This is a genomic window from Sedimenticola hydrogenitrophicus (assembly GCF_025175675.1).
GTDB classification, from domain to species: domain Bacteria; phylum Pseudomonadota; class Gammaproteobacteria; order Chromatiales; family Chromatiaceae; genus Sedimenticola; species Sedimenticola hydrogenitrophicus.
In genome coordinates, this window is sequence record NZ_JANIOA010000037.1 from 1 (window position 1) to 43813 (window position 43813).

Annotated in this window: 42 protein-coding genes, 1 other RNA gene and 1 pseudogene; 30 read left to right on the plus strand and 14 right to left on the minus strand. The window is 59.9% G+C overall.

Going from position 1 to position 43813, the window contains the following annotated elements; genetic code table 11:
- The first annotated feature begins 58 nt into the window (after window positions 1-58).
- The 18 genes from rnpB to lpxC all read left to right on the plus strand — a co-directional run bounded on the left by rnpB (window position 59) and on the right by lpxC (window position 19845).
- An RNA gene (gene rnpB / locus NPX02_RS16645) (RNase P RNA component class A) lies at window positions 59-422 on the plus strand.
- A 383-nt stretch (window positions 423-805) separates the two neighbouring features.
- Window positions 806-1261, plus strand: coding sequence for a division/cell wall cluster transcriptional repressor MraZ (gene mraZ / locus NPX02_RS16650; protein ID WP_260294971.1), 456 nt, complete (start codon window positions 806-808; stop codon window positions 1259-1261).
- A 2-nt stretch (window positions 1262-1263) separates the two neighbouring features.
- Window positions 1264-2199 (plus strand): 16S rRNA (cytosine(1402)-N(4))-methyltransferase RsmH, encoded by a 936-nt coding sequence (gene rsmH / locus NPX02_RS16655; protein ID WP_260294923.1) that lies wholly within the window; start codon window positions 1264-1266, stop codon window positions 2197-2199.
- Window positions 2196-2468, plus strand: coding sequence for a cell division protein FtsL (ftsL, locus tag NPX02_RS16660; protein ID WP_260294924.1), 273 nt, complete (start codon window positions 2196-2198; stop codon window positions 2466-2468). The genes rsmH and ftsL overlap by 4 nt, the downstream gene beginning before the upstream one ends.
- Before the next feature lies 1 nt (window position 2469).
- Window positions 2470-4233, plus strand: a complete 1764-nt coding sequence (locus tag NPX02_RS16665; protein WP_260294925.1) for a peptidoglycan D,D-transpeptidase FtsI family protein — start codon at window positions 2470-2472, stop codon at window positions 4231-4233.
- Window positions 4233-5756, plus strand: coding sequence for a UDP-N-acetylmuramoyl-L-alanyl-D-glutamate--2,6-diaminopimelate ligase (locus NPX02_RS16670; protein WP_260294926.1), 1524 nt, complete (start codon window positions 4233-4235; stop codon window positions 5754-5756). The genes NPX02_RS16665 and NPX02_RS16670 overlap by 1 nt, the downstream gene beginning before the upstream one ends.
- Window positions 5756-7129 (plus strand): UDP-N-acetylmuramoyl-tripeptide--D-alanyl-D-alanine ligase, encoded by a 1374-nt coding sequence (locus NPX02_RS16675; protein ID WP_260294927.1) that lies wholly within the window; start codon window positions 5756-5758, stop codon window positions 7127-7129. The genes NPX02_RS16670 and NPX02_RS16675 overlap by 1 nt, the downstream gene beginning before the upstream one ends.
- A gap of 1 nt (window position 7130) precedes the next feature.
- A complete protein-coding gene (gene mraY / locus NPX02_RS16680) occupies window positions 7131-8213 on the plus strand; it encodes a phospho-N-acetylmuramoyl-pentapeptide-transferase (protein ID WP_260294929.1) in 1083 nt (360 codons plus the stop codon).
- A gap of 31 nt (window positions 8214-8244) precedes the next feature.
- Window positions 8245-9597: a UDP-N-acetylmuramoyl-L-alanine--D-glutamate ligase gene (gene murD, locus NPX02_RS16685; RefSeq protein ID WP_260294931.1), complete on the plus strand. Its 1353-nt coding sequence runs from the start codon at window positions 8245-8247 to the stop codon at window positions 9595-9597.
- Window positions 9594-10775 carry a putative lipid II flippase FtsW gene (gene ftsW, locus NPX02_RS16690; RefSeq protein WP_260294932.1) on the plus strand — a complete coding sequence of 394 codons (1182 nt, stop codon included), beginning with the start codon at window positions 9594-9596 and terminating at the stop codon, window positions 10773-10775. Before murD ends, ftsW begins: the two co-directional genes overlap by 4 nt.
- A gap of 5 nt (window positions 10776-10780) precedes the next feature.
- Window positions 10781-11839, plus strand: coding sequence for an undecaprenyldiphospho-muramoylpentapeptide beta-N-acetylglucosaminyltransferase (gene murG, locus NPX02_RS16695; RefSeq protein ID WP_418067346.1), 1059 nt, complete (start codon window positions 10781-10783; stop codon window positions 11837-11839).
- On the plus strand, window positions 11836-13281 hold the full coding sequence (gene murC / locus NPX02_RS16700; protein ID WP_260294935.1) for a UDP-N-acetylmuramate--L-alanine ligase: 1446 nt from the start codon (window positions 11836-11838) through the stop codon (window positions 13279-13281). Before murG ends, murC begins: the two co-directional genes overlap by 4 nt.
- A gap of 157 nt (window positions 13282-13438) precedes the next feature.
- Complete coding sequence (gene murB, locus NPX02_RS16705) at window positions 13439-14344, plus strand: UDP-N-acetylmuramate dehydrogenase (RefSeq protein WP_260294936.1); 906 nt, start codon at window positions 13439-13441, stop codon at window positions 14342-14344.
- On the plus strand, window positions 14341-15264 hold the full coding sequence (locus tag NPX02_RS16710; RefSeq protein WP_260294937.1) for a D-alanine--D-alanine ligase: 924 nt from the start codon (window positions 14341-14343) through the stop codon (window positions 15262-15264). Before murB ends, NPX02_RS16710 begins: the two co-directional genes overlap by 4 nt.
- Window positions 15228-16004 (plus strand): cell division protein FtsQ/DivIB, encoded by a 777-nt coding sequence (locus NPX02_RS16715; protein WP_260294938.1) that lies wholly within the window; start codon window positions 15228-15230, stop codon window positions 16002-16004. Before NPX02_RS16710 ends, NPX02_RS16715 begins: the two co-directional genes overlap by 37 nt.
- Before the next feature lie 133 nt (window positions 16005-16137).
- Window positions 16138-17373, plus strand: a complete 1236-nt coding sequence (gene ftsA, locus NPX02_RS16720) for a cell division protein FtsA (RefSeq protein ID WP_260294940.1) — start codon at window positions 16138-16140, stop codon at window positions 17371-17373.
- 68 nt (window positions 17374-17441) lie between these two features.
- Window positions 17442-18611 carry a cell division protein FtsZ gene (gene ftsZ / locus NPX02_RS16725; RefSeq protein WP_260294942.1) on the plus strand — a complete coding sequence of 390 codons (1170 nt, stop codon included), beginning with the start codon at window positions 17442-17444 and terminating at the stop codon, window positions 18609-18611.
- Window positions 18612-18933: 322 nt separating this feature from the next.
- Complete coding sequence (gene lpxC, locus NPX02_RS16730; protein ID WP_260294944.1) at window positions 18934-19845, plus strand: UDP-3-O-acyl-N-acetylglucosamine deacetylase; 912 nt, start codon at window positions 18934-18936, stop codon at window positions 19843-19845.
- 372 nt (window positions 19846-20217) lie between these two features.
- Here lpxC and NPX02_RS16735 read toward each other — a convergent pair whose 3' ends face one another.
- Window positions 20218-20664, minus strand: coding sequence for a DUF721 domain-containing protein (locus tag NPX02_RS16735; RefSeq protein WP_260294945.1), 447 nt, complete (start codon window positions 20662-20664; stop codon window positions 20218-20220).
- 72 nt (window positions 20665-20736) lie between these two features.
- Between NPX02_RS16735 and NPX02_RS16740 the strand changes: the two genes are divergently transcribed.
- The 6 genes from NPX02_RS16740 to NPX02_RS16765 all read left to right on the plus strand — a co-directional run bounded on the left by NPX02_RS16740 (window position 20737) and on the right by NPX02_RS16765 (window position 28514).
- Complete coding sequence (locus NPX02_RS16740) at window positions 20737-21669, plus strand: M23 family metallopeptidase (protein ID WP_260294946.1); 933 nt, start codon at window positions 20737-20739, stop codon at window positions 21667-21669.
- A gap of 487 nt (window positions 21670-22156) precedes the next feature.
- Entirely contained in the window at window positions 22157-24967 is a 2811-nt protein-coding gene (gene secA, locus NPX02_RS16745) for a preprotein translocase subunit SecA (protein ID WP_260294947.1), read from the plus strand.
- A 381-nt stretch (window positions 24968-25348) separates the two neighbouring features.
- Entirely contained in the window at window positions 25349-26557 is a 1209-nt protein-coding gene (gene argJ / locus NPX02_RS16750) for a bifunctional glutamate N-acetyltransferase/amino-acid acetyltransferase ArgJ (RefSeq protein WP_260294948.1), read from the plus strand.
- A gap of 369 nt (window positions 26558-26926) precedes the next feature.
- On the plus strand, window positions 26927-27874 hold the full coding sequence (locus NPX02_RS16755; protein ID WP_260294949.1) for a Nudix family hydrolase: 948 nt from the start codon (window positions 26927-26929) through the stop codon (window positions 27872-27874).
- 156 nt (window positions 27875-28030) lie between these two features.
- Entirely contained in the window at window positions 28031-28264 is a 234-nt protein-coding gene (locus tag NPX02_RS16760) for a CopG family transcriptional regulator (RefSeq protein WP_260294950.1), read from the plus strand.
- Window positions 28251-28514 (plus strand): type II toxin-antitoxin system RelE family toxin, encoded by a 264-nt coding sequence (locus NPX02_RS16765; RefSeq protein WP_260294951.1) that lies wholly within the window; start codon window positions 28251-28253, stop codon window positions 28512-28514. Before NPX02_RS16760 ends, NPX02_RS16765 begins: the two co-directional genes overlap by 14 nt.
- 298 nt (window positions 28515-28812) lie before the next feature.
- On the opposite strand, the gene NPX02_RS16770 is transcribed toward NPX02_RS16765, so the two are convergent.
- The 12 genes from NPX02_RS16770 to NPX02_RS16830 form a co-directional block, all read right to left on the minus strand.
- Window positions 28813-29010 (minus strand): DNA gyrase inhibitor YacG, encoded by a 198-nt coding sequence (locus NPX02_RS16770; RefSeq protein ID WP_260294952.1) that lies wholly within the window; start codon window positions 29008-29010, stop codon window positions 28813-28815.
- A gap of 5 nt (window positions 29011-29015) precedes the next feature.
- Window positions 29016-29795 carry a cell division protein ZapD gene (gene zapD / locus NPX02_RS16775; RefSeq protein WP_260294953.1) on the minus strand — a complete coding sequence of 260 codons (780 nt, stop codon included), beginning with the start codon at window positions 29793-29795 and terminating at the stop codon, window positions 29016-29018.
- 89 nt (window positions 29796-29884) lie between these two features.
- Window positions 29885-30478: a dephospho-CoA kinase gene (gene coaE, locus NPX02_RS16780; RefSeq protein ID WP_260294954.1), complete on the minus strand. Its 594-nt coding sequence runs from the start codon at window positions 30476-30478 to the stop codon at window positions 29885-29887.
- A gap of 190 nt (window positions 30479-30668) precedes the next feature.
- The gene (locus NPX02_RS21635) at window positions 30669-30968 is read right to left on the minus strand and encodes a type II toxin-antitoxin system RelE/ParE family toxin (protein ID WP_260294955.1); all 300 of its coding nucleotides are present in this window, start codon (window positions 30966-30968) and stop codon (window positions 30669-30671) included.
- The gene (locus NPX02_RS16790; protein ID WP_260294956.1) at window positions 30965-31204 is read right to left on the minus strand and encodes an addiction module protein; all 240 of its coding nucleotides are present in this window, start codon (window positions 31202-31204) and stop codon (window positions 30965-30967) included. Before NPX02_RS16790 ends, NPX02_RS21635 begins: the two co-directional genes overlap by 4 nt.
- A 126-nt stretch (window positions 31205-31330) precedes the next feature.
- Window positions 31331-32209, minus strand: coding sequence for a prepilin peptidase (locus NPX02_RS16795; protein ID WP_260294957.1), 879 nt, complete (start codon window positions 32207-32209; stop codon window positions 31331-31333).
- A 32-nt stretch (window positions 32210-32241) separates the two neighbouring features.
- The gene (locus NPX02_RS16800) at window positions 32242-33483 is read right to left on the minus strand and encodes a type II secretion system F family protein (protein ID WP_260294958.1); all 1242 of its coding nucleotides are present in this window, start codon (window positions 33481-33483) and stop codon (window positions 32242-32244) included.
- 5 nt (window positions 33484-33488) lie between these two features.
- Window positions 33489-35201, minus strand: a complete 1713-nt coding sequence (gene pilB, locus NPX02_RS16805; protein WP_260294959.1) for a type IV-A pilus assembly ATPase PilB — start codon at window positions 35199-35201, stop codon at window positions 33489-33491.
- 516 nt (window positions 35202-35717) lie between these two features.
- Window positions 35718-37412 carry a PglL family O-oligosaccharyltransferase gene (locus tag NPX02_RS16810; protein ID WP_260294960.1) on the minus strand — a complete coding sequence of 565 codons (1695 nt, stop codon included), beginning with the start codon at window positions 37410-37412 and terminating at the stop codon, window positions 35718-35720.
- Between the two features lie 76 nt (window positions 37413-37488).
- On the minus strand, window positions 37489-37929 hold the full coding sequence (locus NPX02_RS16815; RefSeq protein WP_305792913.1) for a pilin: 441 nt from the start codon (window positions 37927-37929) through the stop codon (window positions 37489-37491).
- A 426-nt stretch (window positions 37930-38355) separates the two neighbouring features.
- Window positions 38356-38742 (minus strand): HEPN domain-containing protein, encoded by a 387-nt coding sequence (locus NPX02_RS16825; RefSeq protein ID WP_260294962.1) that lies wholly within the window; start codon window positions 38740-38742, stop codon window positions 38356-38358.
- A complete protein-coding gene (locus NPX02_RS16830) occupies window positions 38735-39040 on the minus strand; it encodes a nucleotidyltransferase domain-containing protein (protein WP_260294964.1) in 306 nt (101 codons plus the stop codon). Before NPX02_RS16830 ends, NPX02_RS16825 begins: the two co-directional genes overlap by 8 nt.
- A 348-nt stretch (window positions 39041-39388) precedes the next feature.
- On the opposite strand from NPX02_RS16830, the gene NPX02_RS16835 reads away from it, so the two are divergent.
- Together NPX02_RS16835 and NPX02_RS16840 are read left to right on the plus strand one after the other, a co-directional pair.
- On the plus strand, window positions 39389-39667 hold the full coding sequence (locus NPX02_RS16835; protein ID WP_260294966.1) for a type II toxin-antitoxin system TacA family antitoxin: 279 nt from the start codon (window positions 39389-39391) through the stop codon (window positions 39665-39667).
- Window positions 39664-40170, plus strand: a complete 507-nt coding sequence (locus NPX02_RS16840) for a GNAT family N-acetyltransferase (protein ID WP_260294974.1) — start codon at window positions 39664-39666, stop codon at window positions 40168-40170. Before NPX02_RS16835 ends, NPX02_RS16840 begins: the two co-directional genes overlap by 4 nt.
- Before the next feature lie 550 nt (window positions 40171-40720).
- On the opposite strand, the gene NPX02_RS16845 is transcribed toward NPX02_RS16840, so the two are convergent.
- Complete coding sequence (locus NPX02_RS16845) at window positions 40721-42115, minus strand: Fic family protein (protein WP_260294967.1); 1395 nt, start codon at window positions 42113-42115, stop codon at window positions 40721-40723.
- 301 nt (window positions 42116-42416) lie between these two features.
- Here NPX02_RS16845 and NPX02_RS16850 point away from each other — a divergent pair.
- The 4 genes and pseudogenes from NPX02_RS16850 to NPX02_RS16865 form a co-directional block, all read left to right on the plus strand.
- Window positions 42417-42509 (plus strand): annotated as a pseudogene (locus NPX02_RS16850) (type II toxin-antitoxin system HicA family toxin); the annotation flags it as partial.
- Window positions 42506-42916, plus strand: coding sequence for a type II toxin-antitoxin system HicB family antitoxin (locus tag NPX02_RS16855; protein ID WP_305792914.1), 411 nt, complete (start codon window positions 42506-42508; stop codon window positions 42914-42916). The pseudogene NPX02_RS16850 and the gene NPX02_RS16855, both read left to right, overlap by 4 nt.
- Before the next feature lie 257 nt (window positions 42917-43173).
- Window positions 43174-43455: a type II toxin-antitoxin system RelE/ParE family toxin gene (locus NPX02_RS16860; RefSeq protein ID WP_260294969.1), complete on the plus strand. Its 282-nt coding sequence runs from the start codon at window positions 43174-43176 to the stop codon at window positions 43453-43455.
- Between the two features lie 11 nt (window positions 43456-43466).
- The gene (locus NPX02_RS16865; RefSeq protein ID WP_260294970.1) at window positions 43467-43769 is read left to right on the plus strand and encodes a HigA family addiction module antitoxin; all 303 of its coding nucleotides are present in this window, start codon (window positions 43467-43469) and stop codon (window positions 43767-43769) included.
- Window positions 43770-43813: the final 44 nt, after the last annotated feature.

The window sequence follows — 43813 nt, forward strand, 5'->3', positions numbered from 1 at the left end:
TGGTGGGCGGCGAGTTTGTGCTTGCACAAGCGGGGTGATGGGACTACTCTCCTCGCCGGGAGTCGGCCGGATGGTCGCTGCCTTGCAAAAGGTGGAGGAAAGTCCGGGCTCCGACGGGCAGGGTGCCAGGTAACGCCTGGGGGGCGCGAGCCTACGGAAAGTGCCACAGAAAATATACCGCCACCGACCCACGGGCCGGTTGGTAAGGGTGAAATGGTGCGGTAAGAGCGCACCGCGCTGCTGGTAACAGCAGTGGCAGGGTAAACCCCACCCGGAGCAAGACCAAATAGGGGGGCGGGCAACCTCGGTTGCCACGTGCGGCCCGCACGGTCCCCGGGTAGGTCGCTTGAGGTGCACGGCGACGTGCATCCCAGATGAATGGCCATCCATGACAGAACCCGGCTTACAGGCCGACTCCCAACCCACCTCCTCTCGCTGGCAGCCACTTCGTGGCTGGCCGCGCTCCCCGTTTCCACATCGCAATGCCGGCGGAATAGCCGGTTTCCGCGGACCCGCATCGGGCCGCATCAACGGAGTGTGGTGGTTCCAGGTGAAAATAGGACTTAAGCTCTACTTATCTTCATAATCTACTTTAACTCGGCATTTCATCGCCCTGTTTTATATTGCGTTGTGTCGTGGATTTTCCTCCAAGTGCTGCCCCTAAGCCCCTGTCTTTAAAGGAACTTTCGCCTGTTTAGGTGGAGTCATCTCCTTGACAACCCCCGATTTGAGTACCTATTATGGGGAGAAGTGGGTAAAAGTGGATTTTTCTGGAAATAGGAATTCCAAAAGGGGGGCTCGTTCATTGTTTCGGGGCGTTAACAGACTCAACCTGGATGCCAAGGGCCGTTTGGCCGTGCCGACGCGCTATCGCGAACGGCTGCAGGAGCGCTGTGCCGCGGAATTGGTGGTAACGATAGACCTTGATCACTGTCTATTGATTTATCCACTGCCGGAATGGCAGGAGATTGAACGCAAGCTGATGAAACTTCCTTCCTTTAATAAGGCGGCGCGCAATCTGCAGCGTCTGCTGGTGGGACACGCCACAGAAGTCGAGATGGATGGCCAGGGCCGCGTACTGCTGCCGCCCGCCCTGCGTGACTTTGCCCACCTGGATAAGCATGTGGTGCTGATCGGGCAGGGCAACAAGTTCGAACTGTGGGATGAAGAGCGCTGGAACAGCCAGCGGGAAGGGTGGCTGGGTGAGGTGGATCTGAACAACCTCGATCTGCCGGCCGAATTCGACACGTTCTCGATATAGCGATGGCCGACACGGACACACATCTGCCGGTGCTCTTCAACGAGGCGCTGGAGGCGCTGAATATATTACCGGATGGGATCTATATCGACGGCACTTTCGGCCGCGGTGGGCACAGTGCGGCGATTATGCAGGCGCTGGGCACGGCGGGGCGCCTGCTGGCGATCGACAAGGACCCTGAGGCCATCGCCTGCGCGCGGGAGATGTTCGCCGAGGATGCCCGGTTTGAGATCCGCCAGGGCTCCTTCGCGGAGTTGGAACGTTTTGCCGAGGAGTCGGGATTACTCGGACGCGTCAACGGGGTGCTGTTGGATCTGGGGGTCTCCTCGCCACAGCTCGATCAAGCAGGGCGGGGGTTCAGTTTTCTCAATGACGGGCCACTGGACATGCGCATGGATAACAGTTCTGGGATCAGTGCGGCCGATTGGGTGAGCGTGGTCGGCGCCGATGAGATGGCGCAGGTATTCAAGGCCTATGGCGAGGAGCGTTATGCCCGGCGGATCGCCCGTGCCATCGTCGAGGCGCGGGCGGTGCAGCCGATTGAGACGACACGCCAACTGGCGGAGATCGTCTCCGCGGCCAATCCCGCCTGGGAAAAGGGCAAGCATCCGGCGACGCGCTGCTTTCAGGCCATCCGTATCCATATCAACCGGGAACTGGACGACCTGAAGGCGTGTCTGGATCAGTCGTTGCGGGTCCTGGCGCCGGGCGGGCGCCTGGCGGTGATCAGCTTTCATTCGCTGGAAGACCGCATCGTCAAGCGTTTCATGCGCGATGCCGAGCGCGGCGACCGCTTCCCGGCGGGAATTCCGGTGACCGAGCTGCAGCGCAATTCGCGCCTGGCACTGATCGGCAAGGCGATCAAGCCCTCCCGGCGGGAGGTGGAGGAGAATCCACGTGCGCGCAGCGCCGTGTTGCGGGTGGCGGAGCGCAAGCGATGAAGCGGGGTCAACTGATCCTCTTGCTGTTGTTGACTTTCGGTCTGCTGTTGACCGCGACCGGAGTGGTGTATTCGAAATACGCCACCCGGAAACAGTTTGTGGCGTTGCAGATGTTGCGCGCCGAGCGTGACGCGATAGATGTGGAGTGGGGGCGGTTGCAACTTGAACAGAGTACCTGGGCCACGCACGCCCGGGTCGAGAAGATTGCCCGCAAACGGTTGAATATGCACATACCGGCAGCTGATGAAGTTGTGGTGGTGAAGCCTTGATATGAGTGGGAATAGCAGAAACAGGCGTCAGAAGCAGGCCCGCCGGATCGAGCAGGCGCTGCCGAGCTATCGCGCCCGGCGCTGGACCCTGCTCGGTCTGCTGTCGCTCTCCGCCGTGCTGCTGGTGTGGCGCGCGGTGGATCAACAGATTTTTGAAACCGATTTCCTGCAGAACGAGGGGCAGCGGCGTTATCTGCGGGTGGTCGAGATGCCCGCCCACCGCGGCATGATCAAGGACCGCTCCGGCGCGCCCGTGGCCATCAGTACCCCGGTGGATTCCATCTGGGCCAATCCCCGCGCCCTGTCGCCGGACCGCCGGGTGCTGGCGCCGCTGGCAAAGGTTCTGGAGATGGATCTGGATGACCTGCGCCAGCTGCTGGCGCGCCGCAGCGACCGCTCCTTTGTCTATCTCCAGCGGCGGGTCAATCCCGACCGGGCCAAACGGCTGATGGAGATTGTCGCGGAGAACGACATCGCCGGCATCGGCCTGCAGCGGGAATATCGCCGCTACTACCCGGATGGCGAGGTGTTCGCCCATGTGGTCGGGTTCACCAATATCGACGACCAGGGGCAGGAGGGGCTGGAGCTGGCCTACGACCAATGGTTGCAGGGGACGTCCGGACGCAAGCGGGTGATCCAGGACGGACGGGCGCGGGTGGTCAAGGATGTGGAGCACATCCTGGAACCCCAGGCCGGCAAGGAGCTGATCACCTCGATCGACCGGCGTCTGCAGTTTCTCGCCTATCGCGAACTCAAGGGGGCGGTGCAGCGCCACAAGGCGAAGTCCGGCTCCGCGGTCATTCTCGATGCCCGCAATGGCGAGGTCCTGGCCATGGTCAACCAACCGGCCTACAACCCGAACGGCAGCAAGTCCGGGAAGGCCGGGCGTTTCCGCAACCGCGCCGTGACCGACGTGTTCGAACCCGGTTCCACGGTGAAACCGTTCACCATTGCCGCCGCGCTGGAGTCGGGCCGCTATACCCCGGGGACGATGATCGATACCACGCCCGGCACCTTCCGGGTCGGCCGCCACCAAGTGAAGGATCATCGCGATTACGGGCGCATCGACCTGGCCCGGGTGATCCTGAAATCGAGCAATGTGGGGGTCAGCAAGATCGCCCTGGATCTGCCCAAGGAGCAGTTCTGGGGCTTCTTCTCACGGGTCGGTTTCGGTGACCCCACCAGCACCGGTTTCCCCGGTGAGGTGGCCGGTCAGCTGGCGCCCTACCGGCGCTGGGCGGAGATCGACCAGGCGACCCTGGCCTTCGGCTACGGGCTCTCGGTCACCGCGCTGCAGCTGGCCCGCGCCTATGGCGTGCTCGCCAGTGACGGCATCCGGTATCCGGTCTCCCTGCTGCGCCAGGATGCGCCGGTGAAGGGGGAGCGGGTGATGCGCGCCGCCACGGCACGCACGGTTCGCAAGATGATGGAGGCAGTGGTGACGGACGAAGGCACGGCGCCGGCGGCGGCCGTGACCGGTTACCGCGTGGCGGGCAAGACCGGGACGGCGAAGAAGAGCATCAGCGGCGGTTATGCGGACGATCGCTACATTTCGGTGTTCGCCGGTATCGCCCCGGCCAGCGATCCGCGCCTGGTGATGGTGGTGATGATCGATGAGCCGACGGCGGGGAAATATTATGGCGGTTCCGTGGCCGCGCCGGTGTTCTCCCGGGTGATGACCGGCGCCCTGCGGCTGCTCAATATCGCCCCCGATGCCATTGACGATTCCTTGCTCAAGCTGGCCGGCACGGGAGGGGGCGGGTGATGGCAACGGCTGCATACAGCTCGATTTGCCGGCTGCCGGAGCTGCTCTCCAGCTGGATCGATGCCGCGGCGGTGGCGGATCGGGAGATCACCGATCTGACCCTGGACAGCCGCCGGATTCGCCCGGGTTCGCTGTTTCTCGCCTGTGCCGGGATCTCCCATCACGGGTTGGAGTTTCTCCAGCAGGCGGTGGATCGCGGGGCCGCGGCAGTGCTCTGCGAACCCAACGAGGAGTGGACCGCGGAGGATATCCAGGCACTGGCGGAGGCGAGCGGGATCCCGCTCTATGCGCTTGCGGGGTTGAGTGCGCAGGTCAGCGCCATTGCCGGGCGTTTCTATGCCGATCCCAGCCATAGCCTGGCGGTCGTTGGTATCACCGGCACCAACGGCAAGACCAGTTGCAGCCATTTCCTGGCCCAGGCGTTCAGTCCGGAACACCTCTGCGGGGTGATCGGCACCATCGGTTACGGTCTGCCTGGGGCGCTGGAGAGCACTGGGCACACCACGCCCGATGCCGTCAGCCTGCAGGCGCAGTTGCGCGATCTGCTTGATCGCGGCGCCGAACTGGTGGCCATGGAGGTCTCCTCCCACGCCCTGGATCAGGGGCGGGCCGCGGCGGTGCGCTTCGATGTCGCGCTGCTGACCAACCTGACCCAGGATCATCTCGATTATCACACCAGCATGGCGGCCTATGCCGAAGCCAAGTTGCGCCTGTTCACCGACTGCGAGATCAACTGCGCGGTGCTGAACCTGGATGATCCGTTCGCCGCCCGGGTGCTCGCCGGGCTGCCTGCGCAGGTGCGCCGGATCGGCTACAGCAGCGATGCGGAGCGCGCCCCGGAGACGCCGCAGTGGGTGAAGGCAACCGCTATCGTGCCGGACGCCGAGGGCATGTCCCTGATTATCGAAAGCAGTTGGGGGCGGGGACACCTCGTCAGCCGGCTGCTGGGGCGTTTCAACGTGAGCAATCTGCTGGCGGTGCTGGCGGTACTGCTGCAGCGGGGCGTGCCGTTCGCGGCGGCGCTGGAGAAGCTGGCCCAGGTGGAGACGGTAGCCGGACGCATGCAGCGCTTCGGCGGCGGCGGGCAACCGCTGGTGGTGGTCGATTACGCCCATACCCCGGATGCCCTGGAACACGCCCTGACCGCGCTGCGCGAACATGTTGGTGGCCGCCTGGTCTGTGTGTTCGGTTGTGGCGGCGACCGGGACCGGGGAAAGCGGCCGCTGATGGGCGGGATCGCCGAGCGGCTGGCGGACCGGGTGATCGTCACCGATGACAATCCGCGCAGCGAATCGGGCGACTTCATCGTTGCCGAAATCCTTGCCGGCATGGGCCAGCCGGACCGGGCCCAGGTAGTCAGGGACCGCGCCCGGGCGATTGCCCTGAGCATTCGTGAGGCTGAGCCGGGTGATCTGATCCTGATTGCCGGCAAGGGGCACGAAACCTATCAGCTGGTGGGCGACCAGGTGTTCCATTTCAGTGACCGCGAGCAGGTGGAAGACGCCTTGCGGGAGGTGGGGTGATGATCGCCTTCACGCTCGCGGAAATGGCCGGCGCCATTCGCGCCCGGCATTTGGGAGGCGACGCTCGTTTCAGCGCGGTCAGCACGGATACCCGCCGGCTGCAGGCGGGGGATCTGTTCGTGGCCCTGAAAGGCCCCAACTTCGATGGCCATGACTATCTGCCGCAGGCGTTGGCGCAGGGTGCCGTCGCGGCGGTGGTGGATCACGAGCTGGCGGTGGATTGTCCCCAGTTGGTGGTGGAGGATACCCGCGTCGCCCTGGGGCGGATGGCGGCGGAGTGGCGGCTGAAGAGCAAGGCGCAGGTGATCGCGGTGACCGGCAGTAACGGTAAGACCACGGTCAAGGAGATGATCGCCGCCATCCTGAGCGGTAACGGCACGGTCCTGGCCACCCGGGGCAACCTGAACAACGACATCGGCATGCCGTTGACCCTGCTGCAGTTGCAGGATGAGGATTTTGCCGTGATCGAGATGGGCGCCAACCACCCGGGCGAGATCGGCTATCTGAGCAAGATCGCACGCCCCGATGTGGCGCTGCTGAACAACGCCTTCCGCTCCCACCTGGAGGGCTTCGGTACCCTGGAGGGGGTGGCGAAGGCGAAGAGCGAGATCGTATCCGGACTGGTCGAGCCGGGCTGCTTCGTCTTCAATGCCGACGACCGTTTCGCCCCGTTCTGGCGCGGCGTCGCCACCGGGCGGCGGGTCTGCAGCTTCGGCATCCACCAGCCGGCCGATATCAGCAGTCCCGGGCAACTGGCGTTGCACTGGTATGAGGAGGGGCACGAACAGGGCTTCAGCAGCCGCTTTGCGGTGGATATCCCCGGCGGCAGCCTGAACATCGAGCTGGCGCTGGCCGGGGAGCACAACCGTATGAATGCGCTGGCGGCGATCGCCGCCGCGCTCCAGGTCGGGGCCAGCGAGCAGAGCATCGTCGCCGGGCTGGCAGCCATCCGTCCGGTCAAGGGGCGGCTGCAACCGCTACGGGGGCAGCGGGGGGTCTGGCTGATCGATGACAGCTATAACGCCAACCCCGATTCCGTCGGCGCCGCCATCGATGTCCTGGCCCAGGCGCCGGGCCGCCGCTTCCTGCTGCTGGGTGAGCTGGGTGAATTGGGCGCAGGCACCCAGGGCTTTTATGGCGAGTTGGGGCGCCAGGCACGGGCGGCCGGGATTGAACATCTGTATGGCGTCGGCGAGGCGGGAGAAGCGGCCAGGCAATTCGCCGCGGGCGGTGCGGCCTTCGCCAGTCGTGAGTCTTTGCTGGAACAACTGCAGCAGGAGCTGCGGTCAGGCGACCGGGTGCTGGTAAAAGGTTCGCGTCGCGCGGGAATGGAAATGGTTGTCAATGCACTCGTCGAGCGGGAGACAGACTGAGATGCTCGTTTACCTGGCCGAATACCTGACCCAGTTCAACAGTGGCTTCAGCGTATTCCAGTATATCACCCTGCGTACCATCCTGGGTGTGCTCACGGCGCTGATGATTTCATTCATTGTCGGGCCGGTGATGATCCGTCGCCTGACCCATCACCAGATCGGCCAGACGATACGCAGCGACGGACCCCAGAGCCACCTCGCCAAGGCCGGTACGCCGACCATGGGCGGTACCCTGCTGCTGGTGGCGGTGGCGGTCAGCACCCTGCTGTGGGCCGACCTGGACAACCGCTATGTCTGGATCGTGGTCCTGGTGACCCTGTTGTTCGGACTGATCGGATTCTATGACGACTATAAAAAGCTGGTGTTGCAGGATTCCCGGGGACTTTCCGCCCGCTACAAGTATCTGTGGCAGTCCCTGGTGGGTGCCGGGGCCGCCTATGCCCTGTTTGCCAGTGCCTCGGTACCGGCGGAGACCCAGCTGATCATTCCGTTTGTCAAGAGCGTGGTGATCGACATGGGACCCTGGTTTGTGGTGCTCAGCTATTTCGTGATTGTCGGCACCAGCAACGCCGTCAACCTGACCGACGGCCTGGACGGCCTGGCGATCATGCCGACCGTACTGGTAGCCGGCGCCCTGGGTATTTTTGCCTACGCCTCCGGTAATGCCCAGATCGCCGGCTATCTGCTGATTCCCCATCTCCCCGGTGTCGGGGAAATGGTGATCTTCTGCGGCGCCCTGGTGGGGGCCGGTCTCGGTTTTCTCTGGTTCAACGCTTACCCGGCCCAGGTGTTCATGGGCGATGTGGGGGCGCTGGCGCTGGGGGCGGCGCTCGGCGTGGTGGCGGTGATTGTGCGCCAGGAGCTGGTGCTGGTGATCATGGGCGGAGTGTTCGTGATGGAGACCGTGTCGGTGATGCTGCAGGTGGCTTCGTTCAAGCTGACCGGGCGGCGCATCTTCCGCATGGCGCCGCTGCATCACCATTTTGAATTGAAGGGCTGGCCGGAGCCTCGGGTGATCGTCCGCTTCTGGATCGTCACCGTGATTCTGGTGCTGATCGGGCTCTCCAGCCTGAAGATACGTTAATGGGAATTTTACGCCGAGGCGTAGGGAAGAGATGACACCACCGAGGGCGAGTGACAAAAAGAGTCTGATAGTCGGTCTGGGCAAGACCGGGCTCTCCTGCGCCCGTTTTCTGTCGGTGCGCGGTGTGCCGGTGGCCATCACCGATAGCCGCAACGACCCGCCGGGCCTGAATGAACTGCGCCAGGAACTGCCCGATATCGCCCTGTTCCTGGGCGGTTTCGACGAGGCCGCGTTTGCCGTGGCCGAACAGCTGGTAGTGAGCCCGGGGGTGCCGATGAGCGAACCGCTGATCCAGCAGGCGGTGGCCCGGGGGGTGCCGGTGGTGGGCGACATCGAGCTGTTCGCGCGCGCCGCCAAGGCACCGGTGGTGGCGATCACCGGGTCAAACGGCAAGAGCACCGTCACCACCCTGCTGGGGGCCATGCTGCGCGATGCCGGGGTCAAGGCGGCCGTCGGCGGCAACCTGGGCGACCCGGCCCTGTCACTGCTGCACGACGAGGTGGAGCTCTACGTGCTGGAGCTCTCCAGTTTCCAGTTGGAGACCACTTACAGTCTGCAGCCGAAGGTGGCGGTGGTGCTGAATATTTCCCCCGATCACCTGGACCGCTACCAGGACCTGCAGGCGTATGTGGACACCAAGGCGGCCATTTATCGGAAAGCCGAGGGCGCGGTGTTCAATCGCGACGATCCCCGGGTGCTGGCCATGAGCCGGGGCGGGGCGGGCGAGATCCTGTTTACCCTGGAGTCGCCCGCCGAAGGGGAATTCGGGGTTTGCAAGCACCAGGACGAGCGCTGGCTTTGTCACGGGTCGCAGCGCCTGGTGCGCGCCGTGGAATTGAAAATACCCGGCAGCCACAATATTGCCAACGCCCTGGCCGCACTGGCCATTGGCACCCTGCTACGGCTGCCGCGCGACAGCATGCTGCGTACCCTGTTGGGTTTTACCGGTCTGCCGCACCGCACCCAGTTCGTCAAGGAGTCCGCCGGCGTGCGCTGGTACAACGACTCCAAGGGCACCAACGTGGGGGCCTGCGTGGCGGCGCTGGAAGGTCTTGCCGGCGGGGACCAGGCGCGCACGGTGCTGATCGCCGGCGGGGTCGGCAAGGGGGCCGATTTCGCCCCGCTGGCACCGGCGGTGGCCAGGTATGCGCGCGCGGTTATCCTGCTGGGGCAGGATGCGCCGCTGATCGCCAAGGCCCTGGGCGACAAGGTGCCGCTGCTCCAGGCCAATGACATGGATGATGCGGTGTTGCTGGCGGCCGGTTGCGCCGAGCCGGGTGACCGGGTGCTGCTCTCCCCGGCCTGTGCCAGCTTCGATATGTTCAAAGATTATCAACAGCGGGGCGACCGGTTCGCGGATGCTGTGGCGAGGTTGATCCCATGAACCTCACGACCCATCGGCAGGCCACCTTTGGCGAAGGGCGCAAGCTGCTGCCGAGCCTGGACTATCCGCTGCTGATGGCCGCACTGGCCCTGCTCGGCCTGGGACTGGTGATGGTCGCCTCCGCTTCCCTGCACCGCATTGGCGAGGCGCCTTTCTACTACATGAACCGTCATCTGCTGGCCATCGGTCTGGGGCTGCTCGGGGCGCTGCTGATCTCCCAGGTGCCGGTGGCCCAGTGGGAGCGTTCCGGCGCCCTGCTCTATTTTACCGGGCTGTTGCTGCTGGTGCTGGTGCTGGTACCCGGCATCGGGCGAGAAGCCAACGGGGCTACCCGCTGGATCCCGCTGGGGCCGTTCAATCTGCAGAGTTCGGAGTTCATGAAGCTGTTCATGGTGGTCTATATCGCCGGATATCTGGTGCGCCGCCAGCTGGAAGTGGCACACAGCGCCTGGGGCTTCATCAAGCCGATGCTGCTGCTGGTGGTCGCCTGTTCGCTGATCATGGTGCAACCCGATTTCGGTACCACCACCGTGTTGCTGGCCACCGCCATGGGCATGCTGTTTCTCGGCGGTGTCCCGGTGTGGCAGTTCGCCATCCTCATCGGCCTGGCCGGTTCCGCGCTGGTGGGACTGGTGCTGGTCTCGCCCTACCGGCTGCAGCGGGTGACCGCCTTCCTCGACCCCTGGGCCGATGTGGAGAACAGCGGCTACCAGCTGGCCCAGGCACTGATCGCTTTCGGTCGTGGCGAATGGTTCGGGGTCGGACTGGGGAACGGTATCCAGAAACAGTTCTACCTGCCGGAGGCGCATACCGATTTCCTCATGGCGGTGATCGGTGAAGAGTTCGGTCTGTTGGGGACCCTGGTGGTGATCAGTCTGTTCGCGGTGATCGTCTGGCGCGCCTTCCGTATCGGCGCCCGGGCGGAGGCGCACAGCCGGCGTTTTTCCGCCTACGTGGCCTATGGTTTCGGGCTCTGGATCGGCATGCAGGCGTTTATCAATATCGGCGTCAATGTCGGTCTGCTGCCGACCAAGGGATTGACCCTGCCGTTCATGAGCTACGGCGGCAACAGCATCATCGTCGCCATCCTGGTGGTGGCGATGCTGCTGCGCATCGACTACGAACTGCTGCGCCCGGAACCGGTCGAGCAGGGGGGGGCTGCATGGCAGGAGGCGTGATGCTGATGGCCGGCGGCACTGGCGGTCATGTCTTCCCGGCCCTGGCGGTGGCCGAGGAGCTGCGGGAACGCGGCGTCGCGGTCTGCTGGCTCGGCAGCGTGGACAGTTTCGAGTCGCGGGTGGTGCCGGAACACGGCATCGATATCCGCTTGGTGAATATCCGCGGGCTGCGTGGCACGGGCCTGAAGCGCTGGCTGTCGGCGCCGTTCAGGATTGTTCGCGCCCTGTTCCAGTCCGCCCGGATATTGCGCCAGTGCCGGCCCCGGGTGGTGTTGGGCATGGGCGGCTTTGTCACCGGTCCCGGCGGCCTGATGGCGCGCCTGCTCGGCATACCCCTGGTAATCCACGAGCAGAACGCGGTGCCGGGGATGACCAACGGCTGGCTGTCGCGGCTGGCGAGCCGGGTGTTCGAGGCCTTTCCCGGCAGTTTCGGCGGGCGGGTCGGCGCGGTGGCTTGCGGCAACCCGGTGCGCCGCGAGATCGCCGCCCTGCCGGGGCCGTCGGTACGGCTGCAGGGCCGGAGCGGGCCGGTGCGGCTGCTGGTGGTCGGCGGGTCGCTGGGGGCGCAGGCCCTGAACCGGTCAATGCCGGAGGTGCTGGCGACCCTGGCTACCGAGACCAGGCCGCTGGTGCGCCACCAGGCGGGGCGCGACAAGAGCGAGGACACCCGCACAGCCTACCAGGCACTGGGTGTCGAGGCGGAGGTGAACGACTTCATCCAGGATATGGCCGCGGCCTACGCCTGGGCCGATCTGGTGGTGTGCCGTGCCGGTGCGCTGACCGTGAGTGAGCTGGCGAGCGCCGGGGTCGCCGCGATCCTGGTCCCTTATCCCCACGCGGTGGATGATCACCAGACCCGCAATGCCGGCTACCTGGTGGGTGCCGGCGCGGCCCGGCTGCTGCCCCAGGCGGAACTGGAACAGGACGGCTTTTCGGATGAGTTGAAGGCACTGCTGGTGGATCGCGAACCACTGCTGGAGATGGCGGTGAAGGCCCGCGCCCTGGCCATGCCGGGTGCCACCAACATGGTGGCGGATTTTTGTCAGGAGATCGCAAGCCGATGAACAAGGGCGAAACAACGCAGCGCCGTCTGGCGGCCACCACCATGGGGCGCATCCGTCACCTGCACTTTGTCGGGATCGGCGGCGCCGGCATGAACGGCATCGCCCAGGTGATGCTCAATCTCGGCTACCAAATATCCGGCTCCGACCTGAAGAGCAACCCGGCGATCGGACGCCTGACCAAACAGGGGGCCACCATTCATATCGGCCACGACGCGGCCAATATCGTGGGGGCCGATGCGGTGGTGATCTCGACGGCGGTCAAAGAGGACAACCCGGAAGTGCGCAAGGCCCGGGAGCAGCGGATCCCGGTGGTGCCGCGGGCCGAGATGCTGGCGGAGCTGATGCGTTTCCATTTCGGTATCGCGGTGGCCGGTACCCACGGCAAGACCACCACCACCAGCCTGGTGGCCAGCCTGCTGGCCGAGGGCGGTCTGGATCCCACCTTCGTCATCGGCGGCCGGCTCAATTCCGCCGGTACCCATGCCCGGCTGGGCGGCGGCGAATACCTGGTGGCCGAGGCGGACGAGAGCGACGCCTCGTTCCTCTATCTGCAGCCGATGATGGCCATCGTCACCAACGTGGACGCGGATCACATGACCACCTACGGCGGTGATTTCAACCGTCTGCGCCAGACCTTTATCGAGTTTCTGCACCACCTGCCGTTCTACGGCCTGGCCATTCTCTGTATCGATGATGACGAAGTGCGGGGCCTGCTGCCCCAGGTGACGCGGCGGATGATCACCTATGGCGAGTCCGTGGACGCGGATTGCCGGGTGAGCGCGATCCGCCAGGAGGGGTTGCGCACCCACTTCAAGGTGAGCATGGCGGGCGAGGCGCCCTTTGACGTGACCCTGAACATGCCGGGGCGGCACAACGTACTCAACGCCCTGGCGGCGATTGTGGTGGCCCATGAGGTGGGCGTGGACGTGGCCGCCATCCAGCGCGGCCTGGAGCGGTTCGAGGGCATCGGGCGGCGTTTCAACGCCAGCGAATGCAGCCTGGCCGACGGCCGCCAGATCATGCTGGTGGATGATTACGGACACCACCCGCGTGAAGTGGGGGCGACCCTGGATGCGGTGCGCGCCGGCTGGCCGGAGCGGCGCCTGGTGCTGGTGTTCCAGCCGCACCGCTACAGCCGCACCCAGGAGCAGTTCGACGACTTCACTCAGGTGCTTTCGCGGCCCGATGTGTTGGTGCTGGCGGAGGTCTATGCCGCCGGCGAGGCGCCAATCGCGGGCGCGGATGGCCGCTCCCTGAGTCGGGCCATCCGCGCGCGGGGTCAGGTCGATCCGGTGTTTGTCGATCCGATCGGCGAGCTGCCGGCGTTGCTGGACGGGATGATTCTGGATGGCGACATCGTCCTGACCCTGGGGGCCGGGGATATCGGGCAGGTGGCCGCCATGTTACCGGGCTGGTTTCAACAGCAGGGAGGTGAGTCGTGACTGACGGAGTGAATCGGCGTTTGCATATGGGCTGTGGCGAGCCACTCTCGGGGATCTATCCGCTGCGTGACAAGTCGCCGACGGCGAGCCGTCACCCGGCCGTTCGCGGACTGAAACGGCCGGCACCGGCACAAACACGCGGGCGAAAGGGCGCCTGATGATGGCACGGCTGACAGCTTCCCTGCGCGGCGAGCGACTTCTCAACGAGCCACTGGCCCGTTACACCACCTGGCGGGTGGGTGGCCCGGCGCGTCAGCTCTACCGTCCGGCCGACGGCGAGGATCTGTTGCAGTTTCTTGCCACCCTGCCGGAGGGCGAGCCGCTGTTGTGGTTGGGGTTGGGGAGCAATCTGCTGATCCGCGACGGCGGCTTCAACGGCACGGTGATCGCGACCCAGGGGCGGCTGGACGGGATGGCGCTGATATCGGCCACCGCACTGCGGGTGGAGGCCGGCGTGAGCTGTGCCCAGGTGGCGCGCTTTGCCGCCCGCCAGGGGCTCTGCGGCGTCGAGTTCCTGACCGGTATCCCGGGCACCTTCGGCGGCGCCCTGGCGATGAATGCCGGCGCCTTCGGCGGCGAGACCTGGACCCAGGTGACGGCGGTGGAGACGGTGGACCGGGCGGGGCAGTTGCACAAACGCCTGCCGACCGAGTTCAAGGTGGGTTATCGGCAGGTGGAGCTGCCGGCGGAGGAGTGGTTCCTGGCCGCCACCCTGGTTCTTGAGCCGGGTGACGTGACGGAGAACCAGGCGCGGATCCGCGAACTGCTGGAGCGGCGCAACAGCAGCCAGCCGATCGGCCAGCCGAGTTGCGGCTCGGTGTTCCGCAATCCGCCGGGGGATCATGCGGCGCGCCTGATCGAGGCGGCCGGTCTGAAGGGGGCGGTGATCGGCGGGGCCCAGGTGTCGGAGAAGCACGCCAATTTCATTATCAACCGGGGTGACGCCACGGCGGCCGATATCGAGGCGCTGATCCGGCGGGTCCGGGAACGGGTAAAGGCGGCCAGCGGCGTGGAACTGGTCACCGAGGTACATATCGTCGGCGAGACGGAGGAGAGGGCATGACACTGTTGGCGGCGGATTTCGGCAAGGTGGCGGTGCTGATGGGCGGGCTTTCGGCCGAGCGCGAGGTGTCGCTGCAGGGCGGTCAGGCGGTGCTGGAGGCGCTGGTGCGCCGGGGTGTGAATGCCCAAGGCGTGGATGCCGGAAGGGATGTGCTCAGTCTGCTGCAGCAGGAACATTACGACCGGGTATTCATCATGCTGCACGGTCGCGGCGGCGAGGATGGGGTGATCCAGGGGGCCCTGGAGAGTATCGGCATGCCCTATACCGGTAGCGGGGTCGCCGGCTCCGCGCTGGGCATGGACAAGTATCGCTGCAAACTGCTGTGGAAGGGACTGGGTCTGCCCACGGCCGATTTTGTGATGCTGGAGCAGGCGGCTGATCTGGCGCGGGCCGAGGTGCTCGGTTTCCCGCTGATGATCAAGCCCTCCCACGAAGGCTCCAGCATCGGCATGGCCAAGGTGGAGAGCCGGCAACAGCTGGAGCAGGCGTGGCGCCAGGCGGCCGGTTACGACGTTGAGGTGATGGCGGAACGCTGGATCAGCGGGGCCGAGTATACGGCGTCGATCCTGGATGACCAGGTGTTGCCGCTGATCCGCATCGAGACGCCCCATACCTTTTATGACTACGAGGCCAAATACCAGGCCGACAGCACCGCCTACCACTGCCCCTGCGGCCTGCCGGCCGAACATGAGGCGGAGCTGCGGCGGCTGGCGGACAAGGCGTTCCGCGCCGTTGGTGCCAAGGGTTGGGGGCGGGTCGACCTGATGCTGGATGCGGTGGGGAATCCCCTTCTTTTGGAGGTCAATACCGTACCCGGCATGACCAGTCACAGTCTGGTGCCGATGGCGGCCCGGGTCGAAGGGATCGACTTCGACGAACTGGTGTGGCGCATCCTCTCGGCCAGCCGGGTGACTGGCTGATGGCGGTGGCTCCGGGCAACTCGTCCGCGAAGGCCGATGGCGGCCGGCTGTGGCGCTGGCTGGGCACCCTTGGCGTGCTGCTGCTGTTTGCCGGTGGCGGGGTCTGGGGGGTGATCGCGCTGCGCGATCCGTCCGTGTTGCCACTGAAGCTCGTGCGCATCGATGGGGAGTTGCACAATCTCGATCGGCGCTCGCTGGAGCAGGCGGTCGGCGGGGCGATGGAAGGTAATTTTTTTACCGTCGACCTGGATCGGGTGAGGGCGGCGGCGCTGAAGTTGGCCTGGGTCGATCAGGTGACCGTCCGGCGTATCTGGCCGGGTACCTTGAAGATGTGGGTGGAGGAGCAGCGGCCGCTGGCGCGCTGGGGGACATCGCAACTGGTGAACGGCCGCGGCGGTGTGTTCACCCCGGAGCCCGAGGCGCTGAAGGCGGAGCTGCCCAGTCTGGCCGGACCCGAGGGGCAGGCCGCGGAGATGGTCGCGCGCTATCAACGCATGGGCCGGCGCTTTGCCGTGCTGGAGCTGGTGATCGACCGCCTGGTCATGGATGGGCGGGGTGCCTGGACGGTGGGGTTTAAACAGGGGTTGGAACTCAAGCTCGGGCAGGAGGATACCGAAGCGCGGGTGGAGCGTTTCGTGCGCCTCTATCCGCGGCTGGAACAGGCGGAGAATCGCCGGGTGAAGCGGGTTGACATGCGCTATGCCAATGGGGTGGCGGTGCTCTGGGGAGAGGCAAGTTGAAGGTGATGAACAGAGAAGTCCGGCCGGTCATCGGGCAGGCAAATGGATGGGCCAGGCGCGGCGTGGCTATCAACGGATCTGGCAACAAATCTGGCAACCGATCTGGCAAACGATCTGGAGAGGTACGGTTTTAATGACCAAAAAGACAGAAAAAAATCTGATCGTCGGACTGGATATCGGCACCTCGAAGGTGGTCGCCATTGTCGGTGAGATCAAGGCTGACAATGAGATCGAGATCATTGGCATCGGTTCGCACCCCTCGCGCGGCCTGAAAAAGGGCGTGGTGGTGAATATCGAATCCACCGTGCAGTCGATCCAGCGCGCCCTGGAAGAGGCCGAGCTGATGGCCGGCTGCGAGATCCACTCGGTGCACGCCGGGATCGCCGGCAATCACATCCGCAGTCTCAACTCCCACGGTATCGTGGCGATCAAGGACCGGGAGGTGACCCATGGCGATGTGGAACGGGTGATCGATGCGGCCCGGGCAGTGGCGATTCCGGCGGATCAGAAGATCCTGCACATCCTGCCCCAGGAGTTCATCATCGATGAACAGGAGGGAATCCGCGAGCCGGTCGGCATGTCCGGGGTGCGCCTGGAGGCGCGGGTGCACATGGTGACCGGCGCGGTCAGCGCGGCGCAGAACATCGTCAAATGCGTCCGACGCTGCGGGCTGGAGGTGGATGACCTGATTCTGGAACAGTTGAGTTCGAGCTTTTCCGTACTCAGCGACGATGAGAAGGAGCTGGGTGTCTGCCTGGTGGATATCGGCGGCGGTACCACCGATATCGCGGTGTTCACCGAAGGTTCGATCCGCCATACCGCGGTGATTCCCATCGCCGGGGATCAGGTGACCAACGACATCGCGGTGGCGCTGCGCACCCCGACCCAGCACGCGGAAGAGATCAAGATCCGCTACGCCTGTGCCCTGACCCAGCTGGCGGCCAGCGACGAGACCATCGAGGTGCCGAGCATCGGCGACCGGCCGCCGCGGCGGCTCTCCCGCCAGACTCTGGCGGAGGTGGTGGAACCGAGATACGAGGAGCTGCTGGGCCTGGTGCAGGCCGAGCTGCGGCGCAGTGGATTCGAGGATCTGATTGCCGGGGGGGTGGTGCTGACCGGCGGCAGTTCCAAGATGGAAGGCCTGATCGAACTGGCGGAAGAGGTGTTTCACATGCCGGTGCGGCTGGGTGTTCCGCAGTATGTAACGGGGTTGGTGGATGTGGTGCGAAACCCGATTTATGCAACAGGGGTCGGCCTGTTGCTGTTCGGGCAACAGAATCGGAAGGGACGAATGCAGGAGCCTCTGGGGGGCAACAATTTCAAAGCGATATGGAATCGCATGAAGAGTTGGTTTCAGGGCAATTTCTGACTTCTTGGCAATTTTAAATTTTTTCAGGTGGCCGTGTAGCAGGGCCTGGATCATGAGGAGAGAGTGACATGTTCGAATTAATGGATGCATATAGTCAAAACGCGGTGATCAAGGTGATCGGGGTCGGTGGCGGCGGTGGCAACGCGGTCAACCACATGCTGAATGCGAACATCGAAGGGGTGGACTTCATCTGTGCCAACACCGATGCCCAGGCGCTGAAGAACAGCCAGGTGCGCACGCTGCTGCAGCTGGGTTCCAATATCACCAAGGGGCTGGGCGCCGGGGCCAATCCGGATGTGGGGCGTGATGCGGCCATGGAGGACCGGGAGCGTATCCATGAGGCGCTGCAGGGGAGCGACATGGTGTTCATTACCGCCGGTATGGGCGGCGGCACCGGCACCGGGGCCGCGCCGGTGGTGGCCGAGGTGGCCCGGGAGATGGGCATCCTGACCGTGGCGGTGGTGACCAAGCCGTTCCCGTTCGAGGGCGTGAAGCGCATGAAGACCGCCGATGAGGGGATCGAGGCCCTGAGTCAATATGTGGATTCGCTGATCACCATCCCCAACGAGAAGCTGCTGGCGGTACTGGGCCGCGACATGAGCCTGCTGAATGCCTTCAAGGCGGCCAACGATGTGCTGCAGGGGGCCGTCCAGGGCATCGCCGAGCTGATCACCCGGCCGGGTCTGATCAACGTGGACTTTGCCGATGTGCGCACGGTAATGTCCGAGATGGGGACCGCCATGATGGGTTCCGGTACCGCCAAGGGTGACAACCGTGCCCGCGATGCCGCCGAGCAGGCGATCAACAGCCCGCTGCTGGAGGATGTCAATCTGGCGGGGGCCAAGGGCATCCTGGTCAATATCACCGCCGGGCTGGATCTGTCGATCGGTGAGTTCGACGAGGTGGGCAGCACGGTCAAGGAGTTTGCCTGCGACGACGCCACCGTGGTGGTGGGTACCGTGATCGACCCCGACATGAGCGATGAGCTGCGGGTGACCGTCGTGGCCACCGGTCTGGGTGCCATCCGTAAGGCGGAGCTCAAGCCGCCGGTGGTTGAGGAGGCACCCCCGGTACGTCTGGTCAATACCGACGTGGTGGCTCCAGGGCCGGCCGATTATCGCGAAATGGACAGCCCGACCGTGGTGCGCAAGGCGGCTAAATCCTACGTAACCGCCGCCCAGGAGCACAATATGGATTACCTGGACATCCCGGCATTCCTGAGGCGTCAGGCGGATTGATCGATGGTTTGGGTTTGTCGCGGCTAAAGCCGCACCGCCGGTGGTCGGTGACAGGGCGGCTTCGCCACGAAGTTTCAGCGGATCCGGGCGGCGAAATAAACTTGCAATAAAAGGGTGAAGCTGATACTTAATAAGGGAATACCCTAATGGGTGTTGGGGGGCGCAAGGATTTTATCTTGCAGATATCTTGGGCCTGGCGCTACGAACAGATGCGTAATCCTCTCAATGAGTCCTCGTGTAGGTTAGCGGGTTTGGTTTATTGGGCGGATTGTGTGATACCATGCGGCCGTTTAGTGGCCGGGAAATCGGGAATACAGGCAACATGATACGGCAACGTACACTTAAGAACGTTATTCGTGCTACAGGAGTGGGGTTGCATACCGGGGAGAAGGTCTACCTGACCCTCCGCCCGGCGGCAATCGATACCGGCGTGGTATTTCGTCGGGTTGACCTGGAAGAACCGGTCGAGATCGCGGCGCGGCCGGACAATGTCGGCGACACCCGACTCTCCACCACCCTGGAGCAGGACGGCCTCAAGATCTCCACGGTGGAACATCTGCTCTCCGCCTTTGCCGGTCTCGGCATCGACAATGCCTATGTGGATGTGAGTGCTCCCGAAGTGCCCATCATGGACGGCAGCGCGGGACCTTTCGTTTTTCTTATCCAGTCCGCCGGTGTGGAAGAGCAGAATGCGGCGAAGCGCTTTATTCGTATCAAGCGTAAGGTGATGGTGAAGGAAGATGACAAGTACGCCGCCTTCGAACCGTTTGACGGTTTCAAGGTGTCGTTTGGTATCGATTTCAACCATCCGGCATTCGCCGAGCGTACCAAATCCGCCACCATCGATTTCTCCTCCACCTCCTTCGTAAAGGAGGTGAGCCGCGCGCGGACCTTCGGATTCCTGCGCGATATCGAGATGCTGCGGGAGCGGGAACTGGCGCTCGGCGGCAGCATGAGCAACGCCATCGTGGTGGATGACTACCGGGTGCTGAACGAGGACGGACTGCGCTACGAAGACGAGTTCGTCAAGCACAAGATCCTCGATGCCATCGGTGATCTCTACCTGCTCGGACACAGCCTGATCGGTGCGTTCAGTGGCTACAAGTCAGGGCACGCCCTGAACAACAAGCTGCTGAAGGCGCTGATGGCGGATGAGACCGCCTGGGAAGAGGTGACCTTTGAAGAGGGGGACAGCGTGCCCATCTCTTACATGAAACCGGTCCAGGCCACCTGACGGTATTTGCGGGGTGGGCTGCGTGCCCATCGGAAATTTTTGTAGGGTGGATAAGCCGGTAGGCGCATCCACCAATGTCGCGGTGGATGCGCTGTCGCTTATCCACCCTGCGTCTACTGGATCAACTCGTAGGTTGGGGTGAGCTTGCGAACCCCAACGGGGTTTCATGCATGTGCGCCTGATGTTGGGGTTCGTTCCTCACCCCAACCTACGGGCTGCAGGGTGGGCTGTACCTGATGGGGCGGCGTTGCATCGATGCGGTTCGTTTCACTCACCGCATCCTACCTTGCTTGCTACGATCCGTAGGATGCCGGTGAGCTTGCGAACCGCATCGTTTTTAGCGATGCGATTCGTGCATCGGCCACGGGGGCGTTACGACTCCGTTTTGACGGCGTGTCTGCCAAGGCGAATCAGGGCTTCACTCAGATCGCTATCGGTGATTCCGGCGGCCGTCTGGTTGATCAGAGCGGCGTTCTCCGGGCTGAGGTGCCGGATCCTGGCGTGTTCCCGCCGAGGTGGTTTGCTGGTCACCTGCACGCGCACCGTGATGCGCTCGGTGGTGATTCCGCCGGCGTTCAACTGGCGCGCAAGGTCCCGGGTGGTAAAACGCAATCGGCTGGCCCAGGTGGAGGAGTCGACATAGAGCACCAGTTGCGAGCCCTTTTGTACCGCTGCCGTGCAGTGGCTGTCCAGGGGCGATGGAATCAGGCTGCGCACCCGTTGCAAAAGCAATAACTGCGCCTTGGATTGTTCAAGTAATCCATGCAGCGTGCCGGTGCGCTGCAGAAAGTCTTTGATGAGACGCGGTCGTTTGTTCATGGATGAATTGTGTCACGGAAGCCGCTGTGTTGGTGATTTATCTTTTAACCAGACACTCTGAATACGCAATCCATGAAGATTATACTCCTCTCCAGGTTCTGCCATAAAAAAGGTAGCCGCCCGATCTCCCCGTTCAGGTTGCTGTTCACCCTGGTGCCGCTGTTGGCCCTGCTGATGGGGGGCTCGCTCTGGACCGGGTACCGGTGGGGGATGAGTAGCCAATCACCGCGGACCGCCGCCGCGTCTACGACCGAGGCGGTGCACAATCTGTTGCTGACCCAGCGTGATGAGCTGGAGGAGACCCGGGGGCGCACCCAGGAACATCTGGATGCCCTGGCCCTGCGGCTCGGCCAGATGCAGTCGCATATTCTGCGGATCAATGCCCTGGGGGAGCGCCTGGTGAAGATGGGCAAGCTGGATGAGGCGGAGTTCAACTTTGAGGAAGAACCGGCCCGCGGCGGCATCGAGTCGACGGAGATGGTCCAGTCGGTCAGTCTGTCCGAACTGGTCTCCGAGATGGAACAGCTGTCGCTGGTTATCACGGATCGTGAGCACAAGCTCGACCTGATGGAGGGGCTGATTCGCGACAAACGGATGAGCGAAGAGCTGCTGCCGACCGGGCGGCCGGTGGAGAAGGGCTGGGTTTCGTCGCGTTATGGCTACCGGAATGATCCGTTCACGGGCAAGAAGGCCTTCCACTACGGAGTCGATGTTGCCGGAAAACAGGATTCGAATGTGGTCGCGGTGGCCTCGGGTATCGTTACCTGGGCCGGGGAGAAGAGCGGGTTTGGCGAACTGGTCGAGGTGCGGCACTCCGGCGGTTATTTGACCCGTTACGGCCACAATCACAAGATCCTGGTCAAGCCGGGCGATCTGGTGGTCCAGGGGCAACCGATCGCGCTGATGGGGTCCAGTGGCCGTTCGACCGGTCCGCATGTGCATTTCGAGATCGCCCGCAATGGCAAGACCATCGATCCCTCCAAGTACCTGCGCGCCAAGCGCTGAGCAAACCGGCTTTTCCCCTCGATCTTTGATCAAGTCGTAGGGTGGATAAGCCGGTAGGTGCATGCCATCCTCAGGTCCGTAAACGGTACATCCATGTACCACTCCTCACTTGGCAAATCTGGTGCAGAACCACGGATACACACAGAAGGACACGGATGGGACAGGTCACGCAACAAGTGGCCATGCGTGTTCATGACCGCCAGTGTTTGGCGGTCCGCCTGTTGCGATGCGTCTTTTACCGGAAATCCGTGTCCATCCGTGGTTCACTCCTATTCATCCAATGCCGGGCTAACTCTAGTTTTGTAGGGTGGATAAGCGCAGCGCATCCACCCTACAGCCTATACCGGGTCGGGAGGCGGTATCTGTGGATACATCCACCTAATGCCTGCTAACGCAGGCTTTTTGCGGTATCATCACCGTTTCATTTTCCTGCCCGCGCCCGCTTTGGCTGGCGTGGGCCTAAATTCATATCAGCAAGAGTTTTTCCATGGTCAGTAACATTCTCAGGAAGGTCTTCGGCAGTCGCAACGATCGCCTCATCAAGCGGATGTCGAAGGTGGTGGCTCAGATCAACGGATTGGAGCCGGAACTTCAGGCCCTTACAGACGAGGAGCTGAAGGCCAAAACCGGAGAATTCAGGGCGCGGCTGGAGCAGGGGGCGGACCTGAACAGCCTGATGCCGGAGGCCTTCGCCGTGGTGCGGGAGGCGGGCTGTCGGGCGCTGAACATGCGCCACTTCGACGTGCAGATGATCGGCGGTATGGTGCTCAATGACGGCAAGATCGCCGAGATGCGCACCGGCGAAGGCAAGACCCTGGTGGCGACCCTGGCGGTCTACCTCAATGCGTTGCCCGGCAAGGGGGTGCATGTGGTGACGGTCAATGATTACCTGGCCAGGCGCGATGCGGAGTGGATGGGAAGAATCTATACCTTCCTGGGTCTGAGCGTCGGAGTGATTCAGTCATCCGGTGCCGGACCGGGGGACTCCTCCTTTGTCTGCGACTACGACTACGACGGTAAAAGCGGCGGTTATCTCCACCTGCTCCCGGCCAACCGCCGTGAGGCCTACGCCTGCGATATCACCTATGGCACCAATAACGAGTTCGGCTTCGACTACCTGCGCGACAACATGGCCTTCAGCAACGAACAGCGGGTGCAGCGGGAGAAATTCTTCGCGGTCGTGGATGAGGTGGATTCTATCCTCATCGACGAGGCGCGCACCCCGCTGATCATCTCCGGTCCGGCGGAGGGGAGTTCGGATCTCTACACCCGCATTGACCAGGTGATCCCGCGCCTGACCCGGCAGGAACCCATCGAGGCGGATGAAGACGGCAAGCCGGCCTTCGGTCCCGGCGATTATTCGGTGGATGAGAAGGCCCGCCAGGTGTACCTGAGCGAAGAGGGGCATCAGCATGTGGAAGATGTGCTGCTGGAGATGGGGCTGCTGGACACCGAGTCGAGTCTCTATGACACCGCCAATATCAGCCTGATGCATCACGTGACCTGTGCGCTGCGGGCGCATGCGCTGTTCCAGAAGAATGTCGATTACATCGTGCGCGACGGTGAGATCGTCATTGTCGATGAATTCACCGGCCGCACCATGCCGGGAAGGCGCTGGTCGGAGGGGCTGCATCAGGCGGTCGAGGCCAAGGAGGGGGTGGAGATCCAGAAGGAGAACCAGACCCTGGCCTCGATCACCTTCCAGAACTATTTCCGCCTCTACCGCAAGCTCTCCGGCATGACCGGCACCGCCGATACCGAGGCGCCGGAGTTCCTGCAGATTTACGGACTGGAGGTGGTGGTGATCCCCACCAACCGGGAGATGGTGCGTAATGACATGGGCGACCTGGTCTACCTGACCACCGGCGAGAAGTACCGTGCCATCACCGAGGACATCCAGGATTGCGTCAAGCGCGGCCAGCCGGTGCTGGTGGGCACCGCTTCGATCGAAACCTCCGAGCTGATCTCCGGTTTGCTGGAACAGGCCAAGGTGCCGCATCAGGTGTTGAACGCCAAGCACCACGAGCGTGAGGCCAATATCGTGGCCGAGGCCGGCCGTCCCGGCGCGGTCACCATTGCCACCAACATGGCGGGGCGCGGTACCGATATTGTGCTGGGCGGCAATCCCGACATGGAGATCACGGATATGGGCGAGGCGGCCACTCCGGCGGCGATCGACAAGATCCGGGCCGACTGGAAGGCGCGTCATCAGCAGGTGCTGGAGGCGGGCGGCCTGCACGTGGTCGGAACCGAGCGGCACGAGTCGCGACGTGTGGACAACCAGTTGCGCGGCCGTTCCGGCCGCCAGGGAGACCCCGGCTCGACCCGCTTCTATCTCTCCCTGGAAGATAACCTGATGCGCATTTTCGCCTCCGACCGGGTCTCGGCCATCATGCAGAAGCTGGGCATGGAAGAGGGCGAGGCGATCGAGCATCCCTGGGTGACCAAGGCGATTGCCAACGCCCAGAAAAAAGTGGAAGGACGCAACTTCGATATCCGTAAACAGCTACTGGAATACGATGATGTGGCCAACGATCAGCGCAAGGTGATCTACCAGCAGCGCGATGAGTTGATGGATGCGGGTGATGTCTCCGACTCCATCACCTCCATCCGGCATGACGTGGTCAACGCCCTGATCGACCGCTATATTCCGCCGGAGAGTCTCGATGAGCAGTGGGATATCCCCGGCCTCACCGCGGCGTTGAAGAGCGAGTATGAGCTGGATTACCCGATCCAGGAGTGGCTCGACACCGACCACAGCCTGCACGAAGAGACCCTGCGGCAGAAGATCATCGAGCAGATGGAGCAGGAGTACGCCGCGAAAGAGGCGCTGGCGGGAAGTGAAAACCTGCGCATGTACGAGAAGGCCATCATGCTGCAGATCCTGGACGCCAGCTGGAAAGAGCATCTGGCGGCCATGGATTATCTGCGCCAGGGTATTCATCTGCGCGGCTATGCGCAGAAGAACCCCAAGCAGGAGTACAAGCGCGAGGCCTACGAGCTGTTCTCCAATATGCTGGACAACATCAAGCAGGAGATCACTCAGGTCCTGACCAAGGTGAGGATCCAGCCGCAGGAGACCATGGAGATACCGGCCCATGAAGCCAACGAAGCCGAGTTCCAGTTCAAACATGAGGAGTTCGGCGGCTTTGGCGAGGAGAGCGGCGAGGAGGCGGGTGGGGACGATGAAGAGGCGCACCAGCCGTTTGTCCGCTCGGACCGCAAGGTGGGGCGCAACGAGCCCTGCCCCTGCGGATCGGGGAAAAAATACAAGCAATGTCACGGGCGTATTCAATAGTGTATCCCATGAAAGGCTTTCCCCTATCCCGTCATACCGGCCGGCGACATACCACATTGCCTGGGGTAGGATGCCGGTGAGCTTGCGAACCGCATCATTGGTGGTAAGGCTTGATGCGGTTCGTGCCTCACCGGCATCCTACATCTACAACAAGCTTGGTAGGGTGGGCACGCTTTTTGTGCCCACGCGGAAGGTGCGGCACGGGGTAAAGTCGCTTCCGGCCATCCATGGCCTACGCGGCATAAGTCCATCCCTGTAAAAAAAGGTGGGCACAGACTAGGTGCCCACCCTACGCGACTGCGAGCAGGATGAGGATGTAGGGTGGACAGGCGACAGCATATCCACCGTAGTCAACAAACAAATATTGGCGGATTTGACTCAATGAGCGAAGCGTTGGAATTTGCGCCGGTTCCCGGGATCCGGCTGGGCGCCACAGGCGCCGGAATCAAGTATCGGGACCGTGATGATCTGGTGATTATTGAACTGGCCGAGGGAAGCACCTGCGCCGGGGTATTCACCCGCAACGCCTTCTGCGCGGCACCGGTGGTGGTCGCCCGCGAGCATCTCTCCGCCACCATGCCCCGCTACCTGCTGATCAACTCCGGCAACGCCAACGCGGGAACCGGGGATCCCGGCCTGCGGGCCGCCCGGGAGTCCTGCAAGTCCGTGGCCGCCGCCAGGGCCTGTGCCATCAACCAGGTGCTGCCGTTCTCCACCGGGGTGATCGGTGAACCGTTGCCAGTGGACCGGATCGCCGTGGCGGTGCCCGATGCGCTAACCGCCCTCTCGGAACAGGGCTGGGCTCGGGCAGCGCGCGCCATCATGACCACCGATACGGTTCCCAAACTGATTTCGCGGCAGCTGGAGCTCTCCGGCAAGACAGTCACCGTAACGGGCATGGCCAAGGGGTCGGGCATGATCCGTCCGGATATGGCCACCATGCTCGCCTACATCGCCACCGATGCCCTGGTCGACCGACAGCTGCTGCAATATTGTCTCGAGTCGGCGGTCGCGCCCTCGTTCAATTCGATTACCGTTGACGGCGATACCTCCACCAATGATGCCTGCGTCCTGATGGCCTCCGGTGTAAGTGGGTGCTCACCCATCACCGACAGGACCTCAGACGACTTCGCCCGATTCCATGCTGTGGTGGAGGAGGTCTGCATGGAGCTGGCCCGGGCCATCGTGCTGGATGGGGAGGGTGCGACCAAGCTGGTCGAGGTGCGGGTCGAGGGCGCCTCAAGCGAGGCGGAGGCCCGTGATGTGGCCTACACCATTGCCCACTCCCCTTTGGTCAAGACCGCGCTGTTTGCCTCCGACCCCAACTGGGGGCGTATCCTTGCCGCTGTCGGACGTGCCGGTATCGAAGGCCTGGATATCGACCAGATCCGTATCTGGCTGGATGATGTCTGCATCGTGCGCGATGGCGGTCGGGCGGCGGACTACACGGAGGCGGCCGGCCAGCGGGTGATGGCGCAGAGCGAGTTGACCATCCGGGTAGCCCTGGGCCGGGGAGAGGCGATGACCCGCGTGCTGACCTGCGATCTCTCTTACGATTATGTGAAGATCAACGCGGAGTATCGGACCTAGTACTACCCTTTACCCACAAATACGGATGAATGCGCGTGTAGGATGGGTGGAGGCGCGGCACTCTTGTTGATGGCTGTTCGCGGTGGTCGGGCGCGCCGTAACCCATCTTCGGAGGCGGATGGAGGTTCGCGATGGGTTGCGCGCCGGAGACGGAGCCGGTGGAGAGTTCATGGGGGCGCTCCACCCCTCCTACGTCCAGATGGGTGGGCACGCTATTTGTGCCCACGCGGAAGGCACGGTACGAGGCAAAAAGGTGGGCACAGACCACGTACCCACCCTACGCGACTATATGCATTTATTCGCGTTCATTCGCGGGTTTATAAAGGGTGCCCAACCATAAGTGAACCTGGTGGGTAATCAGGACAATATATGCTGCCGATCCACGTTGCCGTTGCCGTAATCCAGGACGCCGCCGGCCGGGTACTCCTGACCCGTCGCCCCGAGGCTGCCCACCAGGGTGGTCTCTGGGAGTTCCCCGGTGGCAAGGTAGAGCGGGGTGAGGATCTGGCCGGGGCGCTGCGCCGGGAGATTCGCGAAGAGCTGGGTATTGAAGTTAGCGCTCACCAACCGCTGATCGATGTCACCCATCACTATCCGGATAAAGCGGTCCGACTGGATGTGCACCGGGTCCTCCGCTACTCCGGTCACCCGCTCGGCCTGGAGGGACAACCGTTGCAGTGGGTTTTACCCGAACATCTACCCCACTACGCCATGCCGGCGGCGGACCGTCCCATCTGCACCGCCTTGAGACTGCCGCAACAATATCTGATCACCGGTCCCGATCCTGCCGTTCCCGGACAATTTCTCCGGCGTCTCGAAGTCTCCCTGGCTAGCGGTCTGCGGCTAGTGCAGCTGCGGGCGCCCGATCTCGCGCGCGCCGATTATGCGGCGTTGGCTACTGAGGCGTTGGCGCTGTGCCGGCAACACGGCGCGCAACTGCTGGTGAACTGCCCGGTGGAACTGGCGCTGGCACTGGATGCGGATGGCATCCATCTCAACAGCCGGCAACTGGCGGGGTTGAGTGAGCGTCCACTTACCGATGACAGATGGGTTGCCACCTCCTGCCACAATCCGCAAGAACTGCGCCAGGCGATGGCGATCAATGCGGATTTCTGCGTACTCTCCCCGGTGTTGCCCACCACCTCTCATCCCCTGGCCGGGCCGCTCGGGTGGGAGCGGTTCTCCCTGATCGTGGCCGCGTCCAACATCCCGGTCTACGCCTTGGGCGGCATGGGCCCGGGCCAGATTGAAGTCGTCCTGGAACACGGCGGGCAGGGTATCGCCGCCATCAGCGCTCTCTGGGCCAGTGATGATTAAGAATTCTGGAGCGGGATGAGGGAGGCTAGATACGGGTTGCGCCTCGCCTGCGGTACCCGTGGACACCCTATGACCGGTTTTCAGGAGTGGTGCGGGTGTCATTTTGATGTTATGACGTTATAATGTCGTGGTGTTATATCTCATAAGGAGAAAGCTATGGGCGAAACTTCAAAGCGTTCAACAATATATTTTGATCCTAAATTGCATGCCGCAATTAGGCTGAAGGCGGCATTTACGCACCGTACGGTTTCCGACATTGTCAATGATGCCGTTCGGGCAGCACTGGCGGAAGATCAAGAAGATTTGGCGGCATTTGAGGAACGGGTTTCCGAGCCGACAATGAGCTATGAAGCCTTGCTGGACGACCTGAAGGCTCATGGAAAATTATAAACTTGTTATAAAGAAATCTGTTTCAAAGGATCTTCGATCCATCCCAAATAAGGACGTTGTCCGTATTCTTCAACACATTGAAGCGTTGCAAGAGAATCCCCGCCCGACAGGCAGTGAAAAGCTATCCGGGCAAGAGCGTTATCGAATTCGGCAAGGGGCATACCGCATAATTTATGAGGTGACGGATGAGTATCTGATCGTTACGGTTGTCAAGGTCGGACACCGAAGGCATGTATACCAGCGCGGCTGAATAGTCGGGAAAAAGGGCGGATTTATTTTAAGGGCCTGGAAAGAAATAAAGGTTACAGATTGCGCCGGCCACAGATTTTATTGAAGAGGCCGTTTGCCTTCAAGGCACGGCAAGGCGCGCATAGTCGTTCTATGTAAGTCTTGCCGTAACGCCGAAGGCGGACGAAAAGACCAGCAAGATGTGACCTTTATTTCTTGACAGGCCCAAAGGCCCACGTGAATAGTGTGGTCTCTTCACGCGTCTGCACCATGATGCCGGGGTTCGTGCATCATCCCAACCTACGGGTGTTCCAGGCGCTCTAACTGTGATCATCCTCGGGCGGCAGGAAGGGGTTTGCCGGGCTGTTGTCTGGAATGCGGTGCTTCTCTTCCAGCCAGTCACCCAGGTCGATCAGGCGGCAGCGCTCGCTGCAAAACGGTCTGGATTGCGGATTGCTGTGCCAGTCGAATGCCTTCTTACAGATCGGACAGCGTACGATTTTCGGTTCATTTCCCATGGTTTTTAAAGAATACAGCAGTTGAGGAAGAAGGTGATGTCCTGCTTGGTCTGGGTGGCACGCTCCTCTGTCGCTTGCTCCATGAAGCGAATAGTGAAACGGTGCTTTCCGCCGCTGATCTCGGCGTACAGCTGACTCTCCCGGGGTAGCCCGACCCGGATCAGCTGGGCCGGTGACTGGGCATCCAGGCTCTGCTGGAAAAATCCCCCGGCGGCGATTTCGCGGGTGGGCGTCGTGCTGCCGCGGATGAGTGAGAGCAGCAGACTCACGGCGGTAAAGACCGGCTCCAGGGTCTGCCGCCAGGCCACGATCTCCTGGTGGCGCTGTTCAAAGGGCTGTTGCAGCCAGAAATGGTACAGGGGCAGATCGAAGGCGCAGCTCCCGCCCGGAATGCTGCTGCGCTGGGTGATGCTTTTGAGGAATTCGTTCTCTCTCAGCTCCTGGCCCAGCTGCCCGCTGTGCTGCTGAAGCCGGCTGTAAACCTGGCTCAACTCGCGCAGGATCTGATCCAGGCGCTCCTCGTTGACATCCGGTATGGCGCGGATGCTCGCCAGCTTATCCTGATGCCGCTTCAGCTCCTTGATCAGGTCGGTCTTGATGTCGGCGCGGGAAAAGATGGCCACCATGTCCATCAGACTGGTGATGGCGGCTCGGCTGTCCCAGGTACTGGGCTGGGGGATGTGGTAATCGACTTGGCGAAACAGGTGCTCCAGACGCAGAAAGGTTCTGGTCTTCTCATTGAGCGGATGCTCATAGATGATTTTGTCTGAAACGGCTGGTTGCATGAGGCCATGTCTGTTGATTGCGACACCGGGACCGGTGCCTGGATTCGACAATCTTGTATATTATACCGATTCTGACAACTATAACCTCGTCAGCTGGCAAGTTTAAGGTATTTCTGGTGGAGTTGTTCAACTATCGGCCGCAGGTCATTGAGGCTGCCCGAATTATCGATAATGTCATCGGCCCGGGCCAGGCGGCTTGTCCGCTCGATCTGGGCGGCAATGATGGATTTCGTCTGCGCTTCGCTGGTGTGGTCGCGCCGAGTGACCCGGCTGATCTGCAACTCGGGAGGGCAGTCCACCACCAGTATGCGGTCGACACTCCTGTCCTGCCCGGTCTCGAACAGCAGCGGTATGGAGAAGATGGCGTAGGGGGTGTTGAATGCACCCAGCCGGCGGCGCATCTCCGCACGGATTCTGGGATGCAGGATTCCCTCCAGCTGGGTTTTGGCATCGGGATGGGTGAAAATGTGCTCCCGGAGCAGGACGCGGTCGAGGGAACCGTCGGCGCGCAACACCTCGGGACCAAACTGTTCGACAATCTCCCGTAACGCCGGCTGGCCGGGTTCGACGACCTCCCGTGCCACCACATCGGCATCAATGACGGGTACGCCCAACGCGGCAAAGCAGTCGGTTACCGCACTCTTGCCGCAACCGATGCCACCCGTGAGTCCGACTATAAACACGACGCATTCCTCCGGCTATCGGTAAAAATCTTCTGGATGATTATTCTTCTCATGGAGAGATAAGTATCTTGCCATCCATCAACTGGTGAACCCGGGAAAACGCTTGACACTAGACGAGCTGGAGCAAGATCTTGGCATGGACCGTTGAATTTGACGACGCGGCGGCCAAAGAGCTGCGTAAACTGGATCGTTATGTGCGTGCCCGATGATGCCACTTTTCTGGGTCTTGGCTTGGATGAAAGACCGATAAGACCAGTATGAAATCATACTCCGCCCGGTACAGTATGCCATGCGGAAATCCGTCCACTGGCCAACGTCGCATATCAAAATCCAAAACCTGCATCGAGAGTGGATTCTCCGCCGCGGATAAAACTGCGCTTTCCACGGCAGATTGGAATCGCTGCGCAAGTTCAGGACTTATTTTCCGATAGAAGGCTTTTTCGTGACGTATGTCCTCGCGAGCTGACGCAAGAAACTTGACACGCTTCAATGATCGTCTTCCCGAAGCTCAGCAAAAACATCCTCCGCTGGGATAGCTTGTTCTTCCCCGCGGAGATATGCCTCGTAACGGCGGTTTGACTCGGCTACCCACGCTGCTTCTACCTTCTTCGGGTCGGACACGGGACGTGATTCAATGCTTTCCAACAGGTGGATCGCTAAGCGCGTCCGCTCCTCCAGTGGCAACGCAAGCGCCTCAGATTCGATAGCTTTCGACAGATTACTCATACCGGTCTCCACTCAATGGACCCCAACCACATTGTATTCTGAACCCTCGACGATGCAAAGGTGCGGTGGATTTGTCGAAGCACATAACATTGAAGATGACAAACTCATCCTCGCACCGAATAAAGATCAGGCCAATCCCGCCCACTGCAGATAAGCCGCGTTGATCCGGTCGCCCCAGATCAGGCTGATCCAGCCCGCCGCCGCCAGATAGGGACCGAAGGGAATGGGAATATTCCGGTTGCGCCCGCGGATCAGGATCAGCAGGATCCCCACCACCGCACCGACCACGGACGAGAGCAGGATAATCTGCACCAGCGATTGCCAGCCGAACCAGGCGCCGAACAGCGCGAACAGCTTGAAATCGCCATAGCCCATGCCCTCCTTGCCGGTGATCAGCTTGAACAGTTGAAACACCGTCCACAGGGAGAGATAACCGGCCGCCGCGCCGATAATCGCCGAATGGCTGTCGGTGAAGAGGTTGAACAGACTGAGCAGCAGGCCAAGCCAGAGCATCGGCAGCACAATGGAATCCGGCAGCAGCTGCTCATCGAAATCGATCAGGGTCAGGGAGATCAGGGCCCAGGTCAGCGGGAGTGCCGCTACCGTTTGCCAGCTGAAGCCAAAATGGAGCACCACGGCCAGCGAGAGCAGGCCGGTGGCCAGTTCAACCAGCGGATATCGGGCTGAAATCGGCTGCTTGCACGCGGAACAGCGACCCCGCAGCAGCAGCCAGCTGATCACCGGGATATTCTCCCAGGCGCGGATTTTGTGGCCGCAATGGGGACAGCTGGAGCCGGGGCGGCTCAGGCTCAACGGCGGCGCGGACTCCCCGGAATCCGCCTCGAGATCGAGAAACTCATGGCACTGCTGCCGCCAGCCGGCCTCCATCATCCTGGGCAGGCGATAGGCGACCACATTCAGGAAGCTGCCGACGAACAGGCCGAGGAGTGTGCCGGAAAAGGCAAAGAGCAACGGGCTTTGCTGGAAAACCGAAAGCAGGTTCATCAAACTATTTTGCCGAATGTCTGGTTAGGTTATTAAATAACCGATGCCATCTTGAAGATCGGCAGGTACATGGCCACCACCAGGCCACCCACCAGGGTGCCGATGATTACCATGATAAAGGGCTCCAGCAGGCTGCTGAGCGCATCAACCGCATTGTCCACTTCCTCTTCAAAGAAGTCTGCCACCTTGGTCAGCATATGATCCAATGCGCCTGATTCTTCGCCAATCGCTACCATCTGGATGACCATGTGAGGAAACAGCTGTTGTTGTTTCATGCTGAGTTGGAGTGACTGACCGGTCGCCACATCCTCACGCATGCGCATGACGGCATCACTGTAGATGGTGTTACCCGTCGCGCCGGCAACGGATTCCAGCGCCTCGACCAGCGGCACACCGGCGGCAAACATGGTTGCCAGGGTACGGGAAAACCGGGCGATGGAGGCCTTATTCAGGATAACCCCGATGATGGGTGTTTTGAGTAGCGCTCGATCGATAAACTGGCGCATCTTTCGCGAGCGTTTAAAGGTGTATGAAAAACTATAGACAGCTATAATAATAGCGCCTAGCAGTAGCCACCAATAGCTTGTCATCCATTCTGACATGGCGACCACCATTTTGGTGAACGCGGGCAGGTCCCCCCCAAAGCTGGAGAAGAGGCTCTCAAATTGGGGAATCACAAAAATCATAATAAGCGCCGTTACAATGAGGGCAACGATGATCACGGCGGCCGGGTAAAACAATGCCTTCTTGATTTTCCCCTTCAGCGATTCGGTCTTCTCCTTGTAGGTGGCGATTTTATCCAAAAGTCCTTCAAGTACACCGGCAGCTTCGCCGGCGCGTACCAGATTGCAGAACAGATCATCAAAATAGAGCGGATGTTTTGCCAGTGCCTCGGCCAGGGCGGTACCGCCTTCGACATCCGCTTTTATCGAAAGAAGCAGATCCTGCATGGACGGGTTATTGTGACCGCGACCGACAATATCAAATGCCTGTACCAGCGGCACGCCGGCTTCCATCATGGTGGAGAGTTGCCGGGAGAAAACCGCAATATCGCCAGCAGTTATTTTCTTTTTTGTGTTGAAAATGGCAGTTGCTTTTTTCTTTACTTTTAAAGGGTTTATCCCCTGACGTCTGAGATCGGCCCGCACCAGCGCCAGTGAGGCGGCACGCGATTCCCCCTTGATCCGTTTGCCGCGCTTGTCGGCGCCCTCCCAACTGTATACGTAGGCCTTTTCGGCCTTGGGGGCTTTTTTTGTGGCGGTAGCGGTGGCCATATCGGTTAATCCTTGGTAACCCTGTTGATTTCTTCCAGGCTGGTGATGCCTGCCCTGATCTTGTTCAATCCAGCCTCCCTGAGGGTGAGAATACCCTCATCTCTCGACTGTTGTTCCAGTTGCAACGAGTTACACCCCTCCATCACCAGTTTTTCCATGGCGGAGGAGATGGGCATAATCTGGAATATACCAACACGTCCCTTGTAACCCAGAGTGCAGCGGTCACATCCTACGGCTTTATAGACAGTAAGGTGCTTCAGTTCGGTCTCTTTGAAGCCTTCTTCGAGAAGCGCCTCTCGGGGAATCTCGTCCGGGGTCTTGCAGTGTTCACAGAGTCGCCTGGCCAGACGCTGGGCCATGATCAGTAGCACAGACGATGCAATATTAAAGGGCGGGATCCCCATATTGGCCAGGCGTGTCAAGGTTTGCGGGGCATCGTTGGTGTGCAGGGTCGAGAGGACCAGGTGGCCGGTCTGGGCCGCCTTGACGGCGATTTCCGCCGTCTCCAGGTCGCGGATCTCACCCACCATCACAATATCGGGATCCTGGCGCAGGAAGGCGCGGAGCGCTTCGGCGAAGGTCAGCCCGGTCCTGACATTCACATTCACCTGGTTGATGCCCGCCACCTGAATTTCCACCGGGTCCTCGGCGGTCGAGATGTTCACCCCTTCACTGTTCAGCATATTCAATGCCGTATAGAGGGAGACCGTCTTACCGCTGCCGGTCGGTCCGGTGACCAGGATCATGCCGTAGGGCTTCTTGATCGCCGTCTCGAACAGCCGCTGTTGCTCCGGTTCAAAGCCGAGCGCCTCGATACCCAATTGCGCGCTGGCCGGGTCGAGAATACGCAGCACCACCTTTTCACCGTACAAAGTGGGGCAGGTGTTGACGCGGAAATCGATGGCCCGGTTGCGGGAAAGCTTCATCTTGATGCGGCCGTCCTGGGGAACACGCCGCTCGGCGATATTCATGCGGGACATCACCTTGATGCGGGCGGTCAGGCGCGAGGCGATGTTGATCGGCGGAGAGGCGACTTCATGCAGGATACCGTCCTGGCGCAACCGGACGCGGAAGGTCTTTTCATAGGGCTCAAAGTGAATATCCGATGCCCCGCTGTTGATGGCGTCCAGCAGCATCTTATTGACAAACCGGACCACCGGGGCGTCGTCGACATCCAGATCGCCCTCTTTTTTCTGGGTATCCGGCTCCCCGGAAGAGATATCCAGATTGTCCAGGTCCGCATCCAGCAGATCCGACATGCTGGTGTCCTTGGCTTCCAGGGCAATCTCAATCGCCCGAACCAGTTTCTCCTCTTCCACCACGATCGCCTCGATCGCCAGTCCGGTGTGGAACTTGATTTCATCGAGGCCCTGAATATTGGTGGGGTCTGAAACGGCCAGGAAGAGTCGATTACCGCGGCGGAAAATCGGCAGGGCGTGGTGAATACGAATCAGTTTCTCATCGACCAGCCCTATTGGAGCAACGGACATATCGAGGGCTTCAAGCTGAAACAGGGGTACCCCGAACTCCTGTGAGGCCGAGAGGGCGATGCTGTTGCTGCCGACGAGTTTGTTTTCGACCAGATAGGTGACGAATTGCTGGCGTTTTTTGGCGGACTCTAAAATGGATTTTTGCGCAACCTCTTCGGATAGCAAATTGTCCTCGACAAGTCGTCGAGGGAGACCGCTCAATGCTATTTTCTGGGTTGCTGTCGTCATCTGGATCAAGTTTTCTGGACAGTGATGTGGCTTGGGTTGGATGATTATAACGTCTGGAACAGTCCTGCCGACTATTCTATCGGCTCCTTCTCCCAGTATTTTACCTTTAATTGATGAAAACTATACCCTTTCCAAGCCTAATAGCCAATTATGGATTATTTTTCAAGTAGTTTGTGTTATTTGGATCGCAACCTATTGTTTTTAATGATTGTGCAATGCGAATATATTGGTTATATACCCGTCAGGTGTTGTCTGATGGCTGTGTTTCTGCAGGAGTGGTTTACCGCCATCCCACGTACTCGATTTTTGAGAATTACAGGATGGGCCGTGCCCGCCGACCGCTCCATGGACTACTCTATGACCAAACACTCGGCTATTCGCACTCGTGTTAGGGCTGCACTATTTCGATTTGTATGTCGAAATGCGCCGATAAACTTGCGAACCGCACTACCTTGCCGGGGCTGGATTCGCCGCACAGTGTGCAACTAATCGGGTATGGGGGGGTCTTCATGAAGATTAATTTTTAATAGTATTTGCACTTATGGCCTTGAATTCTTGCCGAGACAATTCGCAGTTTTTCACCAAACCGACGCTACAAAGCCGATTGAGCCATATCTCCCCTTCTGGTTTTCTGCCGTTTAACACCAAAGAGTAGGAAATATTCCGAAAATCTAGCGGCTTGTGTGCATAAAGCGCCACATTCCTTAACTCCTCTAGCTCATCGTCGCTCATCCCCCTCCGGGGCGACATCCTGGCAAGCTTGATCACATGGTTCCACTGGGTTAGTGCAAGGACACTCGGAGGCTTCGCATCCGGATCAAGGGTCAAACCCGCCCACTCCATACGAAGAAGGCGATAACTATGTTCAACCTTAAAATAGTCTGCGATGGTAATAACTAGCGCCACGATTAATGACAACACCATCAATACGACATAACGCTTGCGCATCCATACTATTGCAGCATCACCGCCACGACTCACACTCAACGCACCGGCAATTGCGCCCACAGGAAGCAAAAAATACGCATACTGCAAAGGGTATTCAAGCATCGAGTGATTGCCTACAACCAATAAAAAGCAAAGTGAAACTGCCCTCTCAGCCGTGTTCACTCGCCGAAACTGTCGATATAGCCAAAAAACTAAACTTATAATTATAAAGCCACCAATCGGAATCCCGCACCAGAGTAAAATATCGAGAAATAGATTATGTGAAGAAGAGAAAACTATATGGAGCGGCGGGTAATTTAATGCCTCAAAGATGTGTGCTTCAGCGACATTTCCCCACCCATAACCCCAGAGCGGCCTTTCCATGAGTGCACCGGTCAGCAGCTTCCATATTGTAATACGCGGATCGGAGACAGCCTTTGATATCTGGGATTGAACCAAGCCCCCGTCTCCCTGCAAAATATCGTAAAACCAGTTGATCAGGAAGGCACAAATAAGCGTGTAAATCGCAAATAATAACGCAACCCACGGTATTTTCTTATCGGTCCACAACCGCCCCCAATACCAAAACGCGGCGACGATTACCGCCACACCTAGTCCTGCAGTCCTTGAACCGGTGAGTGCCAAGCCCATGCCAAGCAACAAAAGCACAGGCGCCGCGAGAAACCAGCTTATTTTGACTCTGATGCGCGCCCAAAAGACGGATACCACTCCCAAGAGCAACAAGGTAGCAAGTTGATTTTGCTGCGCGACATTTGCAGCAGGATATCGGCCTGGTGTGTCGATGACCCATATCCGAAGCCCATCCAATTGGAAGAATTGATAGAGCTGAAGAAAAACAGAGATTACAGAAGCGACCGCTATTGCCAGACACAACAAATCAACGATTTGCCACTGATGGTCTAGATTCCAAAATCTCCCGACAAAAAATGCCCCTAAAAAACCCAATAGGTACAGACTACTTAGCCACGCGCTCCCGAAAAATGCTATTTCTCCAAAAGCAAACTGAATCAGTGGGATTGTGCAGATAGTTACCAATAAGCAGCCAAACCAATCCAGTGGAAATTTTGCGGGAGCTTTTATAATTCCGATTAAGCCCAGTGGGAGAAATGCAAGGCTTATCCATGCCTCTTGGTGGAATGATGTCCAAGGCATAGTATGATTTGGTAATAGCCAACCGATTGCGATCAGCAATACACTGAATACTGCCCAAATCGGCGCGGTACTCTTAAAAAATCGCAAAATTGCAGCAGCGATAGTAACCATCTATATACTCAAAATAAAAATGCCGCCGATCTAATAGATCGGCGGCATTTTATTACCAAGGCCCTGTCAACTATACTCAGGTCTTAGGCAGGTATTTCGGTGGAACGGACCCGCTGACTGTCGTCGCGCATTGCGTATTTGCGCCACAGGTAACCGTGTAGACAACATTTGCTCCATCAACCGCGGCATTGCCGGTATTTCGCATCACGATCGTTATTGTTGCCGTCGTCAAGCCAGTACCGACAGCAGTAACGGAGGTAACATACTTGCCCGTTACATTAGTAGCAGTAGCGTCCAGGCCAAAATCAACGTTGGTGGCACTCGCGCTAAGCGTCCCTTCATTAAACATTACCGCGGCTGCCGTACGAGCAGCTTGCGTCAATGATGCCGCTTCGGTCACCTTGGCCTTAATCGTGTAATCCTGATACGCGGGAATGGCGATGGCCGCCAAAATACCAATAATCGCCACAACGATCATCAGTTCGATCAATGTAAAACCGGCTTGTACTTTTTTCATGGTAAAACTCCGTATTTTCTATAGTAGTTGCTTATCGGGCGGGCCAATCTTAACTTTAGCCCTTCCATGGAAACTGCGACCTATCTCTCACTTAAACCGAACATCTCATCTGTGTACCAAATAGTATGCACGCGCCAGGCCAATTCCGTTACTACTTTCCAGGATAGAATAATATTATCAATTAAAACAGTGAGTTACTCTGTTGTAATGGACGTTCCGCTGACGCAATGCTGAACCACTTCCCTTAGGGTGTGCATGCTAGCGTCAGAATGTGACGGATTTTGTCACCCTGGCCTATTCCCGCTCATGCCGTTTATCGATCCCGACAGAATGTGGGAGCAGTTTCCGGACCAAGGTTATGCTTCAGGGCATCCCGGTCGATGTGCGGTTTCTCTCCGCAATGTGAATGAGGGGGCGTTGCGGCTTTCACTGGGCGCCAACGGATTCCTGTGCCCAGTTCAGGACAGCGTCCAGAGTCTGGTGCGTTCCCTCTCGGTCAAGCACCCCGGGTTGTACCAAGCCATATCGCATCTCCACTGCGTAGGGATTCAACTCATCAAGATGATCCGCGTTCGGTGGTTCGGGTAGTGACGAATCGGCAATTTGGTCCATCAGTTCAACGATGTCGTGGGTGCGGCGAAAAGCGATTCCCGCGCTCGACAGTACGGCTTTTAGCGATTTCTCTATCGCTTGTTGAGCATGAAAACCGAGTAGTGCATCACCGATCTCCGGGTCGGTCTTCAGCTTGCAATAGGCCAGGAGGTCCTGTTCCGCGCTCTGTAAAAGGATCTCTGCAAATGTCGGTTCACCCATAGAGGATCTTGCCTTCCCGCAATGCCCAATAAAGGGCGCTGCCTGGCTGATCGCCCCAGCGGGCAACGTCACTGGTGGAATACACCAGAATATCGACAGGTATGCGTAACGGCCGCAGAGCCCGGCGCAACCGTACCATCTCCTTCGCCCGGTCTGTTACCTCGGACTCGATTACCAGGAAATCCAGATCCGAGTCCGGCCGAGCATCCCCGCGCGCGTGAGATCCAAACAGGATGATGCGCTCGGGGTGTGCCATTTCCACCAAGGTCTGGACAGCCTTTTCTTGGACTGAACTCACGTCAGACACCTTCCATCCTCCGATATTGCTCCCCAGAGTCTAAGGGAAAAACAATGTCTGCGCGAGGATAATGGTGCAACCGGAATGCGGGTCAGAGAACAATATTCTCTAATATACCCATGGTGGCAGATGAGCTTGCCAGGGTGGCAGAGGGTGACTCTGTGGACGCAAGGCGCCTTATGCGTTTTGCTGCGTTCGGGTTGAACGTGCTTCAGGTAGTTTTGCAGGGCTTGTTTGTCTCGCTTGTTCATATGGCACGTGCCTTATTCAGAATGTTGATGTTTTACTTGTCAGTACATTATCCGGACGTTATATTGTGGTGCCAAGTATCAGAACCCGGGAGTCGCCATGGGCCCCTTGAAACACTCGAAAACCGAACGGATTGATGTCCGCACTAGCAGCTCCGTCAAGCATCTCCTGCAGGAAGCCGCTCGCTCCTGTCACAAGAATGTCAGCGAGTTCCTGCTGGATGCCGGCGTGACAGCAGCCAACCAGGCGCTGGCCGACCGTCACCATTTTCTTCTCGACGACGAGCAATGGCAGGCGTTTCAGGAGGCCCTGGATCGCCCGGCTCAAGCCAAGCCACGGTTGAAGAAACTGCTCACAGAGCCTGGCGTGCTTGGCTGAGTGCAGTGTATGAACCGGTCCGCAAACTCAGTGCTGCCGATGCAGTCGATGGATTCGACTGTGGTCAGCCAGCGCTGAACCAGTTTCTGCAGCGCTACGCGCTCGTCAACCAAAAAGCCAACAGCGCTCAGACCTACGTCTGCTGCGGTGCGGGTGAAGTTGTTGGTTTTTACAGCCTTGCGGTGGGTAGCGTCGATCCCGGATCGGCGCCGGCAAGGGTGATGCAGGGGCTGGCGCGGCACCCGGTGCCCGTGATGATTCTGGCAAGGCTTGCGGTGGACAACGACCACCAGGGAAAAGGGCTGGGCAGTGCGCTGCTCAAGGATGCCTTGCTGCGTACCGCCCAGGCTGCTGATATTGCTGGTATTCGCTGCCTGTTGGTTCACGCCAAGGATGATGCCGCACGGCAGTGGTACAAAGCCTGGGAGTTTGAGCCGAGCCCCACCGATAGCTACCACCTGTTCCTGATGCTCAAGGATCTGAAGGTTTTGCTGGCGGGCTGACTGCGAAATGCGGATCGGAGAACAATATTCTCCGATGAATGCGGGTCAGGGAACAGCATTCTCTAATATGCCGGTGGCGTCAGCTGATTTTTCGATGGAAACTGCAGAGGGCAGGCAAACATTTTGGATGGTGGTGTTCTCATATCATGAGCATGGCCACATCATAGGCCTCTATTGCCCGGTCATGTGTAATCAGGGTGAGGTTTTCCAGGCGGGCTTGTGCGACCAGTAAACAGTTGTCTGCCTCGATGGCTCGATCGAGTTCTGCCAGCTTTGCAGCGATATCGTCGATCCAATTTTCGTAACTACTTACCCCCATTATGCCTGTGCAGGCGGGTACCCAGTGTAGTTTTGCAGAGTTCCACCTGCAAAACTATAACCCGTAGGATGCGGTGAGTAAAACGAACCGCATCGGTCTGGCGGCGAGCCAATGATACGGTTCGCAAGCTCACCGGCATCCTACCCCGAAAACAGGTCATGGGGCTCCCCGTGGGCGCCGTCGGCAGGCGTGCGGGATGACGGGGAGTGAGTAGTTACCAATTTTCTAGATTTATTTCCAGATCCCACGCCAGCTATGAAATTCACTGGGCCGCAGGCGGTAGCGGGCAATGTTTCCTTCGTGAAGACTGAGTAGCTGGGTCTCGACCACCTCAATGAAACGCTCGCGATCCGGCGCTTCGATCTGTTCTTGTGCGAAGCGCTGGATATGGCTGACGGCTTGCGTCTTACTCAATTTTTCGCGTACCACGTCCGCGACTGCTTGAATAATGTACTGACGGTACCGCAAACGGAAAGGATCAGGATAGCCTAAAGACTGCCGCACTGCCGAATAACGGGCGCAGGAGCGTTTGTAGGCCCAGACAAACACATCACACAGCAACTCAATACGATTGAGTTCGTAGATGCCTAGCATGGCACTGATATAGGTGGACTGTGATACATCGACGAAGGATAGTGGGCAGAGGTTGCGCTGAATCAGAGGAATGTTGGCAGCCAGGCGTGCAACCCGCTTGTTGACGTCCTCAAATGGCTGCAGGTAGGGCAAGTGCACCATCGCAAAAAACGCCTGTTCGAAGGGGTCTCGTATCGCAGCGGCCGTATCGAGCACCTGGTCAAAACACTCCTCGATCCGTTGTGGCCCTTCCAGCGGTAGGAATGTGGTTTGTCCAATGCCGACTGCGATAGTGCGCAACCGGCCACTGGCGGTAGGATCGTCCAGCAGGTTGTCAGACAGCAATGCGTGCAGATTGAGCAGAGTATAGCGATTGAAGCCAATTTCACCCGCCGAGTCGATCAAAAACTCGATGGCTTCCTTGTGATTCAGGATCATTTGCGATTCGAGCGCATCCTTGCCTGTTGCTGCCTCGCCAGCCGAAATCAGTCGTTCTGTTTCAAGTAAGGAGTAGGTGTTCCCCTCGAGTCGACTGGAGTTCCAGGAAAGGTCAATCAGTAGGCGATGAGCCAGTTGCCGCGCGTACGTTCCAGCCGGTTCATTACTGCTGATGGCTTGCCCCTGTGAAAGCAATTCATCTCGAATTTCCTGGGTGAGGTAGTAGGTGTCGTTTGGTCGGTAGTCATCCAGAAACGCCCGGTTGTAGCCGATGGGCTTGCGCAGCATCAAGGGTTTCCGAACCAGTATTTCAACTTCCTTCGCTTCGGGCGACAGAGGAATCAGGATTTCAGCGTGAGCCGTTGCCGTCATTTTTACAGTGGCCTGTGCCGTCGCACTGACCACCTTGCCGCGCAGATACTTGACCGCACGCCCTTGGCCCTCGCGTCGCACACGCTCCTGAGTAATCAGATTGTTGAGCCAGCGTTGCAGAGTCCGCCGATTGGGAGGTGCATCAAGGTTTTCTTCAATCTGCTCGATACGAGCTCCGTCTGGAAAGCGGGCAATCGCTTCAAGTACTGATTCATAGGCGTCTGTCGGGATAGGTCTGGCCAATGTTCCTCCTGTCGCGCATTATCAAAATAGCGACACTAACACGGTTGATGTGTCGCGAAGCCATCATCGCGACATTAATGGTGTCGTGCAAGCTTTTCTCCTGGTGCGTGAGTCCATGTTGTGTGTAATTACACACCATGAAGAGTGCGGAACTCATCAAGCAACTTAAAGCCGGCAGGGTGTGAACTGCGTTCGGTGAAGGGATCTCACAACCCCCAGGTGTCAGAGTCAAACCAGCCACCCGCCGTGCGTCAAGTCACCCGACTGAACCTGGTTTGACTCCGACGCCTTCACAGCTACAGACCGGGAGGGGCACGTAAGCGTTCCACACCCAAAAAAGGATCTTGGAAAAGGTTTGGTTGACAAGCTACTGCAGCAGGCAGGTTTGAAATGATCAGATATCCCATTGCTATAGAACCGGGCGATGAAAACACCGCCTGGGGGGTGGTAGCCCCCGATCTTCCAGGTTGCTTCTCTGCCGGAGACACGTTAGATGAGGCTATCGACAACGCCAAGGAAGCGATCGAGCTCTGGTTGGAGACCGTGTTGGATGATGAGGGAAAGGTACCCAAGCCCGGACTGTTGGGCGATCATCGGTCAAATCCTGAGTTTGATGGCTGGCTGTGGGCCGTGGTCGAGGTAAACCCATCCCTGGTTTCAACCAGAACAGTGCGACTCAATGTTTCCTTGCCGGAATCACTGGTGTACCGCATTGATGCTTACGCAAGCGCACACCATCTGACTCGATCCGGTTTTCTGGCCAAGGCGGCCTTGAATGAGATGGCTGAAAATGCATTGTAATCGGTTGTACAAAATCAGGTGCTGCCCTATCCCAGATCCAAGGGGGACAGCGGTGAATGTGGGTCAGGGAATAATATTCTGTAGTGCCGGTGGTGGTAGCTGATTTTGCCAGGGGATCGCGGGGTCAGGTCTTGCATTGTACGCGTGAAGAGTTCCGGCCCCCAGTGTTAAGCCCTACAGACTCCTGGCCTGCCTCTTCATTAGTATAATTGGCGTAACGTATTGCGGAACGTATCGCATCACGTTACTATTTCCCCATGATCAAATCATTCAAGGACAAGCGAGCAGAAGAGTTGTTCAACGGCAAGAAGCCCAAACGTCTTTCGGCAGATATCCACAAAAGGGCCTTCACAAAACTGGTCATGCTCAACGCCGCCGTCGAGCGAGATGATTTGAAAAAACCGCCGGGCAACCACCTTGAGGCGCTTGTCGGCGATAGAGAGGGCCAATACAGCATCCGCATTAATAAACAGTGGCGGGTATGTTTTGAGTGGGATAACGGCAGCGCTTATAACGTCGAGATAGTGGACTACCACTAGAGGAGCGACCCATGACTTACGAATCACCTGATCTCCTGGTGCACCCTGGCGAGATCCTGCAGACAGAATTTTTGGAAGAGCTGAATCTGAGCGCCTACAAGCTGGCGCAGGATATTAGTGTTCCCCGCACCCGTATCAGCGACATCATCGCCGGCAAGCGCGCTATCACTGCGGATACCGCCTTGCGGCTGGGGCGCTACTTCGGCACCACCGCGCAGTTCTGGATGAACCTGCAGGCCGACTACGATCTGCGTAAGGCGGTGATCGAGTTGGGCGAAAAACTGGAGCAAGAGGTTCACCCACGAGCGGCCTGAGTTAGGTTAACGGTTTGCTTAGGCCTACCTGGCTTCCGTTACTC

Excerpts from the sequence above, each read along its gene's own strand:
- rsmH (WP_260294923.1), top strand. The coding sequence starts at position 1,264 with ATGGCCGACACGGACACACATCTGCCGGTGCTCTTCAACGAGGCGCTG.
- ftsL (WP_260294924.1), top strand. The coding sequence starts at position 2,196 with ATGAAGCGGGGTCAACTGATCCTCTTGCTGTTGTTGACTTTCGGTCTG.
- NPX02_RS16665 (WP_260294925.1), top strand. The coding sequence starts at position 2,470 with ATGAGTGGGAATAGCAGAAACAGGCGTCAGAAGCAGGCCCGCCGGATC.
- NPX02_RS16670 (WP_260294926.1), top strand. The coding sequence starts at position 4,233 with ATGGCAACGGCTGCATACAGCTCGATTTGCCGGCTGCCGGAGCTGCTC.
- NPX02_RS16675 (WP_260294927.1), top strand. The coding sequence starts at position 5,756 with ATGATCGCCTTCACGCTCGCGGAAATGGCCGGCGCCATTCGCGCCCGG.
- mraY (WP_260294929.1), top strand. The coding sequence starts at position 7,131 with ATGCTCGTTTACCTGGCCGAATACCTGACCCAGTTCAACAGTGGCTTC.
- murD (WP_260294931.1), top strand. The coding sequence starts at position 8,245 with ATGACACCACCGAGGGCGAGTGACAAAAAGAGTCTGATAGTCGGTCTG.
- ftsW (WP_260294932.1), top strand. The coding sequence starts at position 9,594 with ATGAACCTCACGACCCATCGGCAGGCCACCTTTGGCGAAGGGCGCAAG.
- murG (WP_418067346.1), top strand. The coding sequence starts at position 10,781 with ATGGCCGGCGGCACTGGCGGTCATGTCTTCCCGGCCCTGGCGGTGGCC.
- murC (WP_260294935.1), top strand. The coding sequence starts at position 11,836 with ATGAACAAGGGCGAAACAACGCAGCGCCGTCTGGCGGCCACCACCATG.
- murB (WP_260294936.1), top strand. The coding sequence starts at position 13,439 with ATGATGGCACGGCTGACAGCTTCCCTGCGCGGCGAGCGACTTCTCAAC.
- NPX02_RS16710 (WP_260294937.1), top strand. The coding sequence starts at position 14,341 with ATGACACTGTTGGCGGCGGATTTCGGCAAGGTGGCGGTGCTGATGGGC.
- ftsA (WP_260294940.1), top strand. The coding sequence starts at position 16,138 with ATGACCAAAAAGACAGAAAAAAATCTGATCGTCGGACTGGATATCGGC.
- ftsZ (WP_260294942.1), top strand. The coding sequence starts at position 17,442 with ATGTTCGAATTAATGGATGCATATAGTCAAAACGCGGTGATCAAGGTG.
- lpxC (WP_260294944.1), top strand. The coding sequence starts at position 18,934 with ATGATACGGCAACGTACACTTAAGAACGTTATTCGTGCTACAGGAGTG.
- NPX02_RS16735 (WP_260294945.1), bottom strand. The coding sequence starts at position 20,664 with ATGAACAAACGACCGCGTCTCATCAAAGACTTTCTGCAGCGCACCGGC.
- NPX02_RS16740 (WP_260294946.1), top strand. The coding sequence starts at position 20,737 with ATGAAGATTATACTCCTCTCCAGGTTCTGCCATAAAAAAGGTAGCCGC.
- secA (WP_260294947.1), top strand. The coding sequence starts at position 22,157 with ATGGTCAGTAACATTCTCAGGAAGGTCTTCGGCAGTCGCAACGATCGC.
- argJ (WP_260294948.1), top strand. The coding sequence starts at position 25,349 with ATGAGCGAAGCGTTGGAATTTGCGCCGGTTCCCGGGATCCGGCTGGGC.
- NPX02_RS16755 (WP_260294949.1), top strand. The coding sequence starts at position 26,927 with ATGCTGCCGATCCACGTTGCCGTTGCCGTAATCCAGGACGCCGCCGGC.
- NPX02_RS16760 (WP_260294950.1), top strand. The coding sequence starts at position 28,031 with ATGGGCGAAACTTCAAAGCGTTCAACAATATATTTTGATCCTAAATTG.
- NPX02_RS16765 (WP_260294951.1), top strand. The coding sequence starts at position 28,251 with ATGGAAAATTATAAACTTGTTATAAAGAAATCTGTTTCAAAGGATCTT.
- NPX02_RS16770 (WP_260294952.1), bottom strand. The coding sequence starts at position 29,010 with ATGGGAAATGAACCGAAAATCGTACGCTGTCCGATCTGTAAGAAGGCA.
- zapD (WP_260294953.1), bottom strand. The coding sequence starts at position 29,795 with ATGCAACCAGCCGTTTCAGACAAAATCATCTATGAGCATCCGCTCAAT.
- NPX02_RS16790 (WP_260294956.1), bottom strand. The coding sequence starts at position 31,204 with ATGAGTAATCTGTCGAAAGCTATCGAATCTGAGGCGCTTGCGTTGCCA.
- NPX02_RS16795 (WP_260294957.1), bottom strand. The coding sequence starts at position 32,209 with ATGAACCTGCTTTCGGTTTTCCAGCAAAGCCCGTTGCTCTTTGCCTTT.
- NPX02_RS16800 (WP_260294958.1), bottom strand. The coding sequence starts at position 33,483 with ATGGCCACCGCTACCGCCACAAAAAAAGCCCCCAAGGCCGAAAAGGCC.
- pilB (WP_260294959.1), bottom strand. The coding sequence starts at position 35,201 with ATGACGACAGCAACCCAGAAAATAGCATTGAGCGGTCTCCCTCGACGA.
- NPX02_RS16810 (WP_260294960.1), bottom strand. The coding sequence starts at position 37,412 with ATGGTTACTATCGCTGCTGCAATTTTGCGATTTTTTAAGAGTACCGCG.
- NPX02_RS16815 (WP_305792913.1), bottom strand. The coding sequence starts at position 37,929 with ATGAAAAAAGTACAAGCCGGTTTTACATTGATCGAACTGATGATCGTT.
- NPX02_RS16825 (WP_260294962.1), bottom strand. The coding sequence starts at position 38,742 with ATGGGTGAACCGACATTTGCAGAGATCCTTTTACAGAGCGCGGAACAG.
- NPX02_RS16835 (WP_260294966.1), top strand. The coding sequence starts at position 39,389 with ATGGGCCCCTTGAAACACTCGAAAACCGAACGGATTGATGTCCGCACT.
- NPX02_RS16855 (WP_305792914.1), top strand. The coding sequence starts at position 42,506 with ATGATCAGATATCCCATTGCTATAGAACCGGGCGATGAAAACACCGCC.
- NPX02_RS16860 (WP_260294969.1), top strand. The coding sequence starts at position 43,174 with ATGATCAAATCATTCAAGGACAAGCGAGCAGAAGAGTTGTTCAACGGC.
- NPX02_RS16865 (WP_260294970.1), top strand. The coding sequence starts at position 43,467 with ATGACTTACGAATCACCTGATCTCCTGGTGCACCCTGGCGAGATCCTG.